The organism is Amycolatopsis camponoti (genome assembly GCF_902497555.1).
GTDB lineage: Bacteria > Actinomycetota > Actinomycetes > Mycobacteriales > Pseudonocardiaceae > Amycolatopsis > Amycolatopsis camponoti.
On sequence record NZ_CABVGP010000002.1, the window covers coordinates 12,501 to 69,173 of the forward strand.

The window sequence follows — 56,673 nt, forward strand, 5'->3', positions numbered from 1 at the left end:
CTGTGTCATTCATACAATACATCGGCTTGAGTCCTTGAGGCTCTTGTCTAGTGGTGTGGATGGGTAGGGGAGCGTCCTGCATCCAGGGAAGCGGCGGCGGAAGCCAGTCGTGGAGGGTGTGGGAGTGAGAATGCAGGCATGAGTAGCGAATGCAGAGTGAGAAACTCTGCCGCCGGATGACCAAGGGTTCCTGGGCCAGGCTAATCCGCCCAGGGTAAGTCGGGACCTAAGGCGAGGCCGACAGGCGTAGTCGATGGACAACGGGTTGATATTCCCGTACCCGAGCATGTGCGCCCATGACGAGGCGTTTGATACTAACCACCCAAAGCCATGAGCTGAAGTCTTCGGATGGAGGTTTGTGTGTGGAGCGTGGGACCTGATTTCGTAGTAGTCAAGCGATGGGGTGACGCAGGAAGGTAGCTCCGCCAGTGAGTGGTAGTACTGGTGTAAGCGTGTAGGCCGGAACATAGGCAAATCCGTGTTCCATGAGGCTGAGACGTGATGCGTAGCCGTTTGAGGCGAAGTAGAGTGATCCTATGCTGCCGAGAAAAGCCTCTAGTGAGTGCATGCACGGCCCGTACCCCAAACCAACACAGGTGGTCAGGTAGAGAATACCAAGGCGATCGGGTGAACTGTGGTTAAGGAACTCGGCAAAATGCCCCCGTAACTTCGGGAGAAGGGGGGCCAAACACTCTGAAGTCCTTTACGGACTAGGGGTGGGTGGCCGCAGAGACCAGCGGAAAGCGACTGTTTACTAAAAACACAGGTCCATGCGAAGTCGCAAGACGATGTATATGGACTGACGCCTGCCCGGTGCTGGAACGTTAAGAGGACCGGTTAGCCTTTCGGGGCGAAGCTGAGAATTTAAGCGCCAGTAAACGGCGGTGGTAACTATAACCATCCTAAGGTAGCGAAATTCCTTGTCGGGTAAGTTCCGACCTGCACGAATGGCGTAACGACTTTCCGGCTGTCTCAACCACAGGCCCGGCGAAATTGCACTACGAGTAAAGATGCTCGTTACGCGCGGCAGGACGGAAAGACCCCGGGACCTTTACTATAGTTTGGTATTGGTTTTCGGTTCGGCTTGTGTAGGATAGGTGGGAGACTGTGAAGCGGTGACGCTAGTTACTGTGGAGTCGTTGTTGAAATACCACTCTGGTCGAATTGGGAATCTGAACCTCGGGCCATGATCTGGTTCAGGGACAGTGCCTGATGGGTAGTTTAACTGGGGCGGTTGCCTCCTAAAGAGTAACGGAGGCGCCCAAAGGTTCCCTCAGCCTGGTTGGCAATCAGGTGTTGAGTGCAAGTGCACAAGGGAGCTTGACTGTGAGACAGACATGTCGAGCAGGGACGAAAGTCGGGACTAGTGATCCGGCACCTCCTGGTGGAAGGGGTGTCGCTCAACGGATAAAAGGTACCCCGGGGATAACAGGCTGATCTTGCCCAAGAGTCCATATCGACGGCATGGTTTGGCACCTCGATGTCGGCTCGTCGCATCCTGGGGCCGGAGTAGGTCCCAAGGGTTGGGCTGTTCGCCCATTAAAGCGGCACGCGAGCTGGGTTTAGAACGTCGTGAGACAGTTCGGTCCCTATCCGCCGCGCGCGTAGGATACTTGAGGAAGGCTGTCCCTAGTACGAGAGGACCGGGACGGACGAACCTCTGGTGTGCCAGTTGTTCCGCCAGGGGCATGGCTGGTTGGCCACGTTCGGAAGGGATAACCGCTGAAGGCATCTAAGCGGGAAGCCTGTTCCAAGATGAGGTATCCCACCCTTTGTGGGTTAAGGCTCCCAATAGACCATTGGGTTGATAGGCCAGAAATGGAAGCACAGTAATGTGTTGTCGAGTTGACTGGTACTAATAGGCCGAGGACTTGTCTACGAAGGTGTTACGCATCCACTCTACGGTTCTGAAACACCACATGATTCCCCTGTTGGTTGGGGGGTGTGTGTTGTTTCGTAGTGTTTCGGTGGTTTTAGCGTCAGGGAAACGCCCGGTCCCATTCCGAACCCGGAAGCTAAGCCTGATAGCGCCGATGGTACTGCAACCGAAGGGTTGTGGGAGAGTAGGACACCGCCGAACTTACGTGGGAAGAGGGCCTGGGCCTGGTTGAGAACTTCGGTTCTCCCGGTCCAGGCCCTTTTTCATGCCCGGGACATGACCGTGTCGTCCGTCTAATCACGCGTGTCGTCCGCCCAGGTACGGGTGTCGTCCGGCTGGGTACGCGTGTCGTCCGTCCAATCACGCGAGTCGGCTCCCCAATCACGCGTGTCGACCCTTCAGGCACGCGAGTCACGCGCCGGCCGCTGGGCTGATGCCCGTCCAATCACGTGTGATGCCTCCCCGATCACGCCTGATGCCTCAAACCGAGTGCGGACGAGGCGCCGGCCGGCTCCGCAGGGGACTCGACAACACCAGCGACGTCGTCGTCTCCCCGTACCGCTGCACCGTCTCGACCACTCCCTCCAGCTCCGCGGTGTCCCGGCACAGCACCCGCAGGATCCAGCACTCCTCGCCGGTGACGTGATCCGCGGAAACGACCTGCGGCAGCGGCAACACCGCCGTCCGGAAGCGCGGCGTGTCCAGGCTCCGCACCCGGGCCCGCACCAACGCCTCGATCGGCAGCCCCAGCTTCGACGTATCGACGCGAGCCGCGTAGCCGGTGATCACCCCGCGTTCCTCGAGCCGGCGCACTCGCTCCGTCACCGCCGAGCCCGACAGCGACACCCGGCGGCCGAGCTCCGAGAAGCTGAGCCGGCCGTCCTCCTGGAGGAGCTCCAGCAGGTGCCAGTCGACGTCGTCGAGGTCCACCGTGATTCTCCAAGCCGCGCGGGGACAGAACCCGGAAATCCCCGGCCGTCCCGGGCTTCCACGCCGATTCTGCCCTGTGTCCGGACTCCCGCGACCAGCAGGATTCAAGGCATGACGACCGCACGCACGCTCACCGTCCCGGCCCCCGCGCCCGAAGCCGCCATGACCTACTTCGGCGCCGAACTCGCCTTCGAAGTCGACCCCGACGATCTCGTCCGGGACCTCGAAGCCGGCCACACCGACGGTTACGTGATCGTCGAGACGCGCGCCGAAGAGGCTTTCACTTCCGCCCGCATCCCCGGCGCGGTCAACCTCCCCTACCGGGACATGACCGACGAGACCACCGCTCACCTCGACAAGCAGCTCGTCTACGTCTGCTACTGCGAGAGCGTCAACTGCAACGCCGCGACGAAGGGCGCCCTCAAACTGGCCGAGCTCGGTTTCAAGGTGAAACGGCTCTCCGGCGGCATCACCGCCTGGATCGCCGCCGGCTACCCCGTCGAAGGCGAAACCACCGCAGGCGAAACCACAGCAACGGCCGGGATCCGCTGCGCCTGCTGAGCCACCTACCCTGAAAAGCGTGACACGACTGCTCATCATCCAGCCGGACGCGTCGGACCCGCTCGGCGCGCTCGGCGACTGGCTCACCGGCGCCGGCGCGGTGCTCGACGTTCGGCTGCTGCCGAAGGACGACCTGCCCGACGACCTCGACGGCTACCGGGGCGTCATCTGCCTCGGCGGCGGCATGGCCGTGGAAGACGACGCGGAGCACCCGTGGCTCGCCGGTGTGCGGCGCCTGCTCGCGAAAGCGGCGACGAAGCGGATCCCGACCCTGGGCATCTGCCTCGGCGCCCAGCTGCTGGCCGTCGCGACCGGCGGCCGCGTCGAGGTCGGGCGGGACGGGCCCGAGGTCGGTCCGCACCTCGTCGCCAAGAAGGACGCGGCGTGGACCGACCCGCTCTTCGCCGAGCTGCCGCTCATGCAGGACGTCCTGCAGTTCCACAACGACGCGATCACCCGGCTCCCGCCCGGCGCCGAGCTGCTCGCTTCCGCGCCGCTCTACCAGAACCAGGCTTTCCGGTTCAACCGTTGTGTCTACGGTGTCCAGTTCCACATCGAGACGACGCCCGCCGTCGTCGAGAGCTGGGCCGCCGACGAGCCCGGAATGGCGGAATTCGCCCGTCCGGGCTCACTCGAGCACGACGCGTTGATCGCCGTGCACGCGGACATCGAGGAAACCTGGCGCCCGTTCGCGCAGCGGTTCGTCCGGTTGGCCGCCGGGGAGCTCGAACCCGCCGCCGACAGTCAACGCTCGTTACCACTGGCTTAACGGCAAGGGTCACAGTAAGCAACAGCCTGTTAACGCCAGGCGTCACCCTTCAGGTACCTTGCGGAAGGAGTCCCCACAAGGGTTCGGAGGTCGGGGTGGAGCCCTCGTTGCTGGTCGTGCTCGTCGTCGTCACGGCCTTGGTTTTCGATTTCACGAACGGGTTCCACGACACCGCGAACTCGATGGCGACGTCGATCGCCACCGGGGCGCTCAAGCCCCGCGTGGCCGTCGCGATCTCGGCGGTGCTGAACCTGGTCGGCGCGTTCCTGTCGGTGGAGGTCGCCAAGACGATCTCCAGCGGCCTGGTGGACGACACGAAGATCGGCCCGTCGATCGTGTTCGGCGGGCTGATCGGCGCGATCGTCTGGAACCTCGTGACGTGGTTCGTCGGCCTGCCGTCGAGCTCGTCGCACGCGCTGTTCGGAGGCCTGATCGGTGCCACCTGGGTTTCGGCGGGCAGCGACTCGGTCCACTTCGGAAAGATCGTCGAGAAGGTCCTGGTCCCGGCCGCCGCGAGCCCGGTGATCGCCGGGCTCGTCGCGATGATCGCGACCTACCTCGTCTACCGCTTCCTCGTCCGCGGCCGCCCGGCCACGCGCGGGTTCAAGGTCGGCCAGGTCGTCTCGGCGTCACTCGTCTCCCTCGCGCACGGCACCAACGACGCGCAGAAGACGATGGGCGTCATCACGCTCACGCTCGTCAGCGCCGGCAGCCTGCCGGCGGGCGCGGCACCACCCGTCTGGGTGATCATCAGCGCCGCCTGCGCCCTCGCGCTCGGCACCTACCTCGGCGGCTGGCGCATCACCCACACCCTCGGCAAGGGCCTCACGGACATCGAGGGCCCACAGGGTTTCGCCGCCCAGACGAGCTCGGCGCTGGTCATCCTGGTCTCGTCCCGGCTGGGTTTCCCGCTGTCGACGACGCACGTGTGCTCCGGCGGGATCGTCGGCTCCGGCGTCGGCCGCCGCGAGGCGCCGGTGCGCTGGCGGATGGCGGGCCGGATGGTCGTCGCGTGGCTGTTCACGCTGCCCGCCGCCGCGATCGTCGGCGCGGTGTCCGGCAAGATCGCCTCGCTCGGCGCCGCGGGCACCATCGCCGTCGGCGTCGTCGGCATCGCCGTGGGCGTCGGGATCTGGCTGCTTTCCCGTCGCCACCCCGTCACCGCGCACAGCTTCCAGGTGCCCGAGCCGACACCCGCCGGAACCGAACCGGGCCGGCTCGCCGCCTGAGCGCACCCTCCCGGGATACGGTGGTTCGTGATGGCAGACCGCGCGCGATCGACCGCTTCGGCGGCGAGGTACGGCTTCACCGATCCCCGTGCCGAGGGTCAGTTGCGCGCGGCCGGCTGGTGGGACGACGCCGGCCCGGTCGAAGCCGCCGCCGACGTGCTCGCGGCGTTGTCCCGCACCGCGGACCCGGACCTCGCGCTGCGGGGGATCGACTGGATCCGCGAGGCCGACGAGGGCGGGTGGCCGCGGCTCGACGAACAGCTGCGCGCCCACCGGACCTTCCGCGGCCGTCTCCTCAGTGTGCTCGGGACGTCGAGCGCGCTCGCCGACTTCATCGCCGCGAACCCGGAGCAGTGGCAGACGCTCATCGGCGACAAGTGCACCGACTCCGAGTGCTACCGCGAAAACCTGCGCACGTCGCTCGTGCGCGACGACGGTTCGGTGCTCACCGGGCTCGAAGCCGAGCAGGCCCTCAAGATCGCCTACCGCGGCCAGCTGCTCGGCATCGCCGCCGCGGACCTCGGCCACCTCGTCGAGGCCGGGCTCGAGCACCCGAACTACGCCGAGGTCGCGGCGCAGCTGACCGAGCTGGCCGAAGCCGCGCTCGCCGCCGGGCTCGTCGTCGCCGAAGCCGAGGTCGGCGCGCCCGCCGAGGGCAACCTGTCGATCATCGCCATGGGCAAGTGCGGCGGCCGGGAGCTCAACTACGTCAGCGATGTCGACGTGATCTTCGTCGGCGCCGACGACCTCGGCGTCGCCACGCGGCTGGCCAGCACGACGATGCGCGTCGTCGGCAAGGCCTGCTTCGAGGTCGACGCCGCCCTGCGCCCCGAAGGCAAGGCCGGCGCGCTCGTCCGCACGCTCGAGAGCCACCAGGGCTACTACCAGAAGTGGGCCAAGACCTGGGAGTTCCAGGCGCTGCTCAAGGCGCGGCCGGTGGCGGGCGACGCCGAGCTCGGCCGACAGTACGCCGAGATGGTCGCGCCGCTGGTGTGGTCGGCGGCCGACCGCGAGAACTTCGTCGGCGAGGTGCAGCAGATGCGCCGCCGCGTCGAGGGGCACGTGCCGTCCGAGCACGCCGAACGCGAGCTCAAGCTGGGCCGCGGCGGGCTGCGGGACGTCGAGTTCGCGGTGCAGCTGTTGCAGCTGGTGCACGGCCGCGTCGACGCCGACCTGCGCTCACCGTCCACGATGGACGCGCTCGCCGCGCTCGGTGAAGGCGGCTACGTGGGCCGCCAGGACGCGGCCGAGCTGGGGGCGTCGTACGAGTTCCTGCGGATGATCGAGCACCGGCTGCAGCTGCGGCGGCTGCGCCGGACGCACCTGTTCCCGGCGACGTCGGACACCGTCGAGCTGCGGATCCTGGCGCGAGCCAGCGGGATCAAGGCGAGTGGTGGCAAGAGCCAGGGCGAGACGCTGCTGGCGGAGTTCCGGAAGCACGCGAAGGGCATCCGGCGGCTGCACGAGAAGATCTTCTACCGGCCGCTGCTGCAGTCCGTCGCGAACGTGCCGACCGAGGCGCTGCGCCTGACCACCGAACAGGCCGCGAGCCGGCTGGCCGCGCTCGGTTACACCGCCCCCGACGGCGCGCTCCAGCACATCAAGGCCCTCACCTCCGGCGTCTCGCGGCGCGCCGCGATCCAGCAGGCGCTGCTGCCGGTGCTGCTCGACCTCCTGGCCGACACACCCGACCCCGACGGCGGCCTGCTGTCGTACCGGAAGGTGTCCGAGGCACTCGAAGACACCCCGTGGTACCTGCGGGTCCTGCGTGACGAGGGCACGGTCGTCGAGAACCTGGCCGCCCTGCTCGGCACGTCCCGGCTGGTCCCGGACCTGCTCGTGCGCGCGCCGGAAGTACTGCGGCTGCTGGGCGATCCGGCCCGGCTGCTGGGCCGCACGCCCGCCGAGGTGGCGAAGTCGCTGCGGGCCGCCGTCCGGCGTCAGCCCGGGTTGAACGCCGCCGTCGCCGCCGCGCGTTCGCTGCGGCGGCACGAACTGCTGCGGATCGCGTGCGCGGACCTGCTCGGCCTGCTCGACGTGCCCGCCGTGTGCGAAGCGCTGTCCAGCGTCTGGGTCGCGGTGCTGCAGGGCGCGCTGGCCGCGGCGTTCCGCCAGCGCCAGGCGGAGCTGGGACGCACGCCGGCGCGCATCGCGGTGATCGGGATGGGCCGGCTCGGCGGCGCCGAACTCGGCTACGGCTCCGACGCCGACGTCCTCTTCGTGTGCGAGCCGTCCGAAGGGGTCTCGGACGCCGACGCGGTGAAGTTCGCTTCGTCGGTCGCGGAGACGGTCCGGAAGATGCTGGGCGCGCCGAGCTCGGACCCGGCTCTGGAGGTCGACACCGACCTGCGCCCGGAGGGGCGGAGCGGGCCGCTGGTGCGGACGCTGGAGTCGTACCGCGCGTACTACGCGCGCTGGGGCGAGGTGTGGGAGGCGCAGGCGCTGCTGCGCGCCCGGTTCGTCGCGGGCGACGACGACCTCGGCGAGCGCTTCATCGCGATGATCGACCCGATCCGCTACCCCGAGGGCGGCCTGGACGCGACGAAAGCGCGCGAGATCCGCCGCATCAAGGCACGCGTGGAGACCGAGCGGATGCCCCGCGGCGCCGACCCGACGCGCCATACGAAACTCGGCCGCGGCGGTCTCGCCGACGTCGAGTGGACGGTCCAGCTGCTGCAGCTCCAGCACGCGGGTTCGGTCCCGGGGCTGCGGACGACGTCGACCCTGGACGCGCTGGCTCGCCTGCCGGAAGCGGGGCTGGCCACGCAGTCCGAAGCGGACTCGCTACGCGAGGCGTGGCTGCTGGCGACCCGGGTGCGCAACGCGGGGATGCTGGTGCGCGGCAAGGCGGTCGACGAGGTCCCGGGGTCGGGCCGCGACCTGGTGGCGGTGGCCCGGGTCCTGGGCCAGACGGCCGCGGACGACCCGGGCGAGTTCCTGGACACGTACCGCCGCATCACCCGCCGGGCGCACACCGTGGTGGAGCACCTGTTCTACGAGGCCTGACCTACATGCCTGACCTACAGTGGGGCTCGTGACTGAACGCGAGCCGTTCCGGACCCGCATCAAGGTCCGGCACTACGAACTGGACACCCTGGGCCACCTCAACCACGCCGTGTACCACTCGTACGGCGAGGTCTCGAGACTGGAGCTGCTCGAGCGGGCGGGCGCGATGAAGGGGCTGGGCAACGTCGCGTCGGTGCTGCTCGAGACGCACGTGGTGTTCCGCCGCGAGCTGCGCGCGGGCGACGAGGTCGACGTGACGTGCGACGTCAAGTTCGGCAGCGGCAAGACGTTCTCGATGGACTCGAACATCTACAAGGCCGACGGGACGCTGGCCGCGGAGATCACCTGCACGCTGGGATTGATGGACCTCGAGATCCGCAAGCTGGTGGCGGACCCGCGGGGGCGCTTCGAAGCCGCAGGAGCGGATATGAAGCTGCTGTCCACGGCAGAATAAGGCCAATTTCGGCCATACGCTTCCGTTGCCGCCCGCGCCGGGCGTATGGTTTTTTGCGGATCGCACGGGGCGGTCCTTCCGGGGGAGATCATTTTATCGGGTCGTCGTGTGACGTTTATTTCGCGCGCCCCCGGAAAATGAGGGAGGGACGATTTCATGAAGATGGGGAAGATCGCGGCCACCGGTGCCGTCGCGGCCGGTTTCGCGGTGCTCGGGTTCGCCGCGCCCGCACAGGCCGCCGAACCGGCCGCGGCCGTGGTGGCCGCGGACAACCCGGCGTACCTGCTGCTGGCGCCCGCACCGAACTGCGTCGGCCTGGCGCAGGGCCGCAACGGCAGCACGGCATGGGCGGAGGCGACCAACAACAATTGCGGTTACACCGTGCGAGTGCGCATGATCTGGGCGTGGGCCGGCGACGGTCCGTGCGTGTCACTGCCGAACAATTACTACTACCGGGAGACGCGCGGAGCGGCGAACATCCCGCCGCGTCCCTACGTGAGTGAACTGCGCTCCTGCTGATCGAAAAAGGAAAGGCCGGTTCCGTCCGCGGCGGAACCGGCCTTTTCGTAGCCGAACAAGGAACGGGACGGCGGTCGGGGTTTCCCCTCGACCGCCGTCCCGTGTCTGGTGGGGACTCCGACCAGCGACCCTGGTCAAAGCCCCGCGTCGATCACACGTCGTAGTACAGGGCGAACTCGTACGGGTGCGGGCGCAGGCGCAGCGGGTCGATCTCGTTCTCGCGCTTGTACGACACCCACGTCTCGATCACGTCCGGCGTGAACACGCCGCCCTCGAGGAGGTAGTCGTGGTCGGCTTCGAGGGTGTCCAGCACCGTGCCCAGGTCGCCCGGGACGAGCTTGACGTTCTTGGCCTCCTCCGGCGGGAGCTCGTAGAGGTCCTTGTCGATCGGTTCGGCCGGCTCGATCTTGTTCTTGATGCCGTCGAGGCCGGCCATCATCATCGCCGAGAACGCCAGGTACGGGTTGCCCGACGAGTCCGGGCAGCGGAACTCGGCGCGCTTGGCCTTCGGGTTGTTGCCCGTGATCGGGATGCGGACGCAGGCCGAGCGGTTGCGCTGCGAGTAGACCAGCGAAACCGGCGCCTCGAAGCCCGGCACCAGGCGGTGGTAGGAGTTCACCGTCGGGTTCGTGAAGGCCAGCAGGCTCGGCGCGTGCTTGAGCAGCCCGCCGATGTAGTGGCGCGCGGTGTCCGACAGGCCGGCGTAGCCCGACTCGTCGTGGAACAGCGGCTGGCCGTCCTTCCACAGCGACTGGTGGCAGTGCATGCCCGAGCCGTTGTCGCCGGCGAGCGGCTTCGGCATGAACGTCGCCGTCTTGCCCGCCCCGAACACCGTGTTCTTCACGATGTACTTGAACAGCTGCAGGTCGTCGGCCGCGTGCAGCAGCGTGTTGAACTTGTAGTTGATCTCGGTCTGGCCGGCGGTGCCCACCTCGTGGTGCGCGCGCTCGATCTCGAAACCGGTGTTCGTCAGGTTGCGGACGATCTCGTCGCGCAGGTCGGCGAAGTGGTCGACCGGCGGGACGGGGAAGTAGCCGCCCTTGAACTTCGTCTTGTAGCCCTGGTTCCCACCGACCTCGTCGGCGCCGGTGTTCCACCAGCCCTCGATCGAGTCGATCTCGTGGAACGAGGCGTGCTCGGCGGAGTCGAAGCGGACCGAGTCGAAGATATAGAACTCGGCTTCGGGGCCGAAGTACACGTTGTCGGCGACGCCGTACTCGGAGATGTACTGCTCGGCCTTGCGCGCGATGTTGCGCGGGTCGCGGCTGTACGCCTCACGCGTGAACGGGTCGTGCACGAAGAAGTTGAGCGCCAGCGTCTTCGCCTTGCGGAACGGGTCGATCCGCGCGGTCTCCGGGTCCGGCAGCAGCAGCATGTCGGACTCGTGAATGGACTGGAAGCCGCGTACCGAGGAGCCGTCGAACGCGAGACCCTCTTCGTAGGCCTCTTCGGTGAAGGCCTTCGCGGGGACCGTGAAGTGCTGCATCACGCCGGGCAGGTCGCAGAACTGGACGTCGATGACTTCGACGTCCTCGTCGGCGATGAGGCGCTGGATGTCGTCTGGAGTAGTGGGCACCCTCGGTGACTCCTTCTCGTTCGAGCTCGTACGGCAGTGCTCTCTTCGGCTCACGCTAAAAGTGCGGTGTTGCCCGACCGTCACCCGTATGTTTCGCCGGTGTTAACGGGTGGTCGATATCGGGTATCCGACCAGGTCGGATGTGTTCCACGCCACCGGCATACCCTAGACGGGTGGCGAGATGGACCGGTGAATGGCTCCCCGGCACCGGCGAGGGCCGGCAGGACGTTGATCAGCACGAGTCGCGCTGGCCGGGCGAGAAGTTCGGTTTGCCCGAATCAGGCGTGGGCTCGGCGGCGAGCGGGGGTGCGCGGCTGCTCGCGCTGGTCGTCGACCTCGTCGTCGCGGCCCTGGTCACGGCCATCTTCCTGCACCCCAGCCTGCAGGACCCGGTCGCGATGCAGAACTTCAACCTCTGGTCCGGCGGAGTGTGGGCGGTCATCTCCGTCGTGTCCGCCGGCTTCTTCGGGTTCACGCCCGGGATGGCCGCCGTCGGCGTCCGCGTCGCCCGGCTCGACGGCGCCGCGCTGGTCGGCCCGCCGCGCGCGCTGGTCCGGGCGGTCCTGACGTTCGTGATCATCCCGGCGGCGGTCCGCAACGCCGACGGCCGCAGCTGGCTCGACCGGCTGACCGGCACCGTCGTCATCCGGATGCGCTGACCCGCCCACGAGAAAGGCCCCGTCCGGTGCGGACGGGGCCTTCGTCGTCGGTACGGGGTCAGCGACGGCGGATCGTGCGCTGGACGTTGCGCATCTTCGCGCCGGCCGGCATCGGGCCCTTCGGCATCGCCGCGCCGCGGTTGCCGAGCGCCGCGAGCTTCGCTTCCAGCGCGTCGACCTGGGCCGGCTTGAGGTTGCGCGGCAGCTTCATCAGGAAGCCCTGGAGCTTCTTCAGCGGGATCTGGCCCTCTTCGTGGCCGATCGTCACGTCGTAGATCGGGGTGTCACCGACCAGTCGGGACACGCGCTTCTTCTCCTGCGCGAGCAGCGTCTTGACGCGGTGCTGCGCGCCCTCGGCGACGAGCACCACGCCCGGGCCGCCCAGTACGCGGTGCACGGCGTCGAGCTGGGTCGTCGCCGCGACGGTCGGCGTCACCTTCCACTTGCCGCGGAGGTTCTCCAGCGCCCACGCCGCGGCGCCGGGCTGGCCGTCGGCCTTCGAGTAGACCGTCTTCTGGACGCGCCGGCCGAAGATGATCATGGCGAGCAGACCGCCGAGGATCAGCCCCAAGGGCAGCAGCACCCACTGCGAGCCGAAGAAGGACCCGATGCCGAACGCCACGCCGGCGACGACGACGATCGACCCGACCATCCACGGGATGAGCCACGGGTCTTCCTTGCGCTGCATCTTGAAGGCCTCGAAGAGCTGGCCACGGCGGGCCTTGCTCGCCGCGCGCTTCTCCTTCTTGGCCTGCTTGGCCGCTTCCTTGTCCTGCTGTCCCGCCATCTGACCAGGATACGGCCGCGTGCCCCTGCCCCGATTCCCCGTCCCCCTCTGCGAGGATGCCGGACGTGACCGGCGTACTTTCCCCCAAGAGCCAGAACCGTCTGCTCGATGGTCTCGACCCTGAGCAGCGCGCCGCCGCCGGTGCCCCGCGAGGGCCGGTCTGCGTGCTCGCCGGGGCCGGCACGGGCAAGACCCGCACGATCACCCACCGGATCGCCCACCTCGTCCGATCCGGGCATGTTTCCGCTGGTCAGGTGCTCGCAGTGACGTTCACGACGCGAGCCGCGGGGGAGATGCGGACCCGGCTGCGGGGCCTCGGCGTCGAGGCCGCGCAGGCCCTGACGTTCCACGCCGCCGCCCGCCGTCAGCTGCGGTACTTCTGGCCGCGCGTGGTCGGCGACCGGCCCTGGGACCTGCTGGAGAACAAGTTCCGCTACGTCGGACAGGCCGCGACCCGGGCCAAGCTCGGCACCGAAACCGAGATCCTGCGCGACCTGTCGAGCGAGATCGAGTGGGCGAAGGCGTCGCTGATCGCCCCGGACGACTACCCGGCCGTCGCGGCGCGCACCCAGCGCGACATCCCGGCGCCGGCGGCGCAGATCGCCCAGGTCTACCGCACGTACGAAGAGCTGAAGAACGCCGCGCAGGTGCTCGACTTCGACGATCTCCTGCTGCACACGACGGCGGTGCTCGAGGAGCACGGCGTCGTCGCCGAGGAGTTCCGCGACCGCTACCGGTGCTTCGTCGTCGACGAGTACCAGGACGTCACGCCGCTGCAGCAGCGCCTGCTCGACGCGTGGCTCGGCGGCCGCGACGACCTGACCGTCGTCGGCGACGCCAACCAGACCATCTACTCCTTCGGCGGCGCGTCGCCGAAGTCGCTGCTCGAGTTCACGCGGCGCTACCCGGACGCGACGGTCGTCCGGCTCGAGCGCGACTACCGGTCGACGCCCGAGGTCGTCTCGCTGGCGAACCGGGTCATCGGCGCCGCGCGCGGGCGGCCGGCGGGGTCGCGCCTGAAGCTGATCGGGCAGCGGCCGTCGGGTCCGGAGCCGCGCTTCGCCGAGTTCGACGACGAGGCGGTCGAGGCCGAGGCCGTCGCCGGTCGGGTGCGCGAGCTGCTGGACGGCGGCGTCGCGGCGAGCGAGATCGCGGTGCTGTACCGCGTGAACGCGCAGTCGGAGGCGTACGAGTCGGCACTGACCGCGACCGGCATCCCGTACCTCGTCCGCGGTGGCGAGCGGTTCTTCAACCGGACCGAGGTCCGGCAGGCGATGTCGGCGCTGCGGGCCGCGAGCGGCGACGGCAGCTCCGACCTGGTCACGACGGTGCGGTCGGTGCTCGCCCGCGTCGGGCTGACCGAGTCGCCGCCGGCGGGTGGCGCGGCCAAGGAGCGCTGGGACGCGCTCCTGGCGATCGTCGAGCTGGCCGAAGAGCTGGCCTCGACGGTCGAGGACGCCGACCTGCCGCGCTTCAACACCGAACTGGAGCAGCGCGCCGCGGCCCAGCACCCGCCGACGGTGGAGGGCGTGACGCTGGCGTCGCTGCACGCGGCGAAGGGCCTGGAGTGGGACGCGGTGTTCCTCGTCGGCCTGGCCGAGGGCACGATGCCGATCCTGCACGCCGGCGACGACGAGGCGGCGATCGAGGAAGAGCGGCGGCTGTTCTACGTCGGCGTGACGCGCGCCCGCGAGCACCTGTGGCTGTCGTGGGCGCTGGCCCGCACGCCGGGAGGGCGGCGCAACCGCCGTCGCAGCCGGTTCCTGTACGGCCTGATCCCGGAGGATCACCCGGCCGCCCGCGCGGCCCGCACCCAGCAGAAGCCGGCGACGCCGATCAAGACGCGCTGCCGCGTCTGCGGCGGGCCGCTGCTGGAGACCCTCGAGGTCAAGCTGGGCCGCTGCGGCAAGTGCCCGTCGACGGTGGACGAGGGACTGCTGGAGCGCCTGAAGTCCTGGCGCGCCGACCGGGCCCGCGAGCTGAAGGTGCCGGCGTTCGTGGTGTTCACCGACGCAACGCTGATGGCCATCGCCGAGCAACGCCCGATCGACGAGGCGGCGCTGGTGTCGATCTCGGGAATCGGCGCGACCAAGCTGGAGCGGTTCGGCACGGAGATCCTCGGCGTGGTCCGGGCATCGGCGGAGTAGCGACGGGTCGGGGCCGTCGGGTGCTCTGGGAACCGGGGCCGTCTCGCTGCGTTCGAGGCGGTGTTGGTCCGGTCGGCTTCGGCCCGCGGCCGGGGGGCGCGGCTCGTGCGGGCCGGCCGTCGAGGCCGTCCCGACCGGGGGCCGGACCGGTGTGGTCGCGCCCGGTTCACTCGGGCGGCGGTATCGCGGCGATGGGGTGTTGACCGCGTCCGGGCCATGATCGACGCGGCGAACCCGCTGCTCAGGGGCGATCTTCGTAACTTCGAGGATTTTCCCGTTAATTGAGTTGCCTCGGTGTGGTGGGGCACAATAACCTGCCAGTACCGAGCCCGAAGGGCTCGGCTGGGGATCCACGTGACAGCGCCGCTCGGCGGCCGTGTGTGCAGAGTACAGAAGGAGGTGCCGGTGAAATGATCAACACCATGACGCTCACGAATCCGGGCACCCGTCTGTCCTGCGCCGCGGAAGTTGCGGCTGCTCAGCGCCCGGGCACCGGTGTGTCCGTGAGCGCGCACGAGATTCAGGTCATGCGTCGCGTCGAGCGGCGCTGGGCCACCGGTGATGTCGTGTTCGGGACGCAGGGCGTTCTCGCCGCGTACCCGCAGGCTGATCTGTCGACCATCAAGCAGTTCCGTGTTCCGTTGTCGTTACGGGAGCGAAGTTCCTGACCTAGTCAGGACTAGAGGCTCACGAAGGCCGCGGAACCGGAAAACCCGGATCCGCGGCCTTCGTGTTTTTGGCTGCACAACCCCAAGAGGACCAGCATTGCCCAGCTCCATCTCCCAACCGAAAACCCGTACGACACAAGGAGGAACTGCCATGTCTTCGGCCATCGCCTACACCTCGGGTGAGGCAATATTCGCCGACCTGCTCGACCCCATCGCGGTACCGGACGCGGCTCTGCCCTGCCGTTCGGGCGACGCGGACCTCTGGTTCGCCGAGTCCCCGGCCGAGCTCGAGCGCGCGAAGGCGCAGTGCGCCGACTGCCCGGTGCGCGAGGCCTGCCTGGCGGGCGCACTGGCTCGCCGCGAGCCGTGGGGCGTCTGGGGCGGCGAGATCTTCGAGCGCGGCGTCGTGATCGCGCGCAAGCGGCCCCGTGGCCGTCCGCGCAAGAACGCTGCCGTCGAGCCCGCCGCGGCCAAGGCCGTCGGCGCTCACCGGAGCGCCGCCGCATGAGCGTCGAACCGGTCACCACGAAAGACCACGAAGCGCGGATGTGCCGTCCGCAACTGCAGTTGACGAAGACCGAGATCGAGGAGATCAGCGAGATGTTGCTTTACGAAGAACTGTCCAGGGCCCGAATACGGGATCTGGAAGAGGGGGTCCGCGCCCAGCGGGCCCGAGGTAGCGCGCGTGCCGTACGCCGCTGGACGCGAGTAGCCCGATGGGCGTCTCGCCGCGCGGAGCGGTACGAGCTGGACCAGAACTGAGCGCAGGCCCCTGCCGCCCCGGGCGGCAGGGGCCTGCGTGCTGCCCGAAAGGTCGCGGCCTGCGGGGGTGCCGGGCGAGTTCGCTCGGTGGCGAGGCCGGTCGGATGTCGCTACCGCCGCGGCTGCGGCTTGGGCGGTGCTGGATGCTGCGGCGCCCAAGTGTTGGCGCGGCGGGGTAAGTCCTGCGGGTGGGGTCGGGGCCTCCTTCGGGTGGTGTGCGGCGGGTTTGCTCCCGGGTGGGTGGGCTGGCGAGGTTGCTTGCCGGTTGGCTGGCCGGTGGGTGGGCTGGCGAGGTTGCTGGCCGGTGGGTGGGCTGGCGAGGTTGCTTGCCGGTTGGCTGACCGGTGGGTGGGCTGGCGAAGTTGCTGACCGGTAGGACGGCTGGCGAGGTTGCTCGCCGGTTAGCCGGTCGGTGATGCGATCGCTGAGGCTGTTCGTCGGGATTGCTCGCCCGTGGCAGTCCCCGGCGAGGTTGCCCGACGGGAAGCTTGCCGAGGCTGGGTTCGGAGGGGCTCGCCGGAATTGCGCCTCGCCGGGGACTGCCTACGGGTGGGGCTGATCGGCGTCGCGTCTGCGCGTTGGCGCGGCGGGGGTGGACTTGCGGGTCGGGGCCTCCTTCGGGTGGTGTTCGGGCGGTTGCGCTGGTGTTGAATGGGGTGATGGCCGGACACAGCCACGACGACATCGACTGGGCGGATCGGCTCGCTCAGCTGCGCATGGCCGACTCGCTCGATGCCGGGGCGCTCGCGCCCGTCGCGCGGCGGTTGCTTGGCCGGCTGCCCGGGCGGCCCACCCTGCTCGACGTCGGGTGTGGGGCCGGTGGGATGAGCGTGCTCTTCGCGCGGGAGCTCGCCCGTGGGGGTGGGGGCACCGTCGTGCTCCTTGATGCCACGCCCGCACTGCTGGCCGAGGCGCGGCGGGCCGTCACCGAGGCCGCCGGTGGGGATGTCGAGGTTGTCGGTGTGCACGGGGACCTCGCCGATCCGCGGTTGGGCGAGCGGGTGCCCGCTGCCGATCTCGTGTGGGCTTCGGGCGTCGTGCACCACGTCGGCGACCAGCAGGCCGCTTTGCGCTCCCTTGCCCGGCTGGTGCGGCCCGGCGGGGTGCTCGCCATCAGCGAAGGCGGGCTCGAGATGCGGTGCCTCCCTTGGGATGTCGGGGTGGGCCGGCCCGGGCTGGAGCAGCGGCTGCTCGCCGCGCGGGGCGAGTGGTTCGCCGGAATGCGGGCCGGGCTTCCGGGCAGCGTCGCCATGCCCTACGGCTGGCCGCGCGCCCTTCGCGAGGCCGGGCTCGAGGATGTCGAGTCGTTCGGTGCGCTCATCGATCACCCCATGCCGGGTTCGGAGCTGTTGCGCGAGTACGTCGTGCAGCGCGTCGGATGGCTTGCCGAGTCCGCCGGGGACTTGCTCGACGTCGATGATCGCGCCACTGTCGCCGCGCTGACCGATCCGGACGGCCCGGACTTCCTCGCCCGCCGGGACGACCTGTTCCTGTTGGGCGCCAAAGCGATCCACTGTGGACGGTTGCCGTGAGCGCGCCGGAGGAGGCCGCATGCGTGCGGTGCGGGCGAACCCGCGGCGCCGACGAGGACCCGGCTACGGCGCTCGCCTGGGTGTCCACCCGCGAGCGGGGCGGACTGCGGTGGCTGTGCCCGGACTGCGCGCGCCGGCACGTGCGCGACATCGAGGGCAAGCTGCCCGACGAGTACTGGTGACGGACCCGCGCTCCCGACGAGTGTGCGGCAGCTCCGGACGGTGTGCGTCGCCGCGCGGAGAAGCGCCTGGCTCGGTGGGACACAGACGATGCGTGCGGGCCGTCGGTCGAGCGATGCGCGCGTGCCCGGACGGAGTGCGCGGCACGGCGCGGCCGCCGATGGTGGTCATGCCGCGTCGCCGATCGGGGTCATCGGGACCGCGCGGACCTTCGGACGCGGCGTGCGGGACGCCTCGCCGAAGGCCAAGGCCAGCTCTCGCGCCACCTCTCGCGAGACCTGGCGCAGCTGGCGGACCGTGCAGCGGACCAGGACGATCCCCGTCGCCGCCAGCGCCAGGTGTGAGAAGCCGCCGGTGCTGGGGCCGCAGCGGTACTGCCAGGCCAGGCCGATCTCGTCCCACCACGCGTCCGCCTCGCCGATGCGGCGGCCACGGCGGTCGCAGATCGTCACGTCCCAGATCGGCGGCGGTAGACGCGCCGTCTCCAGCGCCTGCACCGCCAGGCCGTGGGCCTGGATCGGGCCCTCGTCCAGCTCGCGGAGCACCTTCCGGACCGCCGCCGTGCCGCGCTGGGGTCCTTCGGCCAGCTCCGTCAGCAGCTCCTGCCGATCGCACATGCCCCAGTAGAGCGGGAGCGTCAGCAGGTGGCGGATCCGCGCCGGGTCGGGCTCCGACCTCGCCAGGTCGAGCGCGGCCCGGGACGGCGGCGCGAACGGCAGCCCGTCGACCACCACCGGCGCCGGCATCCGGGCCGTGCGCGCCGCACTGACCCCGTCGCACGCCGCCACCCGGCAGTGGTCCGGCACCAGCAACCGGATCTCGTCGTCCGCCGGGCATTTCACGCCGTGGGCCCGCAGCGCGTCGGCGCCCGTGACCACCGTCCGCGGTCCGTAGCGCGCCAGCGCGGCGTGCAGCAGCTGCTGCCGCGTGGGTGAGTCGTTGCGCAGCAGGACGACACCGGGGTGCAGGCGGCGCCACGGCCCACCGGGGCCGCAGAGCCGCCGGGTTCTTCGATCGGACACTCCGGCCCTGCGTAACTGTTCGAGGTTCATCACCTCGCATGAGCCGGGGTTACTGAGGGCCAGCGGGTCGGTGCATTGAGTAGCGGTCATGTATCGAGAATGACGGCTCGGCCAACCGGGTGGAACCCCATTCCCCGCAGCTGTGGACAACTCGCCGGAATCCGCCCGTTAGCGGCCCGGCCTGTGGACAACTCAGCCGGCGAAACCGGGCTGCCAGCGCTCCACGATGCCGCGCGCCGGGATCTCCGCGTCCAGCTGGCAGAGGATGCCCGTGGACCCGGCCGTCACCCGGTGGATCATCAGGTACTCGGGCGGCAGGTTGAGCGACCGCCCGACCCGGAAGTCGTTGCCGCGGCTGTCGCCGACCCGCCCCGCCTGCTTCTGCATCCACTTGCGGGTGAAGTGGAACGTCGGCTCCGCCAGCGGCTCGGTGAACGGCGCCAGATACGCGAGCACCTCGTCCGCGGTCAGGTCGCTGTCTGGCCGGATGAACCGGTTCCCGCGCAGCAGCCGCATCAGCCCGGCCGACTCGCCGTCGAGGGCCAGCCGCGTCATCTCGCCCAAGTGGCGGGGGATGCCGTCGGGCAGCCGGGCCACGCCGCCGAAGTCGATGACGCACAGCCGGTCGTCGCCGGTGATCATGAAGTTGCCCGGGTGCGGATCCGAGTGCAGCAGGTGGACGCGCTCGGGGGACGAGTAGTGGAACTCCGCCAGCAGCCGGCCCGCCAGGTTGCGGGTCTCGCGGTCGCCGTCCGCGATGACCTTCGACAACGGTGTGCCGGTCACCCACTCCGTCACGACGACCTTGGGTGCGCTGGCCACCACGCGCGGCACCAGGATGCCGGGGTCGCCTTCGAACGCCTTCGCGAAGGCGCGCTGGTGCTGGGCCTCGGCCTGGTAGTCGAGCTCCTCGTTCATGCGCTCGGCGAGCTCGGCCAGCAGCGGCTTGACCTCCGTGCCGGGCACGAACGCCTGGAACAGCCTGCTGAACCGCTGCAGCTGCCGCAGGTCGCTGCGCAACGCCTCGTCGGCGCCCGGGTACTGCACCTTGACTGCCACCTCGCGGCCGTCGTGCCAGACCGCGCGGTGCACTTGGCCGATGCTCGCGGCCGCCGCCGGCACGTCGTCGAACGAGGCGAACCGGCTGCTCCAGGTGCGGCCCAGCTGCTCGGCGAGCACTCGGTGGGTCTGCCGGGCGGCCATCGGCGGCGCCGCGGCCTGCAGCTTCGTCAGCGCCTCGCGGTACGGCTTCGCCATGTCGTCCGGCACCGCCGCCTCGAACACGCTCAGCGCCTGGCCGAACTTCATCGCCCCGCCCTTGAGCGTGCCGAGCACCTCGAACAGCTGCTCAGCGGCCTTCGCCGAGAGCGTCGCGTTGACCTGCTCTGCGCTCTGACCGGCCAGCCGCTTGCCCCACCCGCCGACCGCCCGTCCGGCGATCCCGAGCGGCAGACTGGCGAGCTTGGCAGTACGGGCGGCACCCTTGCGCGGCATCGCGGGATCACGATCGCCTGGGTCGCGGAAGTCGGTCACCCCCGCGATTCTGCCTTGCGACCTCGGCGGCGCGCAGCCCGCTCGCAACGTCTTAGTGGCCTACGTCTCCTGTCGCAGCACCAAGGCGCCGCAACCACACCGCGGGTGCGGGGGCCAGCCGCGGTGGCGGATGCGGCCGTCGAAGGCGTCGATCTCCAGGGTCGCGTTCCACGCGGGCGGCGCCGGCTCGGCGGGGGAGAGCAGGCGCATGGCCTGCGCGACGGCCAGCGAGGCGCAGGCGTGGACCGCGCCGAGATCGGGCCGCTGGTGCCGGCCGGTCAGCTGTCCGGCGACGCGGGGCCAGCACGGGTCGAGGTCGGTCCGGTGCAGGTCGGCGCAGCGCAGGCACGAACTGCGGCCCGGGACGACCAGCGGCCCGACGATGCCCGTTCCGTCGCGGATTCGGGCGGCCATGTGCGGGACGCCTTCCTCCATCAGCTCGGCGACGACCTCCGGCGCGGGGACGACGGCGTCGGTGAGCAGCGCCAGCTCCGGGTACCGGTCGTGCAGGCGGGTGACGCGGACTTCGGGGTCGACGCGGCGGAGCAGGTCGCCGAGGGCATGGCGCCGGGATCGGCCCAGGTCGGCTTCGGTGAACCCGGTGCCCAGGTCGTGCTCGGTCACCGTGCCGGGCAGCTCCAGCTCGACGTGCCCGATCCCGGCGTTGGCCAGCAGCACGGCGACGGCGACCGCCACCCGGCCGTCGCCGTGCACGGTGACCGCGCTGGCGCGCCGCCGCTCCATGAGGGCGCTCTGGTGGTGGCGCGCCCGCAGCGACCAGAAGCCGGTTTCGCCGCGGAGACCCGGGCCGTCCGGGCGTCCGGCGTCGGTGACCAGGCCGAGCGCGGCCAATTGCCGCAGCAGGGTGCGCAGCTGGTCGCGGTGTTCGCTCTCGGCGAGCAAGAGCCGCTCGACGGGCTTGCTGCCGTCGAGTTTTCGCAGCCGCGCGACGAGGCGGGGCGGCAGGCCTTCGACGATCACGCCGTGACGCGGGTCGAGCCCGAGCTGGATCTCGCGCGGGCCGCGTTCGAGCACCGTGATGCCCGGGAGCAGGGCGGGATGGGCCGGCAGGAGCACCGGAGGCATGTCCGCGGTGGAGAAGATCATGTCCGAAGAATGGCATCCGGAGGCGGCGGCCGAGCCCGGGAAGGCGCCGGATCGGCCGAGTTGTCCACAAGTGAAGTGGGCTGTGGACAACTCGGCTCTGTGACCTCAATGCGCTCGGAGTTGTCGGTGCCGGGCCTTACCGTTGTCGGGTGGTCGAAGCACAGACGCCCTCGCTGAGAGGCAGGGGGGAAACGAACCCCTCGTCGGACACACCGGAACACAAGGTCGAAGTGCGGCGCAGCCAGCGCCGGCACCGGACGGTCACCGCGTATTGGAAGGATGACACGCTCATCGTGCTCATCCCCGCGCGGATGACCAGGGCGGAGGAGAAACACTGGGTCGCCGAGATGGAGCGCAAGCTGCAGCGCTCGGAACCACGCCGGCCGGCACCCCCGAAGACGTCGGACGACGCCCTGCTGGCGCGCTGCGCGCTGCTGTCGGGCAAGTATCTGGATGGCAACGCGGTGCCGGCGAGCGTCCGCTGGGTGCCGCCGATGCGCACGCGGTGGGCGTCCTGCACGCCGGTCGACGCGACCATCCGGGTCAGCGACCGGCTGCGGAAGGTCCCGCCGTGGGTGCTGGACTACGTGCTGGTGCACGAGCTGGCGCACCTGCGCGAGCCCGGGCACGACGCGGCGTTCTGGGCCCTGGTGCGGAAGTATCCGAAGACCGATCGGGCGATGGGATATCTCGAGGGGTTGGCGGCCGCCGCCGGGTGGGGGATCGACACCGAGTGCTGAGCGGGTGACGTGACCGGGGCGGTCCGCTGCGGCGGGCCGCCCCGGCTGCGTGGACGGGCGCGGTCCGAGAGGCTGCACGCCTGGTGGGTCGGCGTACCGGGACGGCCGGCTTGCGTGCGTGGAGGGGCATCACGCGTGATCAGAGGGGCATCACGCGTGTCTGGAGGGGCATCACGCGTGCCTGGGCGGACGACACGCGTGCCTGGGCGGACGACACAGTCGGCGGGGACGGGAACGGGCGCCTCGCCGAGCGGGGCGCCCGTTCCGCCGAACTGGGTTCAGCTGTGGCCTTCGCCGTCGCTTTCCTCCGAGGCCGGAGGGGTCTCCTTGGCCTTCTCGTCGCGCTTCGAACGCTCGGACTGCTCCGTGCGCTCCAGCTCCGCGATCGGGTCGAGGTCGTCGATCGAACCCGCCGAACCGACGTGGTCCGCGAAGTCGATCGGCTCGTCCAGGTCCTCCGCCGTCGGCATCAGGTCCGGGTGGGACCACAGGCCGTCGCGCTTCTCCAGGCCGTGGCGGTCGCCCACCAGCTTCCACAGGTTCGATGCGTCCCTCATGCGGCGGGGGCGCAGCTCCAGGCCGACCAGCGTGGCGAACGTCTGCTCCGCCGGGCCGCCCGTCGCGCGGCGGCGGCGCAGCGTCTCGCGCAGTGCGTCCGCTCCCGGGAGGCGGTCGCCGACCGCTTCCGCCACCACTACGTCGACCCAGCCCTCGACCAGGGCCAGCAGCGTCTCGAGGCGCCGCAGCGCGCCCTTCTGCTCCTCCGTTGTCTGGGGCTCCAGCAGGCCGGACGACATCGCTTCCTCGATGCTCGCCGGGTTGGCCGGGTCGATCCGGCCGGCCAGCGACTCCAGGGCCGACGTGTCCACCGAGATGCCGTGCGCGAACTCCTCGACCGTCGCCAGCAGGCGCTGGCGCAGCCACGGCACGTGCGTGAACAGCCGCTGGTGCGCGGCCTCGCGCGCGGCCAGGAACACCAGGATCTCGCTCGTCGGCAGCTCGAGGCCCTCGGCGAACTTCTCGATGTTCGCCGGCAGCAGCGCGGACGTCCCGGCCGGGGCCAGGGGCAGCCCGATCTCGGACGAAGTCAGCATCTCCGACGCCAGCTGGGCCAGCGCCTGGCCGAGCTGGGACCCGAAGGCCATCCCGCCCATCTGCCCCATCATCTGCAGCAGCGGGCCGGCGGCTTCCTTGGCCTCCGCGGGCAGCGCCTCCATCCAGGCACCCGACACCTGGCGGGCGACCGGGTCGCACAGCCGCTGCCACGTCGGCAGGGTCTTCTCGACCCAGGTGCGCGGCGACCAGGCGACCGTCGACGTCGCGCCCGCGGGGAACTGCGTCGCCGCGTCGAGCCAGAGCTCGGCGAGGTGGGCGGCGTCGCGGACGGCGGCGTTCGAGTCGTCTCCGCCGGAGAAGCCGAGGCGGCTTTCGCCGGTGTTGCCGGCGCTGCCCAGGGTCTGGAGGGCGATCTGCTTGGCGAGGTCGTAGTTCACCGGCCCGCTGGAAGTACCGGCCTGGCTGAGCATCTGGCCCAGCTGGCTCAGCATCTGCCCGAGCTGGTTGAAGGCCTCGGCGCCGGACTGCTGTCCGCCTTCCGAGGGGTCGTTCTCACCTCGTTTGTCGGGATCGGAAGGTCCGAAGCCGAACGGGGGTTTGCTCATGCGTCCACCGTACGCGGGTCGGGAAGGCTCCAGCGCGTCATGTGCGTGGCCTTCACCGGGAAGCGAACGCGGTCACCGTACGCTGTCGGGCGTGACCAAGTCCTCCGAGCAGACCGCGCCCGCGAAGAGCAGCCCGGACCCCGGCACCGAGGCCGGCGGCGAGGCCCGGCGGATGACCCGCCGCGGCTGGACGCTCGTGGTCAGCGGCTCGCTGTTCCTGATCTTCGTGGTCCTCGGCCTGGTCGTGCCGGTGCCGTTCGTGGCGATCAGCCCGGGCCCGACCTACGACACGCTGGGTCGCGACGCCGCGGGCAACCCGGTCATCCAGGTCACCGGGCACGAGACCCACCCGACGACCGGCGAGCTGCGGATGACGACCGTCTCGCTGCACGACGGCGTCACGCTCTTCCAGGGCCTCGGCTTCTGGGCCAGCGGCCGCTACGCGCTCGCGCCCCGCGAGGAGTACTTCAAGCCGGGCGAGACCAACGAACAGGTCAAGCAGGAGAACATCCAGCAGCTGCAGGACTCGCAGTCGAACGCCCAGGTCGCCGCCCTGCGCAAGCTCGGCTACCCGATCAAGGTGCTGGCGAAGCAGATCGTCTCCGGCAGCCCGGCAGACCACGTGCTCGCCCCCGGCGACAAGCTGATCACGGTGAACGGCAAGAAGATCGTCGAAGCCGCGGACGTCCGGGCCGCGCTGGCCGGCACCCTGCCCGGCCAGACCGTCCAGATCACCTTCCAGTCGGACGGCCAGCCGGAGCGCACCGTGCCGCTCACGCTCGCTTCGCGCCCCGACCGCAAGGAGGGCTTCATCGGCCTCACCGCGGTCGACCGCGCCGAGGCGCCGTTCAACGTCAACATCTCCCTGCAGGACGTCGGCGGGCCGTCGGCCGGGCTGATGTTCACCCTCGCGATCATCGACCGGGTCAAGGGCGACGACATCGCCGGGGGGCGGCACATCGCCGGCACCGGCGAGATCACCGAGACGGGCGAGGTCGACCCGATCGGCGGGATCTCGTTCAAGGTCGTCGGCGCGCGCGAGGCAGGCGCCACCGACTTCCTGGTGCCCGAGCACAACTGCGCCGAGGCCAAGACCACCGCGCCCGACGGCCTCAACCTCATCAAGGTGTCCACACTGGACGACGCGCTCGCGCAGCTGGCCAACCTGAAGGCGGGCCGCCCGACGGCCTCCTGCTAGGGGAGGAGCGTCGCCTTGAGGGCCTCGAGGAGGTTCGGGGCGAGGTCGGGACTCTCGACGATCTCGTCGATCGACTCGTCCGACCCCTCGGCCGTCCCGATGCCGCGCAGCCGCATGACGCACGCGCCGTTGCCCTCGCGCAGGACCGCGGCCACCAGCCGGGCCTCCGTCCGCTGCGGGTGGTCGGCGGCCGCGCGGCGCAGGCTCTCCGCGTCGGCCTCCGCGACGTCCGGCAGCTCCGACTCCGAGCCCGGCGGCAGCACGATGATCTCCTGGGCGAGCGCGCACCCGATCACCAGATCGGGCCACGCGATCCGGGCCAGCGCGTCGGCGAGGTCGCCATCGGGCAGCGCTTCCTGCGCCACCGGCGTCAGCGGGTTCGCCCGGTCGAGCTGCCCGGCCAGCTCCGGCTGCTCGTCCAGCAGCGCCGCCGTCGGCACCAGCGCGAACAGCTGCGGCGGCTGGTCCCAGCCGTTCGCGGCCATGAAGTCTTCGATCTCGCGCGCGAGAGCGGCCACGCCGGCCTGCTGCTGCGGTTCCATGCGCATATGGTGTCAGAGCCTTGTCCTGGTCAGCCCGCCACGCCCCGCACACCGGCCGCGGGTTCGCGCCGACGCCATGTGGCGGGCGACGGCTGGACAAGGCTCTCCAGCCGGTCCGCGAGACCACGCCGGGAGTCCGATTCGGGCGGGTCCCGGGAACTTCCCACGGCATCCGTAGAGTTAGGGAATCAGGGGGCGCGAGCGCCCCTGTTCAAGTGCTGACGAATGACAGGAGCGTGCACCGTGGCGACTCGGCCCCCGGTGAGCCTGCCGAAGCTGTCCCGGCGGAGCCGGATCCTCCTCATCATCGCCGCGGTGATCGTGCTGGTGCTCCTGCTCGGGGCCCGCTTGCTCGACACGTACGTCGACTGGCTGTGGTTCGGAGAGGTCGGCGCGCGGTCGGTGTTCACCACCCAGGTGGTCACCCGCGTCATCCTTTTCTTCGCCGTCGGGGTGCTCGTCGGCGGGGCGCTCGCGATCAGCCTGATGATCGCCTACCGCACCCGCCCGGTGTTCGTGCCGATCTCCGGCGCCGACGATCCGCTGGCCCGCTACCGGTCCGCGATCGTCGCGCGCATCCGCCTCTTCGGCATCGGGATCCCGGTGCTCACCGGCCTCATCGCCGGGTTGTCCGCCCAGGGCGACTGGCAGGTCGTGCAGCTGTTCCTCAACGGCACCTCGTTCGGCCAGACCGATCCCGAGTTCGGCAACGACGTCGGCTTCTACGCCTTCGACCTGCCGTTCTACAACTGGCTGCTCGGCTGGCTGTTCATCGCCGTCGTCATCTCCTTCTTCGGCGCGCTCATCTCGCACTACGTCTTCGGCGGCATCCGGCTGGCCGGCAAGGGCGGCCAGCTCGCCGGCCCGACCCGCGCGCAGCTCGCGATCACCGTCGGCCTCTTCGTGCTGCTGAAGGCGGCCGAGTACTTCTTCGACCGGTACAACCTGCTGCTGTCCGATCGCGGCGCGCCGCTGTTCATCGGCGCCACCTACACCGACCTGAACGCGGTCCTGCCGGCCAAGCTGATCCTGCTGTGCATCTCGGTGATCTGCGCGATCGCGTTCTTCGCGGGTGCCTTCCTGCGCAACCTGCAGCTGCCGGCGATCGCCCTCGTGCTGCTGATCCTGTCGAGCATCCTGGTCGGCGTCGCGTGGCCCGCGATCCTCGACCAGTTCTCGGTGAAGCCCAACGCGAACGAGAAGGAAGCGACGTCCATCCAGCGCAACATGGACGCCACCCGCCGCGCCTTCGGCCTCACCGACGTCCAGTACCAGCCCTACACGGGCAGCTCGTCGGCCACGCCGGACCAGCTCAAGGCCGACACCGGGACGATGTCGAACATCCGGCTGCTCGACCCGAACATCCTCTCCGACACCTTCACCCAGCGCGTCGGCCGCGAGAACTTCTACGGCTTCCCGGCCAAGCTCGACATCGACCGCTACACCGTCGGCGGCACCACGCAGGACTACATCGTCGCCGCCAAGGAGATCAAGACCGAGGGCCTGACCGGCAACCAGACCAGCTGGATCAACAAGCACCTCGTCTACACCCACGGCAACGGCTTCGTCGCCGCGCCCGCCAACACGATCGACCGTGCGGTCAAGGACGCCAACTCCGACGGCGGCTACCCGATCGCCACCACCAGCGACACCCAGAACCCGTCCGGCGCCGGCTCGTCCGGCACTGGACAGCCCGGCATCGAGGTCAAGGAACCCCGGATCTACTACGGGGAGCTGTCCGCCGCGGACTCCGACTACGCGATCGTCGGCGGCACCACCGGCAACGCGCCCGGCGAGTACGACACCGCCACCGACCGCTACACCTACAAGGGCACCGGCGGCGTCTCGGTCGACAACTGGTTCAACCGCCTGGCCTTCGCGGCCGAGTACGGCGAACGCAACATCCTGTTCTCCGACGCCATCGGCGACAACTCGAAGATCATGTACAACCGCGACCCGCGTGAGCGCGTCAGCAAGGTCGCGCCGTGGCTGACCCTCGACGGCGACCCGTACCCCGCGGTCGTCGACGGCAAGATCCAGTGGATCATCGACGGCTACACCACGATCAACAACTTCCCGTACTCGCAGCAGACCCAGCTCGGCGCGGCCACCAACGACTCGCTCAACGGCGTCGCTCGCCAGGCCAACAGCTCGATCAACTACATCCGCAACTCGGTCAAGGCCACCGTCGACGCCTTCAACGGCACGGTGAACCTGTACTCGATCGACGACAAGGAACCGGTCCTCAACGCCTGGGAGAAGGTCTTCCCCGGGCTCGTGAAGCCGAGCTCCGAGATCTCCCCGGACCTGCGGTCCCACTTCCGCTACCCCGAGGACCTCTTCAAGATCCAGCGTGAGCTGCTGTCGCGCTACCACGTCAGCAACCCGCAGGAGTTCTATTCGCAGCAGGCGTTCTGGAGCGTCCCGCAGGACCCGACGGCCGAAGGCGGCTCCAACCCGGCGGCGGCCGGCGCGGCCAACCAGCCCGGCTACTACGTCCTCGCCGACACCCCGGGCCAGAGCAAGCCGACGTTCCAGCTGACCAGCTCGCTCACCGGTCTGCAGCGGCAGTACCTCGCGTCCTGGATGTCGGTGTCCTCGGACGCGAACGACTACGGGAAGATCCGCGTCCTCCAGTTGCCCAGCGCGGCCACCGGAGCCACGCAGGTCGACGGTCCGGTCCAGGTCCAGAACCGGTTCCAGAGCGATCCACGGGTGGCGCAGGACCGGACGCTCTTCAACAACCCCAACGTCATCCCGATCTACGGCAACCTGATCACGCTGCCCGTCGCACAGGGCTTCCTCTACGTGGAGCCCGTGTACATCCGGCAGCGCAACCAGAACAGCTATCCACAGCTGGCGCGGGTGCTCGTCTCGTACGGGCCGAAGGTCGGCTACGGCGCGACGCTGCAGGAAGCCCTCGACCAGATCTTCGGCGCCGGCACGGGCGAAGCGACGACCACGCCACCCCAGGCGGGCCAGCCCACGACGACGCCGCCGACGACCACGCCGAACCAGCCGACCACGACGCCACCCAACTCCGGTGGCGGCAACGCGGCGCTCGACAAGGCCGTGACGGACATCCAGTCCGCCCTCGCGAAGCTCCGGGCCGCTCAGCAGTCGGGCAACTTCACGGACCAGGGCGCGGCCCTGGCGGCTCTGGACGCCGCGGCGAAGGAGTACGAAGCGGCCAAGACGGCGGCGCCCGGGAGCAGCACTCCGCCGCCGAGTTCGCAGCCGGGAGGGTGACGTCAGTTACCTAACGGGCACCTGCTTTGCACCCCCAGGAAACAAGGGCGTAAGGTAGGTGTCACGACGCGGGGTGGAGCAGCTCGGTAGCTCGCTGGGCTCATAACCCAGAGGTCGCAGGTTCAAATCCTGTCCCCGCTACGGATGCAGGAGGCGCGGTCGGCGTAAAGCGCCGACCGCGCCTCCTTCGCATTTCTCTTGGGGGTCGAACCCCCAGACCCCGCCAGGGCGGGCTTCGCCCCCTGGACCCCCGCGCATGGTCGGGTCAGTTCTTCAGCCAGGCTTCTGCCGATCCGTCTGTTGTTGCCACGTAACCGTCCGGGCGGACCAAGACGCTCGTCAGGTCGGGCCAGGGGAGTTCCGGTACTTCCGCTACGACTACCTCCGGGTGGGGCGCCTCCGCCGGGGTTTTCGTCAGCAGGACGAACTTTCCACTGTGGAACAAGTCGCTCGCGAAGCCTTTGCCCACAGGGAAGTCCGGGAGACGGGCGCCTGTCGCCGGGTGGCCTTCCGCAGGTGCGTAGCGGATGTCCAGACCCGACACCATTCCCGACAGCTTGCGCTGGACCTCCGGGATCTCCGTCAGGTCGCGGAACAGTGCGCGCAGGGCCAGCTGGTCCGGCGTCAGGGGGATCAGCGCGTTCTGGGCGGCCACGTTCTGCAGCACCCCGTTCGCCACCGCGCGACGCTCCGCTTCGTACGTGTCGAGCAGACCCTCCGGGGCCCTGCCGCGGAGTTCGGCCGCCAGCTTCCAGCCCAGGTTCATCGCGTCCTGGACGCCCAGGTTCAGGCCCTGGCCGCCCGCCGGGAAGTGGACGTGTGCCGCGTCGCCCGCCAAGAGCACCCGGCCCACCCGGTACTTCGCCGCCAGCCGGCTGTCGTCCGAGAACCGCGATGTCCAGCGGATCTCCTCGATCTCCGCTTCCGCGCCGAAGCGTTCGCGAACCGCCGCGCGCACGTCCTCCTCCGGCACCTCGGCGCGGAGGTCGTCCGGACGGTGCAGCCGGTCGCCGTAGCTCAGGCGGTACAGGTTGGGCTCGCCCAGCGGGATCAGGCCGACGAACTTGCCCGGGCTGAGCGACGTCACCATGTTCCCCATCGACCGCCACCGCGTCGGCGCGCCCGGCGGGGTCGTCCGGAACAGGACGTCCGCCGAGACGCCGTGACCCCGGCCTTCGATTCCTTCGAACGGCAGGTTCAAGGCTTTGCGCACCGCGCTGCGGCCACCGTCGCAGCCCACCAGGTACGCCGCGCGGACCCGGAGGTCGCCCGCCGTGACCGTCACGCCGGCGTCGTCCTGCTCGAAGCCGGTCAGCTCGTGGCCGCGCAGCACCTTCACGCCTTGCTCGGCCAGCCGCTCCTCCAGCGTCGCCTCGACCTGCGCCTGCGGGATGCCCACCTGGTACGGGTGCCGCGTGTCCCAGCCGGCGTAGCTCACCGGGATCACCGCGAAGTGTCCGTCCGCGACAGTCGCGAACGACCGCTGCTCGGCCCGGCCGAGCAGGCCGCGCAGGTCCAGGACCTCCGCCGTCCGCGGCTGCAGGTTCAACGCCTTCGACAACCCGGTCCGGACGGGCAGGCGCTCCAGGACCACGACGTCCACTCCGGCCAGCGCCAGCTCGTTCGCCAGCATCAGCCCGGTCGGTCCCGCCCCGGCGACGACCACCTCGGCGTTCAGCTCGTTCATCCCCAGCTCCTTAACAACGTTAAATTGACCTGATCCGAGGATGCCCTTAACATCGTTAAATTGTCAAGCGAGCACCACGAGGAGAACCGGAAACATGGCCCTGACCAGGCAGGACATCGCACGTTCCGGGCTCAGGCTGCTCAACGAGGTCGGCCTCAACGGGCTCACGCTGCGCCTGATCGCCGCCGACCTGGGGGTCAAGGCGCCGGCGCTGTACTGGCACATGAAGAACAAACAGGAGCTGCTCGACGAAATGGCGACGCAGATGTACGCCGATTCGGCCGAGGACCGCCGGCCGCCGGACTCGCTGGGGGAGTGGGAAGCGGTCGCGCACGGCGCGCGGACGCTGCGGCGGATGATGCTGTCCTACCGCGACGGCGGGAAGGTCTTCGCCGGCACCTACCTCGGGGACACCGGCCTGGTCGGGCGCAGCCCGCTGTGGCGGAGCATCGAGGCCGGGCTGGACGAGCGCCGGGCGGGCCAGGCGCTGTTCACCGTCTACAGCTACGTCGTCGGCTTCACCATCGAAGAGCAGGCCGTCTACCCGAAGCCGGGCGAGCTGGACGAGCGCTACCGCAGCGAGGCGGCGGGCGACCTCCTCGCCGACGTCGGCGAGCGGTTCGAGGACGGGCTGTCGATGGTCCTCAGTGGAGCCCGTCAGTGGCTCGAAGCGAAGTAACGCCTGGTCAGCCGCTTTGTGCACCCCGGTGCAAACCCGGTAGCCACCCCGTGTAATCTATTCAAGTACCACAACGGCGCGGGGTGGAGCAGCTCGGTAGCTCGCTGGGCTCATAACCCAGAGGTCGCAGGTTCAAATCCTGTCCCCGCTACAGAGGCAGAGGCCTGTGTTCGCAGAATACGCGAACACAGGCCTCTTTCGCATTGAAATGGGGGTCGAACCCCCAAACCCCCGCCAAAGGGGCTCCGCCCCCTTGGATCCCCCGTCGTGGTCGCTTTTCGCTACGAATCTCGCGATTTGGGCTTGCTTCCGGGTGGTTGCGGTGCGTGTCCGGAGTCGGCCAAGCCGGGGAAAGCCACTTGCCGAACTCACCTGCCTGGCCGTGTCGGGGTGGCTCGCGTGCGGCTGGTTGGACCAAAGTGGCGTCCCGGGTGGTTGCACAGCGTGTCCGGGGTCCACAGTGGACCTGGTCGCATTGGGCCGAACGAGGGGATCTGACTAGCCACAATGGACAGATCTGCTGACCACTGTGGACACAGCGGCCGATAAGTGGGAATCTAGGGGACGTGTCCGAATTGAATGCAACAGCCGCCGCCCTGCTCGGTCTGCTCCACGACGGTCCCGCCACCGGCGGGCAGCTCGTCGCGGGAGCGGGTGAGCGATTCGGCGCCTTCTTCAGCGTCACCCGCAGCCAGGTGTACCGGGAGCTCCCGGCGCTGTCCAAGGAAGGTCTCGTCCGGCTCGGCAAGCAGGGCCCGCGCTCCAGCCAGCAGTACCTGATCACCGCCGCCGGCAAGAAGGCCTTCAAGGCCTGGCTGACGTCCGAGGCCGGTCCCGACCACCTGCGCAGCCCGCTCATCCTGCGGCTCGTGCACGCGGCGTCGCTGACCGCGAAGCAGCGCCAGGTGCTGCTCGACTCGGCCCGGACGAGCTACAGCCAGCAGTTGGACGACGCGAAGGCGGCCACCAAGGCCGCCGACGGGCCGTACGAGAAGGCCGTCGCCGAGTTCGCCCAAGCTCAGGCCAAGGCCGCGCTGAAGCTGCTCGACGCCATCCCCGCGGCCTGAGGTTCACGCGCCCACGACCGGTCCTCGCAACCGGTCGTGGGTTTTGCCGTAACCTCGACAAACGTGAGTGATGAGTTCGACGCGGCACTGAAGGACCTGACCGGCAAGCTGACGCAGATCGAGTCGGTGATGGACCTGGACACGCTGCGTGCCCAGGTGGCCGACCTGGAGGAGCAGGCCTCGAGCCCGACGCTCTGGGACGACCCGGAGGCGGCGCAGAAGGTCACCAGCCAGCTGTCCCACCGGCAGGGCGAGCTGCGCCGGGTCAGCGACCTGCGCCAGCGGGTCGACGACCTCGGCGTGCTGTACGAGCTCTCCGAGGCCGAGGGTGACGCCGCCAGCATGGGCGAGGCCGAGAGCGAGCTGGCCGACCTGGGCAAGGCCATCGACGGCCTCGAGGTCCGCACGCTGCTTTCGGGCGAGTACGACGACCGCAACGCCGTCGTCACCATCCGCTCCGAGGCCGGCGGCGTCGACGCGGCCGACTTCGCCGAGATGCTGCTCCGCATGTACCTGCGCTGGGCGGAGCGCCACGGCTACCCGACCGACGTCTACGACATCTCCTACGCCGAAGAGGCGGGCATCAAGTCGGCGACGTTCAAGGTGACCGCCCCCTACGTCTACGGCACCCTCTCGGTCGAGCAGGGCACCCACCGGCTCGTCCGGATCTCGCCGTTCGACAACCAGAGCCGCCGCCAGACGTCGTTCGCGCACGTCGAGGTGCTGCCGGAGGTCGAAGAGGTCGACCACGTCGACATCCCTGAGAAGGACATCCGGGTCGACGTCTACCGCTCGTCCGGCCCCGGTGGACAGAGCGTGAACACGACCGACTCCGCCGTGCGCATCACGCACATCCCGACCAACATCGTCGTCTCGTGCCAGAACGAGAAGTCGCAGCTGCAGAACAAGGCGGCCGCGATGAAGGTGCTCCAGTCGCGGCTGCTCCAGCGCAAGAAGGAAGAAGAGCGCAAGGAGATGGACGCGCTCAAGGACGGCGGCTCCAGCTGGGGCAACCAGATGCGCTCCTACGTGCTGCACCCGTACCAGATGGTCAAGGACCTGCGGACCGAGTTCGAGGTCGGCAACCCGAGCGCGGTGCTCGACGGCGACATCGACGGCTTCCTCGACGCCGGCATCCGCTGGCGGAAGCAGACGGCGACCGTCTGATCGGCGCAGGGGGTGTTTGCGCGACCGCTCACCGTGCGCAAACACCCGCTGCTCCACCCGGGTGGACCGGGCAACCGGGGCTTCACGAGACCGGTGGGTAGTATGCCGAATCGTGATCCGGCTCGAAGAGGTTTCCAAGGTCTACAAGACCTCGACGCGGCCCGCGCTCGAGCGGGTGTCCGTCGACATCGAAAAGGGTGAGTTCGTCTTCCTCATCGGTCCCTCGGGATCGGGGAAGTCGACCTTCCTCAGGCTGCTGCTGCGCGAAGAGACGCCGAGCAAGGGCCGCGTGATGGTGTCCAACTTCGACGTCGCCAAGCTGGCCCGCCGCCGGGTCCCCCGCCTGCGGCAGACCATCGGCTGCGTCTTCCAGGACTTCCGCCTGCTGGCCAACAAGACGGTCGCCGAGAACGTCGCGTTCGCCCTCGAGGTCATCGGCAAGCCCGGCCCGACCATCAAGAAGGTCGTGCCCGAGGTGCTGGAGCTCGTCGGCCTCGACGGCAAGGCCGACCGGCTGCCCAACGAGCTCTCCGGTGGTGAGCAGCAGCGCGTGGCGATCGCGCGCGCGTTCGTCAACCGGCCGCTGGTGCTGCTCGCCGACGAACCGACCGGGAACCTGGACCCCGACACCAGCCAGGACATCATGCTGCTGCTGGAGCGGATCAACCGCACCGGCACGACCGTCCTGATGGCGACCCACGACCACGGCATCGTGGACTCCATGCGGCGCCGCGTCGTCGAGCTGCAGCTCGGCCGGGTGATCCGTGACGACGCCCGCGGCGTCTACGGCATCGGTCGCTGACTCCGGCATTCCCCGCCCCGCCAACGCCCCCGACATCAAGGACCAGACCCCGACATGCGTGCCAGTTTCGTCTTCAGTGAGGTAATCACCGGCCTGCGCCGGAACATCACGATGACCATCGCGATGATGCTGACCACGGCCGTGTCGCTCGCCATGCTCGGCGGCGGCCTCCTGGCCGTGCGCACGATCGACAAGATGAAGTCCAACTTCCTCGCCGACGTCGAGGTTTCGGTCTACCTCACCGACGACATCAGCGCGGGTGACAAGAACTGCACGCAGTCGCTGTGCCAGTCGCTGCGCTCGTCCTTGCAGAGCAACGACGGTGTCGAGTCGGTCGTGTTCGAGAACCGCGACCAGGCCTTCGACCGGTTCAAGAAGATCTTCGAGAGCCAGCCGGAGCTGATCCAGCTGACCGGGCCGGAGTCGCTGCCCGCGTCACTGCACGTGAAGCTGAAGGACCCGGACCGCAGCGAGTCGATCGTGCAGGAGTACAGCACCAAGCCGGGCGTCCGGAAGGTCGACGACCAGAAGAAGTTCCTCGACCGCGTGTTCAACGCCTTCAACGGGGTCCGGAACATGGCGTTCGGCGCCGCGCTCATCATGGCCATCGCCGCGCTGCTGCTGATCGCCAACACGATCCAGGTGTCCGCGTTCACCCGGCGCACCGAGGTCGGCATCATGCGGCTCGTCGGCGCGACGCGGTGGTACACGCAGCTGCCGTTCCTGCTGGAGGCGGTGGTCGCCGGCGCGGTCGGTGCGATCCTCGGGATCATCATGCTGGTCATCACCAAGGTCGGTTTCCTCGACGCGGTGTTCACTGGCGACGTGTTCCCGAAGATCACCACGCTGGAGCTGCTGTTCCCGGTCGCGCCGATCCTGCTGGGCGTCTCCATGGTGATCTCCGCCATCACCGGGTACGTCACGCTGCGGCTGTACGTCCGGCACTAGGTTTTTAACCGGCTGCTTGCGGCCCCGGACATCACGTAGAGTGGTCGTATGCCCAAGGAACGTGGCCAGAAGGTGATCGTGTCGAACCGCAAGGCGCGGCACGATTACTCCATCCTCGACACCTACGAGTGCGGTCTCGTGCTCGTCGGCACCGAGGTGAAGAGCCTGCGCGAGGGCAAGGCGTCCCTGGCGGACGCGTTCGCGACGGTCGACGACGGCGAAGTGTGGCTGCGCAACGTGCACATCCCGGAGTACACGCAGGGCACGTGGACCAACCACATGCCGCGGCGGACCCGGAAGCTGCTGCTCCACCGGCGTGAGATCGAGAAGCTCATCGGCAAGACCAAGGAGAGCGGGCTCTCCTTGGTCCCGCTGTCGATGTACTTCAAGGACGGCAAGGTCAAGGTCGAGATCGCGCTGGCCCAGGGCAAGAAGGCCTACGACAAGCGGCAGACGCTCGCCAAGCGCGACGCGGACCGCGACATCAGGAGGGCCATGGGCCGCGCGCTGAAGGGCCGGTTCACGGAGTGACGGCGGGCCCGGCTTCCGATGCCGACGTCGCTCGGTGGACGGCGTCACTGGGCCTGCCGGGCCTGGTCGACCTGCACGTCCACTTCCTGCCGAAACCGGTGATGGACAAGGTCTGGGCGTACTTCGACCAGGCCTCGACGCACTACGGCACCGACTGGCCGGTGCACTACCGGACGTCCGAGCAGGAGCGGCTGGAAACCCTGCGCTCGCTGGGTGTCCGGCAGTTCGCGCCGCTGGTCTACCCGCACAAGCCGGGCATGGCGGAGTGGCTGACGTCGTGGGCATTGGAGTTCGCTTCCCATGTCCCGGAGGCGGTGCCGACCGGGACGTTCTACCCCGAGCCCGGCGCCGGGTCCGCTGTGGACGGTGCGCTGCGCGCCGGCGCCCGGGTGTTCAAGGCGCACGTGCAGGTGGGCGCGTACGACCCGCGTGACGAGCTGCTGAAGCCGGTGTGGGGTGCGCTGGCCGACGCGGGCGTCCCCGTCGTCGTCCACTGTGGACACGGACCGTTGCGGGGCGACTTCACCGGGTTGTCGGTCTTCGAAGAGGTGCTGGCGCGCTACCCGGACCTGACGGCGGTGCTCGCGCACGCGGCGATGCCCGAGTTCGGGACGGCGTTCGACCTGCTGGCGAAGTACCCGCGCGTGCACCTGGACACGACGATGGTCGGGGTGCCGTTCGCCGAGGCGATGTCGCCGCTGCCGCCGGACTGGACCGCGCGGCTGGCCGAGTTCGCCGATCGTGTCGTCCTGGGCACGGACTTCCCGAACATCCCGTACTCCTACGCGACGCAGCTGCAGGCGATCGCCGGCTGGGCGGCCGACGATCGCCTGGGGGAGCCGTTCCTGCGGGCCGTTCTGCACGACACCCCGCTGCGGCTGCTCAGCGCCTGACGCTTTATCGACGACCGCTTCTCAACGACGCAGCGCTGCCCGTTCGGAAACGTGCACCGCACGGCCCAGCAGGTCGATCACCGGAACCTGCTTGCCCGCCAGGAGGAACCCGGCCGTCGCGAGGACGATCCACGGCACCGGGCCGTGCGCGATGCCGTCCGACAGCGGCGCGAACCCGTGCGCGGCGAGGCCGAGCAGGCCACCCGAGATCATCAGCCCGGCGACGACCAGCTGCGGTACCCTCGCGGTGACCGCGACGGTGTCGCGCTGCAGCTCGAAGTGCGCGAACAGCCGCAGCAGGCCCAGCAGCACCAGGCCGCACACCGCGAACCACGCGGGCGCCATGACGAGCCAGAGCAGCGTGCCCGGCTCGGGCGTCTCGTAGCCGAGGCCGTAGACCGTCACGCCCGCCACCACGATCAGCGCCGGCATGTGCCAGAGGTAGACGCTCATGAACCGCGCGCCGAGCCAGCCGAGCGCACTGCCGACGCCGGGGCGTTCGGCGAGCGCGTTGAGCTGCGGGCGGAAGGCGAGCAGCAGGCCGATCTGGCCGACGGCGAGGAAGGCGAGCAGCACGGTCGGCGGGCTCATGTTCGACACCGGCGCGCCCGGCATGCCGATCATGCTGGCCGGGTAGGGGCCGAACGCGACCATCAGCGCGGTGATGCCGAAGCCGGCGGCGGACAGGCTGAGCGCGGCGCGGCGGGTGAGCGTGCCGAGGCGGCCTTCGACGTAGTGGAAGCCGAGCTGGTGGACGGCGACCCAGACGAAGATCGCGTTGGCGTAACCGAGGTAACCGAGGTCGTTGAAGCGCGCGACGTCGACGAGGACGCCGGCGGCCCCCATGACGAGCGGCACCTTGAGGCCCCAGCGCCGGTGCGCGGCGACCATCAGCGGCGTGAGGAGCACGACCAGGACGTAGACCGCGAGGAACCACAGCAGCTGCGCGGCGATCGCGCCGGCGACCTGCAGCGGCTGCGGCGGGATGCCGAGCCCGCGGAGGAAGTCCGGCATGACGAGCCAGACGGCCACCAGCGGCAGGACCGGCACCATGAGGCGTTTGAGCCGCGCACCGAGCCACTCGCGCGTCGACTTCGCGCGGCTCAGCGAAATGAGGTTGGCCGCGCCGCCGGCGAAGAACACCAGGGGCATGACCTGCGACAGCCAGGTGACGACCCACCAGCCCGGCGTCGCGAGCGCGTTGCCCGTGGCGAGCCGGCCGTCGGAGTAGGAGAGCACCGGCATGACCCAGTGCTGGGCGATGACGGCGAGGATGGCCCCCGCCCGGACGACGTCGAGAAACCTGTCCCGGCCGCCTCGTGCGACCCCCTGGCTTGTCTGCATGCGCTAAGCCTGGCCGGTTCGACCTGCGGGAACAGCGGTGCTGACCGGCGTCTTCGAGGTCCTGTTCACCCCCGGCCGATGCGGGGGTTCTCCCTACCTCAGGCCGTCGGGCTCGGGTTCGTGCTGCGTCGCGGTGACGCGGTACTCCCAGCCGCGCTCGGTGAGGCCGAGCTCGTAGCGGGTCTCGATCTTCGGGCCGCCGTGCAGGTGGATGTGCCGGATGACGGTGCCGGGCACGGGTTCGGCGTCCCCGAGCTCCTGGACGCGGCCGTCGAGCGGGCCGCCGAAGAAGCGGACGCAGGGGGTCTCGTCGGACATCTGCGGGCTCCTCTCCGCCGGGTCCGCTCATGGTAGGTGAGCGGTGTGGAGGGTGCCGCCCGCGGAACGGGTGACCCTATGTCCACTTTACGGGACTTCCGGTCACTGTCCGTCGGAGCTCAGCGGCCCAGGTAGGTCAGGACCGCACGAACGCGACGGTGTTCCTCCGCGCTCGCCTCGAGGCCGAGCTTCGAGAAGATGTTGCCGATGTGCTTCTCCACCGCGCCGTGCGACACCACCAGCGAGTTCGCGATGGCCGTGTTCGACAGGCCCTGGGCCATCAGCCCCAGGACCTCGGACTCGCGGGCGGTCAGTGCGTCGAGGGGGTTGCGGCGGCCGCGGGCCATCAGCTGGGCGATCACGTCCGGGTCGATCGCCGTGCCGCCGTTGGCCACCCGGCGGACCGCGTCCAGGAACTCGTCGACGTCCGCCACCCGCTCCTTCAGCAGGTAGCCGACCCCGCCCGCGCCGCCGGACAGCAGTTCCACCGCGTACGACTCCTCGACGTACTGCGAGAGCACCAGCACCGGCAGCCCCGGGATCTCCTTGCGCGCCGCCAGCGCGGCGCGCAAGCCCTCGTCGGTGAACGTCGGGGGCATCCGGACGTCGACGATCGCCAGGTCAGGGCGATGTTCCTTGATCGCGCCGAGCAGGTCGTCGCCGTTGTCGACGGCCGCGGCCGTCTCGATGCCCTCGTCGGCGAGCAGGCGGGTCACCCCGGCCCGCAGCAGCACGGCGTCTTCGGCGATGACTACCCGCATCCGGCCCCCAAGCTCGTGGATGAACGGGGTCCAGCCTATTCACCACTGGCAGGGGAGGTCAGCCCGGATTACCGTCGGCCCGCCGACCGGGCTGACGACCGTGATCACACCGTCGATCGTCGCGGCGCGGTCGGCCAGCCCGGCCAGCCCGCCGCCCGCGCGCACCTCGGCGCCACCGTGGCCGTTGTCGGTGATCTCGACGACCACGTGGTCGTCGGTCCGCCACACCTTCACGACCGCTTCGGACGCTCCGGAGTGCTTCGCGATGTTCGTCAGCGTCTCGCCGACGATGAAGTAGGCCGTCGTCTCCACCGCCGCCGGCGGGCGCGGCTCCACGGTCACCGTCACGTCCACCGGGATCGGCGACTTCGCCGCCTGCGCCGACAGCGCCGCGTCCAGCCCGCGGTCGCCGAGGACGGCCGGGTAGATGCCCCGCGCCAGGTCCCGCAACTCCGACACGGCGAGCTTCGCGTCCGAGTGCGCCTCGTCGATCAGCTCCCGCACCAGGTCCGGGTCCTGGTCGAACTTCGACTTCGCCCGTCCGAGGCTCATGGCGACCGCGACCAGCCGCTGCTGCGCGCCGTCGTGGAGGTCACGCTCGATGCGGCGCCGCTCGGCCTCGGCCGCGTCGACTCCCCGCGCCCGCGAAGCCTGCAGCCGCTCGGCCTTCTCCTCCAGTCGCGTCGTGCGGTTCGGCCCCAGCAGCGCGATGCCCAGCTCACCGTGCAGCCAGCCCAGCCACGGCGTCACCCAGATCGCCATCGGCAGCAGCACGATCGACGCGATCGCGATCCCGAGCTCCGCGCACGCCAGCGGGAACGCCACCATCAGGTACGCGAGGTCACGCCACGTCGTCGGGTCGCTCAGCCGCACCATCCACCGCCGCAGCAGGGGCAGGCCCTCCTGCGAGCGCCGCTCCACCGGCGGCAGCGGCACCTTCAGCATCGCGCCCATCCACGCCCGCTCGCGGTCCGCCGACCAGCGGATGAAGCTCGTCGTCGCCAGCAGGATCGGGAACCCGACCCACACCACCGCCGTGCCGACCCCCACCGCGATCCCCGTCACGATCAGCACGAACTGCAGGATCCGGAAGATGAAGCTCACGATCATGTACACGATCGTGCGAGCCGGGTCCGGCCGCGGGTGCTCCGGCTGCTGCGCCTCGGTCATCCCGCCACCAGGTTCTTCTCTTCCGCGTCTTCCCACCAGCGCTCCATCCGACGGCGCTGGGCCACGGTCGTCCCCAGCAGCGCGTTCGCCACCCGGGCGTGCAGCCCCGCCAGCGCCTTCGTCAGCGCCACCGACAACGCGATGAACAGCACCCCCAGTGCTGCCCACGGTAGCGCTTCCACCGTCGAATCGACGGTCAGCCACCGCAGCTCGTCGGACGGGAAGTAGTACGCGCCGTCCGGCAGCCACCGGAAGTAGATCGGCAGTCCGGCCAGCGCCAGGCTCGTCGACCAGAACGTCGTCACCAGCACGAACTCGACGACGCCGAGCGGGAACAGCAGGAAGAAGTACGTCAGGTCCCGCCACGTCGACGGGTCCTTCAGCCGCCCCTTCCACCTGTTCTTCTGCCCACCGGCGGGCAACGGCAGGTAAGGAAGGTCGATGTACCGATCGAGCAGGGCGTAGACCCGCGCACGCTCCAGGCGGGCGGCCCCCCGGACACCCAGCACCAGCAGCGCGAGCAGGCCCACGCCCACCCACACGACCGCGGTCCCCAGCCCGGCCGCCGCGAACGACGTCAGCACGACGAACGCCGCAATCCCCAGCGGCAGGTTCATCAGCAGGAACACCACCGACCCACCGAACGGCGGATCCCGCCTCTCGCTACCCATGACCGGGCTCCTTTCTGTCGGAGTCCAGGGTGGTCGTTCCGGGCCGCCGGAGACATGGTGCGCGCGGGCATCCCCGCGGTAGGGCTGGCCCTACCCGCCGGGGAGTAAAGAGATGGCGGCACGCGTTATGATGTACAGGTTGTGTTCCCACCAAGGGGGTGAACGGTTTCGACTTTGGACGTTGATTCAGGAGAAGCGTGCCGGTGCAGGCGAGAGACCACCGTTAAGCGTCATCGCAACCAAATAAGCGCCGACTCCAGTCAGCGCGAGTACGCCCTCGCCGCCTGAGCGAGTGCGTCTCTGTCGGCCCGGGTTCGCCTCCGGCCCGGGTACCGGCATCAGCTAGGAGGCTCAGCGACTGTCCCGGCCACGGGGAACAGTCGTGAAGCAAACAGTGGCTGGGCTCGTCACCTCGGCTTGTTCGCGTGACCGAGGGAGCCAAGCAGAGACGTAGCGGACTGCGCACGGAGAAGCCCTGTTGATACGCCAGAGGACCCGGGTTCAATTCCCGGCACCTCCACTCGACACGAGAAGGCCCTCGCCCCTTCGGGGCTGGGGGCCTTCTCTTTGTCTCACTCATTGCTTCTGGGGGTCGAACCCCCAGACCCCCGCCAGGCGGGCTTCGCCCCCTGGACCCCCTCTCCGGGGCTTCGCCCCTGGACCCCGCTTTGTCGGGGCTTTGCCCCTTCTCTCCGGGGCTTCGCCCCTGGCCCCCTCCTGCGCTGCGCGCCCCTTGCGCTGCGCGCCTCCCGGCGCCGCGAGCCGGTACCCCTCGCGCCCCTTTGCGCGCCTTCAGGCGCCTTGCGGCTCCGGCTGGCGCCTGGCGCCTCACGGCCGGCGCCTCGCGGCGCTGGCTCGCGGCGCCGGCTCGCCCCTCGCCGAAGCCTGCGCCGCAACCGGCTCGGCTGACGCCTGGCGGCAGCGCTCAGCGCGCCGGCTCCGCCAGCGAACCGACACGGGAACCAGCACCGACGAGGACCCAGTCCCCCCGCACCCCGATCCGAAGCCAGAACACGGCCGGCAGCGCCGGGTCAAGGCATCTTTCCCGCCTTGACGCGGTGTTGTCGGCCGTAGTCACAATGACAGCTTCGGGGTGCCGGAAGGCCCTAGACGACAGCCCGCTCCCGCGAGCCTGCGGGCGACCCAGTCCAGCCCGCCCCAGCTCCGCCCGTTTAACGCGCCCGCCCGACGCGGCCCAGCTCGGCCCGCCCATGTCAGCCCGGCCCGATCCAGCTCGGTCCGCCCGGCCCAACCCGGCCAGCCCAGCCCCGCCGGGACCGCCTAGCTCGGCCCTGGCCAGCCGCTCGGCCTGGTCGACCCGTCAGCCCAGCCGACCCAACCGGCCCTCCGGCGCGGCCCTCCGGCCCGCCCAGCTCGCCCCGCCGAGCCCGGCTCGGCCGGCCCAGCTCGCCGGAGCTGCCCGGCCTGCCCGCCCCGCCCAGCTCGCCTGACCCAGCCCGGCCGGCCAGCCCAGGTGGCCCCCCTCCGCCCGCCCGGCTCGGCCCGCCCAGCTCGCCGGGGCCGCCCCGCCCGGCCCGCCCCGCCCCGCCCGCCTTGCCCGCCCATCTCCGGCCGCCCAGCCCTCCAACCCACCCCCCTCACCTCACCTCAGCCCACCCCCGATCAACTGCGCGTTGACCTGCCAACTCCGCCCCCTACCCCACTCGGGCGACCCCCCGCCTCACCTCCCACAGACCGTGTCTACTGACCTTGTGATGGGGCCCACTTGTGGGTGAAATTTTTGTGAGTGTCATGCTTGAGGCCCGACCATGGCTCTGCACCCGCGGAGTCGGAAGTAGGTGGCCAGATGACCTGGGCCCGTTCCAACGGCAGCTCGACCGCCAACGATGAAGACAGCCGGATGGGGGTTATCCGGGCTGAGGAGGCCGTTCGGCTCGCCGAACAGAACGATCGGGCCGTCATCACCGTGGCCGGGCACTCCTCCAACGTCGGGGAGTGTGCCGAACTGCTCGCGATGCTCGGGTTGGATGTCGGGCGGCGGCACAAGATCGCCTGATCAGGCCAGGTCCGCTACGTGGACCACCTTGTTTCGACCGGTGGCTTTGGCGTGGTACAGCGCGGTATCCGCTGCGTCCAGCAGGCGCTGGAGCGAAGTGCCTGCCTCCGGGTAGACCGCCATGCCTATCGAGGTCGACAGCCCGGTGATCGTCAGCTGTCCCACCGGGACCTTGAGGGTTGTTATTGCCCGGCGGATGCGCTCTGCCACCGCCCCGATGTCCGGGTGGGCGATGCCCGGTAACAGCACCACGAACTCTTCGCCGCCGAAGCGTCCTACCGCGTCGCCTCGGCCGCGGACCGCCGAGATGATCGCCTCCGCCACCGCGCGTAGTACCGCGTCGCCTGCCAGGTGACCGTAGGTGTCATTCACCTGCTTGAAGTGGTCCAGGTCCAGCATCAGCAAGCCGAACGTCGTGTTCTGACGGGCGGCCGCTGCCAGGGTCCGCTCCGCCAGGCTGTGCCAGCCGCTCGAGTTGTACAGGCCCGTCTTCTCGTCTCGGTGGGCCGCCACCTCCAGCTGCCGCACCAGCACCGTCCGGTGCAACAGCAGCAACGGCGGGAGCGCCAGCACCACCAGGCCCGGCAACATCGCCAGCGCCACCGCGTTCAGCGCGCCCAGGCAGAGCGTGGCCACCTCGAGGCCGTTGTCCGACCACGTGCCGAACAGCGCCTCCGGCGTCCGGCCGATCTCGCGGCGGGCCGGGAGCACCAGCAGGGCGTTCACCACGAAGAACGTCGCCCCCGCCGCCGCGATCGCGAACGTCCCGGCCCAGCCGCGCGTGAAGGCCGAGCGCACGTCGGCGAAACCCGAGAGCCGCATGACCGCCTGGGCCGCGTAGCACGAGAGCAGGATGATGGCCGCGTTGCTGACCGTCCTCGACACCGGCACCCGCTGCAGGCGGTACCAGCTGCGGACCGCCAGGTGCGCGTACAAGCCGCAGACCAGCACCGCCAGCAGCGACGGCGGCAGAAGCAGGACGCCGGCGAACGTCCACACCGACGTCATGTTGATGTGCGGCGTCCCCGAGACCCGGCGGCGGATGCGCTCGACCCGGCGGCCCGTCTCCGACTGCACCACGCCGAGGACCAGCAGCACCGCCAGGATCAGCAGCGTCCGGCGGTCCACCGCGACCGGGAACGGGCGCAGCGCCAGGACCACCGCCGCCGCCTCGCTCAGCAGGCAGTAGACGACCACCCGCGGACCCTGGCGCCACAGCGCCCAGTTCCGTGGAGCCACGAGGACGTCACGAAAGCGCGGTACGCCGCGCGGGGCTCCGGCGCCGGTCTGCATACTCATGGTGTCCGGCCCGTGACGGAGCCGGTCCGGCCCGAGGTGGCGGAGGGAGGCGCGCCATGTGCGGACGCGACAACTGAGGTCATGGTCCCGCCAGTCCGACCCGGCGCCACGCCCTCGCGATCGGCACGGCCACCGCGGCACCCGCCGCCCCGGCCGCGGCGATGGTGTGCGCCGGGCCCAGCACGTCGGCCAGCGCACCCGCCGCGGCCGCGCCGACGCCCTGCACGGTGATCAGCCCCGCCGAGTTCACGCCGGCGCACTGCGCGCGGTGCTCGTCCGGCACCCGTCGCATGAACGACACCGTGCCCTGGATGTTGTAGCCCGTGGCCAGCAGCCCGGACGCCGCGAGCAGCACCACCGACAGCACCAGCCCCGGCCGGAAGACGAACACGATCAGCGGTAACCCCGCCGCGATCCCCAGCCACCCGAGCACGCGGACCTGCACGCGCTCCGGGACCCACTTGCCGAACACGACGCCGCCGAGCACGCTGCCCGCCGGGTCCGCCGCCATGAGCAGTCCCACCAGTGCCGCGCCCGCGCCGATCCCGGCCGCGTACGGCGCGGCCAGCGCCTCCGGCACGACGTAGAACCCCGCCAGCCAGTTCAGCGCCACCAGCGTCCGCAACGCCGGGTCGCGCCAGATCAGCCGGATCCCCGCGGACGTCGTCGACAGCCAGGCCGGCCGGACCGCCTGCGCGACCGGCGCGCGCCGCCGGACGCCGGTGACCAGGAACAGCGCCGACAGCACGAACGTCACCGCGTCGAGCGCCAAGGCCGCGGACGGCGCGAGCGCGGCGATCAGCAGCCCGCCGCCGGCGAACCCGGCCAGCTGCGCGCCCTGGATCGTCACGTTCCGCAGGGCCATCCCGACCAGGTAGCGCTCGCCTTCGAGTACCGAAGGCAGCAGCGCCTGCTGCGCCGCCTTGAACGGCCCGCCGAGCGCCGTCATCACCGCGACCAGCACGCACAGCACCCACAGTGGGACACCGGGGATCGCGATGACGCCGACCAGCGCGGCCCGGGCCAGGTCGGCCACGACCATGACGTCCCGGCGCGGCCACCGGTCACCCGCGCCGGCCAGCAGGATCCCGCCGAGCAGCGAGGGCACGTACGTCAGGGCGTAGGTCAGGCCGGTGAGAGCGGCGGAGCTGGTGCGCTGGTAGACGAGGACCGCGAGCGCCACGCGGGCGAGCTGGTCACCGCAGACGGAAAGCAGCTCAGCGACCCACATCGCGCGAAACTCGGCGACGGCCAGGACCGCGCCGAACCCCACCCTCGTCACCCGTGCGTCATCCATCGCCGGCGCCCCTCAGACCGCTATCCGGTCACGGTAATAACCCAGCGGAGTGGAATCGAGCCGTTCGGTGACAGTTGCCCCGATCGCAGCAGCCGGCTGCTGCCGAGAGCACGCTGAACGCTCAGCTGGCCGGACATGGCCGCTCTGCCGTACCGGTCCCTGGCCGAAGCGAGCGGGGTCTCCCTGGGGACCGTCAAGGTGGTGATCGACGAGCTCGCCGAGGCCGGCTACCTCTATCCCGGGGTGGACGGCCGCCGGCTGGCTCGCGGCGGCGAGTTGCTCGACCGCTGGGCGGAGGCTTACTCCATCACCTTGTACGCCGCTCTCTCTCTCGGCGAATTCTCCGCGGCCGATCTTTCGTGGTGGCCGGACTCGGAGCCGGAGATGCGATCGCTGGACGTCCAGATCGGGGGAGAGGCGGCAGCGAGCCTCATCGACCCCCACCTGAGGCCTGCCTCGCTCACCCTCTATGCCGAACGGCTCCCGGTTCGGATCATCGGCCGGCATCGCATGGCCCGCGCGGAAGCCAGGGGAAACGTCCACATCCGGGAACGGTTCTGGCACGTGCCGGAACCCGGGGCCTGGGTCGTGCCATCCCCGTTGATCTATGCCAACCTGCTGGCTTCCGGGGACCCCCGCCAGCGCGAACACGGAGACCGGATCCGGAGCAGTTACGAGGCGCCGCCAGGTCTTGAGCGTCAGCCCGGGTGGCCGCCGATGCGGCTGGTCAGCTCGGCGGCCGTCGCCGCTACCTCGGCTGCCAGCTTCGGCCACGTCTCCGTGCACGGCTCCGTCGCGCAGTGGTGGCGCAGGGTCACGCTGATCGCTGCCAGGGGGCGGGCGCCGTGGTCGAAGACCGGGGCTGCCACCGACGCGAACCCCTCCGTCACGTGGCCGTCCTCCACCGACCAGCCGAGGCGACGCTCCGCCGTCAACGTCCGGCGCAGCTCGGCGAGCGTGTGCGGGCCGCGGCCGGTGCGGAGGACGAACGCCGACGCCGACGGGAACAACGCCCGGACGTGCGGGGCCGGCAGGTGGCGCAGGATCGCGCGGCCGGACGCCGTCAGCTGGGCCGGCAGCCGGACGCCGACCTCGGTCACCAGCGTCTCGGGCCGGGCCGGGCGCTCCTTGATCAGGTACAGGGACTCGTTGCCGTGCAGCACGCCCAGGTGCGCCGTGTGGCCGGCGCGGTCGACGAGCTTGCGCAGCAACGGCCCGGCCAGCCGCTCCAGGGGGTCGTGGCGGAGGTAGGCCGAGCCCAGCTCGAACGCGGCGATACCCAGGCCGTACCGGCGTTCCGCGGGCAGGTGGACGACGAACCCGGCCGCCTCCAGCTCGCTGAGCAGGTGATACGTCGTCGACCGGGGGAGGCCCGCTTCGCGCGCGATCGCGGCCGCGGTCACCGGGCCGGGACGCGTCGCCAGCAGGCTCAGCACCGCCAAGCCGCGGCGCAGCGCCGGAACCTCGCTGCTCTCACCCATGGCCCAAGGCTAACGTCTGGGATACCAGACGGAACCACCCGTTGAGGCATCCCACCAGCGGGAAACGCCGTGTCCAATGAGCCCATGCCGGAAAAAGTGCTCCTGGGCCCGGAACCCCTGACCGCCGCCCAGGTCGTCGACGTCGTCCGCGGCCACGCGCCGGTCGGGCTCTCGGACGCGGCCGAGAAGAACCTCGCCGCCACCCGCCAGCACATCGAGGACCTCGCCCACGCCGTCACGCCCACCTACGGCGTCTCGACCGGCTTCGGTGCGCTCGCGACCCGTCACATCCCCGTCGAGAGCCGGACCGCGCTGCAGCGCAGCCTGATCCGCTCGCACGCCGCCGGGGCCGGGCCCGCCGTCGAGACCGAGGTCGTCCGCGGGCTCATGCTGCTGCGGCTGCGGACGCTCGCCAGCGGCTACACCGGCGTCCGCCCGGGCACCGCGCAAACGCTTGCGGCCCTGCTCAACGCCGGGATCACGCCGATCGTCCACGAGTACGGCTCGCTCGGCTGCTCCGGTGACCTCGCGCCGCTGGCCGCCGTCGCGCTCGCGCTGATGGGCGAAGGCGACGTCGTGCACAACGGCGTGACCAAGCCGGCGGCCGAAGCGCTGAAGGAAGCCGGGATCGAGCCGGTCGTCCTCGCCGAGAAGGAGGGCCTCGCCCTCACCAACGGCACCGACGGCATGCTCGGCATGCTCCTGCTGGCCGCCGCCGACCTGCGAAAGCTGTTCGACATCGCGGACATCACCGCCGCGATGAGCGTCGAGGCGCTGCTGGGCACCGACCGCGCGTTCGCCGCCGAGCTGCAGGCCCTCCGGCCGCACCCCGGCCAGGCCACGTCCGCCGCGCGGATGTGGACGGCGCTGCAGGGCTCGAAGATCGTCGAGAGCCACCGCGGCCCGGACTGCAACCGCGTCCAGGACGCCTACTCGCTGCGCTGCGCCCCGCAGGTGCACGGCGCCGCGCGCGACAGCCTCGCCCACGCCGAGCTCGTCGGCGAGCGCGAGCTGATGTCCGCTGTGGACAATCCCGTGGTCCTGGCCGACGGCCGCGTCGAGTCCAACGGCAACTTCCACGGCGCGCCCGTCGCGTACGTGCTGGACTTCCTGGCCATCCCGGTCGCCGACGTCGCGAGCATCGCCGAGCGCCGTACCGACCGGATGCTCGACAAGGCGCGCTCACACGGCCTGCCGCCGTTCCTCGCCCACGACCCCGGTGTCGACTCCGGCCACATGATCGCGCAGTACACGCAGGCCGCGATCGTCAGCGAGCTGAAGCGGCTCGCCGTCCCGGCGTCGGTCGACTCCATCCCCAGCAGCGCGATGCAGGAGGACCACGTCTCCATGGGCTGGTCGGCCGCGCGGAAGCTGCGCAAGGCCGTCGACGGCCTGACCACCGTGCTCGCCATCGAGCTGCTCACGGCGGCCCGCGCGCTCGACTTCCGGGCGCCGCTGGAGCCGTCGCCGGTCACCGGCCGCGTCCGGGACCTGCTCCGCACCCGGGTCGCGGGCCCCGGCCCCGACCGGCACCTGGCGCCCGAGATCGCGGCCGCCGAAGAACTCGTCCGCTCCGGCGCCGTCCTCGACGCCGCCCGTCTGGAGGTCTGAGAATGTCCCGCGTTGTCCGTGCCGCCCGCGGCACCCAGCTCACCGCCAAGTCGTGGCAGACCGAAGCCGCGCTGCGGATGTTCCACAACAACCTCGACCCCGAGGTCGCCGAGCGCCCCGAGGACCTGGTCGTCTACGGCGGCACCGGCAAGGCCGCCCGCAACTGGGCCAGCTTCGACGCCATCACCCGCGAACTGACCACTTTGGACGACGACGAGACGCTGCTCGTCCAGTCCGGCAAGCCGGTCGGCGTGTTCCGCACCCACGAGTGGGCGCCGCGGGTGCTCCTCGCCAACTCGAACCTGGTCGGCGACTGGGCGACCTGGCCGGAGTTCCGCCGCCTCGAGCAGCAGGGCCTCACGATGTACGGCCAGATGACCGCGGGCTCGTGGATCTACATCGGCACCCAGGGCATCCTCCAGGGCACGTACGAGACGTTCGCCGCCGTCGCCAAGAAGAAGTTCGGCGGCACGCTGCGCGGGACGTTGACCGTGACCGCCGGCCTCGGCGGCATGGGCGGCGCGCAACCCCTCGCGGTGACCATGAACGACGGCGTCGCGCTGGTCATCGAGTGCGACCCGCAGCGCGCGCAGCGCCGCGTCGAGCACCGCTACCTGGACGAGGTTTCCGGTGACCTCGACAACGCCATCGAGCGCGTCACCCGCGCGAAGCGGGAGAAGCGGCCGCTGTCGGTCGGCATCGTCGGCAACGCCGCCGAGATCCTGCCGGAGCTGCTGCGCCGCGGCGTCGAGGTCGACATCGTCACCGACCAGACGTCCGCGCACGACCCGCTGTCCTACCTGCCCAAGGGCGTCGGCGTCGAAGACTGGCACGACTACGCGGCCAAGAAGCCCGACGAGTTCACCGACCGCGCGCGCGAGTCGATGGCCGAGCACGTCGAAGCGATGCTCGGGTTCATGGACAAGGGCGCCGAGGTGTTCGACTACGGCAACTCGCTGCGCGGCGAAGCCAAGCTCGGCGGCTGCGAGCGCGCGTTCGACTTCCCCGGCTTCGTGCCCGCCTACATCCGCCCGCTGTTCTGCGAGGGCAACGGCCCGTTCCGCTGGGCCGCGCTTTCCGGCGACCCCGAGGACATCGCGGCCACCGACCGCGCGATGCTGGAACTGTTCCCGGAGAACGAATCCCTCGCCCGCTGGATCAAGCTGGCCGGCGAACGCGTGGCCTTCCAGGGGCTCCCGGCCCGGATCTGCTGGCTCGGCTACGGCGAGCGGCACCTGGCCGGCCTGCGGTTCAACGAGATGGTCGCCAGCGGCGAGCTGAAGGCGCCCGTCGTCATCGGCCGCGACCACCTCGACTCCGGCAGCGTCGCCTCGCCGTACCGCGAGACCGAGGCCATGGCCGACGGCTCCGACGCGATCGCCGACTGGCCGCTGCTCAACGCGCTGGTCAACACCTCCTCCGGGGCGAGCTGGGTGTCGATCCACCACGGCGGCGGCGTCGGCATGGGCCGGTCCATCCACGCCGGCCAGGTCAGCGTGGCCGACGGGACGGAGCTGGCCGCGCGGAAGCTGGAGCGCGTGCTCACCAACGACCCGGGCATGGGCGTCATCCGCCACGTCGACGCCGGCTACGACCGCGCGAACGACGTCGCCGACGAGCGTGGCGTGCGGATCCCGATGCGGGAGCAGGCGTGACGGCTTCCGGTTTTCTGGAAGAGATCGGGGACGTCGGACGCGACGCGAAGCGCGGCGGCTACTCGCGCCACGCGTTCGACTCGCCCGAGCAGGACCTGCGCGCGTGGTTCGGCGAGCGGGCGCTGGGCCTCGGACTCGACGTCGACACCGACCACAACGGCAACATCTGGGCCTGGTGGGGACCGCCGGGCCCGGACGCCGTCGTCACCGGCAGCCACCTCGACTCGGTGCCCGGCGGCGGTGCCTTCGACGGCCCGCTCGGCGTCGTCAGCGCACTGGCCGCGGTGGAAAGGCTGCGGGACAAGGGTTCTCGTCCCGGCAAGCCGCTCGCCGTCGTCGTGTTCGCCGAAGAGGAAGGCGGCCGGTTCGGCGTCCCGTGCCTCGGTTCGCGGCTGCTCACCGGCACGATCGACGCCGACCGGGCGCGCGGGCTGCGTGACGCCGACGGCGTGACGTTCGCCGAGGCGGCCGGGAACTCCGGCTTCAACCCGGCGCTGATCGGCCCCGACCCCGAGCGGCTCGGGCTGATCGGGAAGTTCCTGGAGTTGCACGTCGAGCAGGGGCGCGGGCTCATCGACCTCGGCGCGCCGGTCGCCGTCGGCAGCACGGTGATCGCGCACGGACGGTGGCGGTTCTCCTTCGAGGGGCAGGGGAACCACGCCGGCGCGACGCTCATCGACGACCGGGCCGACCCGATGCTGCCCGCCGCCGCGACGGTCACCGCCGTCCGCCGGCTGGCCCGGGCGGTGCCGGACGCGCGCGCGACCGTCGGCCGGCTGGTTCCGACGCCGGGTGGCACCAACGTCATCGCGTCCACTGTGGACCTCTGGCTGGACGCGCGGGTGCCCGGCACGGTGACTCCCGCGCTGGTCGAGGACATCAAGCAGGCCGCGGAAGCCGCCGCGAAGGAGGAAGGCTGCCGGGTCACGGTGACCCGGGAGTCCTATTCGGACGACGTCGTGTTCGACGACGCCCTCCGGCGTGACCTCGCCGATCGCCTCGGCACGCCGCCGGAGCTGCCGACCGGCGCCGGGCACGACGCGGCGATCCTCGCCGGGTTCGTCCCGGCCGGCATGCTGTACGTGCGCAACCCGACCGGGATCAGCCACTCGCCCGAGGAGTTCGCCGAGCCCGGCGACGTCGAGGCCGGCGCGACCGCTCTCACCGACGTCCTGGGGCACCTGGCGCGATGACTTTCTGGTGCGAACAGGCCTGGCTGCCCGGCGGGATCGCGTCCGGGGTCCGGATCGACGTCGCCGACGGCCGCATCACGAGCGTGACCGCGGGCGCGCCCCGCGAGGGCGTGGTCCTGACCGGGCTCACGCTGCCCGGCTTCGCGAACGGGCATTCGCACGCCTTCCACCGCGCCCTGCGGGGCCGGACGCACCACGAGCGCGGCACGTTCTGGACGTGGCGCGAGCGGATGTACTCCCTGGCCGCGCGGCTCGACCCGGACACCTACTACCGGCTGGCGCGCGGGGTCTACGCCGAGATGGTGCTCGGCGGGTACACGAGCGTCGGGGAGTTCCACTACCTGCACCACGCGCCCGGCGGGAAGCCCTACGCCGACCCGAACGCGATGGGGGAGGCGCTGCGGCAGGCCGCGGCGGACGCCGGGATCCGGCTGACGCTCCTGGACACCTGCTACCTCACGGGCGGCATCGGCGTCGAACCGGACGAGGTGCAGCGGCGGTTTTCCGACGGCTCGGCCTCGGCGTGGGCGTCGCGCGTCGGAGACCTGAAGGAAGACGAGCTGTTCCGCGTCGGCGCGGCGATCCACTCGGTGCGGGCGGTGCCGGCCGCTGAATTGTCGCTTGTGGACAGTGTGCGCGTCGTGCACATCCACCTTTCCGAGCAGCGCGCCGAGAACGAGCAGTGCCAGGTCGCGTACGGCTGCACCCCGACCGAGCTGCTGCACCGGCGAGGGGTGCTGACCGACCGGCTCGTCGCCGTGCACGCCACCCACCTCACCGGGCAGGACATCGACCGGCTCGGCGCCGCCCGGGCCCGCGCGTGCTTCTGCCCGACCACCGAACGCGACCTCGGCGACGGCATCGGCCCGGCTCGTGCGCTGCGCGACGCCGGTGTCCGGCTCGGCGTCGGCAGTGACAGCAACGCCGTCGTCGACGCCTTCGAAGAGACCCGCGCCCTGGAGCTGGACGACCGGCTGGCCAGCGAGGAACGTGGCCGGTTCACCGCCGAAGAGCTGCTCGAGGCGGGCACCGACCACGCCGCGGTCGGCTGGCCGGAGGTCGGTGCGCTGTCCGAAGGCCGGGGCGCGGACTTCGTCACGGTCGGGCTGGACTCGGTGCGGACGGCCGGGATCGAGCCGTCGGGCGTGGTGTTCGCCGCGTCCGGGGCCGACGTCCGGCACGTCGTGGTGGCGGGCCGCGAGGTGGTGCGGGAAGGCGAGCACCAGCTGATCGAGCGACCGGAAACCGTTCTGGCGAAGGAGATCGAGGCACTGTGGCACTCCTGATCACGGGGATCGGCGAGCTGACGACCAACGACGCCGAGCTGGGCCGGCTGACCGATGCCGCCCTCGTCGTGGACGGCTCGCGAGTGGCCTGGGTGGGGCCGGCGAAAGACGCGCCGGACGCCGACGAGCGCGTCGACGTCGAGGGACGCGCGGTGCTGCCAGGCTGGGTCGACAGCCACACGCACCTCGTCTTCGCGGGCGACCGCACCGCCGAGTTCGAGGCACGGATGGCCGGAAAGCCCTACACGGCAGGCGGAATCGCGATCACGGTCGGCGCGACGCGGGAGGCGTCCGACGAACAGCTGGCGGCGAACCTGCGCCGCCACGTCGGCGAAGCGGCGCGGCAGGGGACGACCTGCCTGGAGACCAAGACGGGCTACGGCCTCACGGTCGCGGACGAGGCCCGCAGCGCCCGGATCGCCGGGGAAGTGGCCGACGAGGTCACGTTCCTCGGCGCGCACCTCGTGCCGCCGGGCGCCGACGCCGAGTCCTATGTGGACCTGGTATGCGGCGAGATGCTCGACGCGGTGGCCGGTTCCGTGCGCTGGGCGGACGTGTTCTGCGAGACCGGGGCGTTCGACGAGGCCCAGTCGTCGCGGGTCCTGAAGGCCGCGGCCGAGCGCGGGCTCGGCTTGCGCGTGCACGGCAACCAGCTCGGCGAAGGTCCCGGCGTGCGGCTCGCGGTGGACCTCGGCGCGGCGAGCGTCGATCACTGCACCTACCTGAGCGACGCCGACGTGGAGGCCCTCGCGGCGTCGGAAACCGTGGCGACCCTGCTGCCCGCGTGCGACTTGTCTACCCGGCAGCCCCTCGCGCCGGCCCGGCGGCTGCTGGACGCGAGCGCGACCGTCGCGCTGGCCAGCAACGCCAACCCGGGCAGCTCGTACACGACGTCGATGGCGTTCTGCGTCGCGACGGCGGTGCTGCAGATGCGCATGACGATCGAGGAGGCCGTCTGGTCGGCCACGGCGGGCGGCGCGAAGGCGTTGCGCCGCGACGACGTCGGGGTGCTGCGGCCCGGCGCGCGGGCGGACGTCCACGTGCTCGACGCGCCGTCGGTGACGCACCTGGCGTACCGGCCGGGCGTGCCGCTCACGAACTCGGTGTGGCGCGCCGGAGATCGGGTGCGCTAACGTCGTCGGCGAGGACGCGCGAAGACACAGTCCGGTATGGGTTAGTCCGGGCGGCGTTGTGCTTTCACGGCATGCAGGCTTACCTGTGCGTCCCTTCCTCGGAAGCGACGAAGGGACAACTGTGTCTGTGATCATCGTGGGCGCCGGCCTGGGCGGCTTGAGTCTCGCGCACGGCCTGCGCCGAGCCGGAATCCCGTGTCGGGTATACGAACGTGACGAGTCGCCCGGCGCGCGCAAGCAGGGCTACCGGCTGCACATCAGCGGCGTCGGCGATACGGCGTTGCGCGACGTACTGCCTCCCGAGCTGCACGAACTCTTCCGCGCCACGGCGGGCCGGGCGCTGCCGCACACGAACGTCTACGACGATCAGCTGCGGCTGCTCACGCGCCTGGAAGACGAGGGCACCCACCTCAACATCAACCGCTTCACCCTGCGGCAGATCCTGCTGCACGGCCAGGAAGTCGCCTACGGCAAGCGATTCACGCACCACGAGACCGACGAAGACGGCGTGACCGCGTATTTCGCCGACGGCACTTCCGCCCGCGGCAGCCTCCTGGTGGGCGCGGACGGCATCAACTCCGTCGTGCGGCAGCGGTACCTCCCGCACGCCCAGGTCGTCGACGCCGGGCTCGTGCACCTCTACGGCCGGACCCCGCTCACCGCGGAAACCCGGGCGCTGTTCGAGCCCGAGATGTTCGCGGTGTTCTCGATGATGGTCGGCCCGGACCGGACGATGGCCGGGTTCGCGCCGGTCGACTACCCGGAACCGGTCGCCGCCGCGTGCGCCCGGCTGGCGCCTGACCTGCGGCTGCGCGACGACGAGCCGTACATGACGTGTTCGGTCGGCGCCCGCTGGGAGGTCGTCGGCCACGACGAGGCGGAGCTCGCCGCGATGACCCCCGGTGACCTGCAGAAAGTGGCCCTGGGGCTGGTCGACGGCTGGCACTCGCTGGCCCGCGCGATGGTCGAGCACTGGGACGTCCCGGCGACGTTCCCGCAGCCGATCCGCACCAGCGTGCCGATCGGGCCGTGGGAGCCGTCGCGGGTGACGCTCGTCGGCGACGCGATCCACGCGATGAGCCCGGCCGGCGGCGCGGGCGCCAACACCGCGTTGCGCGACGGTGCGGCGCTGGCGTCCGCGCTGGCCGGGTCTCCGCCGCTCGAAGCCGTGGCGGCTTACGAGCCGGCGATGGTGGGCTACGGGTTCGCCGCGGTCCGGGAGTCCGCGGAGAACGGACGCCGGTACCTCGGGCAGAACCCGCTCACAGCGGAAGCGTGAACGGCGTGCACTTCGGCGTGTAGGACGAATCGAGCGCGTGCAGGATCAAGCCGGTGACGTTCGGGTCGACCGCCTGGCTCAGGTGCCCGGACGCGTCGGCGGCGCAGAAGTCCTGCAGCACGATGTCCGTCGCCCCCGGCTCGTTCATGATCCCGCTGGTGTACGGCGTCACGACTTCGTCGTACTCGCTGACGATGCTGGTGTACGCCGGCCCGGCAACGTGCACACCGCCGCGCGCGAGGTCGTCCAGGAACGCCGACGGCGCGAGGTACTCCTTGCACGAGCCGCAGGCGGTCTTCAGGACCAGGTCGAGCCCGGGAACGGTGGTGAGCAACGCTTTCGCCAGCTTGTCGAGGCCGCCGAGGGTGGTGCCGCGGTAGTTCGCGCCGAAGCCGACGAAGTGCGCGACCTTCGCCGCGCCGCCGTCGTACTTCAGGTAGTACGCGGGCATGGTGCTGCCTTCGGAGTGGCCGACGATGTCGACCTTCGCCGCGCCGGTGGTGGACCGCACCCGGTCGACGAACCGGCCCAGCTGCGCGGCGCTGTCGCGCATCGAGGCGAGCCCGCCGACCCCCGGGCCGAGGATGCCGGTGCCGTAGGTCAGCGAGAAGACGCAGTAGCCCTGGGCGGCGATCTTCGGCGCGTGGAAGAACCAGTTGACGGTGTCGTTCGCGCCGAGGCCGTGCACCAGCACGACGGGCTCCGGATGGGCGGCCGACGGACGGCAGCCCCAGTCGTTCCAGCCGCTGGTGGGCGCCGCTTCGGCGATCGCCGGCGCGACCGCGCCGAAGGTGAGCGCCGCGGCGAGCACGGTCAGGATTCGCTTGACACCGCCGTTGGTGACCCGCATTCCGTTGCCTCCAGTTACCCGTCAGTAGGTGATGCAGATCATGGTCTGTCACATACCACTGGAGGCGAACTGGGAGAACGCTCAGAGATGACGGGTGTTCGTTGTGACGGGTGACAACGACGTCTTGCGGGTCCCGACGACGATCCCGGCCACCGCGACGAGACCGCAGAGCCACGCGAACCAGTCGCCGAAGCGGGCGTACGGGGTCTTGCCCGGGCCGATCGGGACGTCGGCGACCACCACCGTGAACGGGCCGCCGCCGGTGTGGGCATCGGCCAGGACGTGGCCCTGGGCGTCCGAGAGCATCGGCGTGCCGCGGGCGGCGCTCCACGCCACCGAAAAGCCGTTCTCGACGCCGCGGATCAGCGCCGTGCGGCTGTGCTCCCAGCCGTCGGCGTCCTCGTCGGAGGCCGGGATGAGCACCAGGCCGGTGCCGGCTTCGCCGTATTCGCCGCCGGGGTCGGCGAAGTTGACGTCCATGCACACCATGAGCCCGATCCCGGCGAGGTGCGCGAGCCCGGTGCCGGAGGCGATGTTCTTCGAATCCCCGTTGTGCCACTTGCGGTATTCGACCGGCGCGCCGGACGGCGGAATGGCGAGGGCGGCGTTGAACCGGCCTTCGGGAGTGGTGTCGAGGACGCCGGTGACGACGTCGAGGCCGCGGACCCGGGCGATGTCCGTGAAGGCGTCGACGAGGCGCGGGCGACTGGCCTCGTCCACCGCGAAGGCGGCTTCCGGGAGCACGACGGCCTGGACGCCGTCCGGCAGCCGGCGGATCTGGTCCACATAGGACTGGACGAGAGCCTGGCCGTCCGGGGTGGCGA

49 protein-coding genes, 2 tRNA genes, 2 rRNA genes, 1 other RNA gene and 1 pseudogene (2 of these 55 running past the window's edge) are annotated in these 56,673 nt (G+C 70.4%); 36 read left to right on the forward strand and 19 right to left on the reverse strand.

What is annotated here, in order from left to right; translation table 11 throughout:
• Positions 1-1,879 (forward strand): 23S ribosomal RNA (locus AA23TX_RS20830) (it extends 1,244 nt beyond the left edge of the window).
• Positions 1,880-1,963: 84 nt separating this feature from the next.
• A 5S ribosomal RNA gene (gene rrf / locus AA23TX_RS20835) occupies positions 1,964-2,080 on the forward strand.
• A gap of 279 nt (positions 2,081-2,359) precedes the next feature.
• Here the strand turns inward: rrf and AA23TX_RS20840 are convergent.
• A complete protein-coding gene (locus AA23TX_RS20840; RefSeq protein WP_155544562.1) occupies positions 2,360-2,809 on the reverse strand; it encodes an Lrp/AsnC family transcriptional regulator in 450 nt (149 codons plus the stop codon).
• A gap of 111 nt (positions 2,810-2,920) precedes the next feature.
• On the opposite strand from AA23TX_RS20840, the gene AA23TX_RS20845 reads away from it, so the two are divergent.
• The 6 genes from AA23TX_RS20845 (at position 2,921) to AA23TX_RS20870 (ending at position 9,347) form a co-directional block, all read left to right on the forward strand.
• Entirely contained in the window at positions 2,921-3,370 is a 450-nt protein-coding gene (locus AA23TX_RS20845) for a rhodanese-like domain-containing protein (protein WP_155544563.1), read from the forward strand.
• 19 nt (positions 3,371-3,389) lie between these two features.
• Complete coding sequence (locus AA23TX_RS20850) at positions 3,390-4,139, forward strand: type 1 glutamine amidotransferase (protein WP_155544564.1); 750 nt, start codon at positions 3,390-3,392, stop codon at positions 4,137-4,139.
• A 95-nt stretch (positions 4,140-4,234) separates the two neighbouring features.
• Entirely contained in the window at positions 4,235-5,368 is a 1,134-nt protein-coding gene (locus AA23TX_RS20855) for an inorganic phosphate transporter (protein ID WP_196425464.1), read from the forward strand.
• Between the two features lie 30 nt (positions 5,369-5,398).
• Positions 5,399-8,374 (forward strand): bifunctional [glutamine synthetase] adenylyltransferase/[glutamine synthetase]-adenylyl-L-tyrosine phosphorylase, encoded by a 2,976-nt coding sequence (locus AA23TX_RS20860; RefSeq protein WP_196425465.1) that lies wholly within the window; start codon positions 5,399-5,401, stop codon positions 8,372-8,374.
• A gap of 28 nt (positions 8,375-8,402) precedes the next feature.
• Positions 8,403-8,828, forward strand: coding sequence for an acyl-CoA thioesterase (locus AA23TX_RS20865; protein ID WP_155544566.1), 426 nt, complete (start codon positions 8,403-8,405; stop codon positions 8,826-8,828).
• Positions 8,829-8,984: 156 nt separating this feature from the next.
• Entirely contained in the window at positions 8,985-9,347 is a 363-nt protein-coding gene (locus tag AA23TX_RS20870) for an alpha-amylase inhibitor (protein WP_155544567.1), read from the forward strand.
• Between the two features lie 151 nt (positions 9,348-9,498).
• On the opposite strand, the gene glnA is transcribed toward AA23TX_RS20870, so the two are convergent.
• Positions 9,499-10,923, reverse strand: coding sequence for a type I glutamate--ammonia ligase (gene glnA, locus AA23TX_RS20875; RefSeq protein WP_155544568.1), 1,425 nt, complete (start codon positions 10,921-10,923; stop codon positions 9,499-9,501).
• A 269-nt stretch (positions 10,924-11,192) separates the two neighbouring features.
• Between glnA and AA23TX_RS20880 the strand changes: the two genes are divergently transcribed.
• The gene (locus tag AA23TX_RS20880; RefSeq protein WP_155547199.1) at positions 11,193-11,582 is read left to right on the forward strand and encodes an RDD family protein; all 390 of its coding nucleotides are present in this window, start codon (positions 11,193-11,195) and stop codon (positions 11,580-11,582) included.
• 58 nt (positions 11,583-11,640) lie between these two features.
• Here AA23TX_RS20880 and AA23TX_RS20885 read toward each other — a convergent pair whose 3' ends face one another.
• Complete coding sequence (locus AA23TX_RS20885) at positions 11,641-12,369, reverse strand: DUF4191 domain-containing protein (protein ID WP_155544569.1); 729 nt, start codon at positions 12,367-12,369, stop codon at positions 11,641-11,643.
• A gap of 65 nt (positions 12,370-12,434) precedes the next feature.
• On the opposite strand from AA23TX_RS20885, the gene AA23TX_RS20890 reads away from it, so the two are divergent.
• From AA23TX_RS20890 to AA23TX_RS20915, 6 genes are all read left to right on the forward strand, one after another.
• Positions 12,435-14,516 carry an ATP-dependent DNA helicase UvrD2 gene (locus AA23TX_RS20890; protein WP_155544570.1) on the forward strand — a complete coding sequence of 694 codons (2,082 nt, stop codon included), beginning with the start codon at positions 12,435-12,437 and terminating at the stop codon, positions 14,514-14,516.
• A gap of 410 nt (positions 14,517-14,926) precedes the next feature.
• The gene (locus AA23TX_RS20895; protein WP_155544571.1) at positions 14,927-15,184 is read left to right on the forward strand and encodes a hypothetical protein; all 258 of its coding nucleotides are present in this window, start codon (positions 14,927-14,929) and stop codon (positions 15,182-15,184) included.
• Between the two features lie 151 nt (positions 15,185-15,335).
• Positions 15,336-15,692, forward strand: a complete 357-nt coding sequence (locus tag AA23TX_RS20900) for a WhiB family transcriptional regulator (RefSeq protein WP_155544572.1) — start codon at positions 15,336-15,338, stop codon at positions 15,690-15,692.
• Positions 15,689-15,946, forward strand: coding sequence for a hypothetical protein (locus AA23TX_RS20905; protein WP_155544573.1), 258 nt, complete (start codon positions 15,689-15,691; stop codon positions 15,944-15,946). Before AA23TX_RS20900 ends, AA23TX_RS20905 begins: the two co-directional genes overlap by 4 nt.
• Before the next feature lie 659 nt (positions 15,947-16,605).
• Complete coding sequence (locus tag AA23TX_RS20910) at positions 16,606-17,478, forward strand: class I SAM-dependent methyltransferase (RefSeq protein WP_196425467.1); 873 nt, start codon at positions 16,606-16,608, stop codon at positions 17,476-17,478.
• Positions 17,475-17,660 (forward strand): hypothetical protein, encoded by a 186-nt coding sequence (locus AA23TX_RS20915; RefSeq protein ID WP_155544575.1) that lies wholly within the window; start codon positions 17,475-17,477, stop codon positions 17,658-17,660. The genes AA23TX_RS20910 and AA23TX_RS20915 overlap by 4 nt, the downstream gene beginning before the upstream one ends.
• Before the next feature lie 165 nt (positions 17,661-17,825).
• On the opposite strand, the gene AA23TX_RS20920 is transcribed toward AA23TX_RS20915, so the two are convergent.
• The 3 genes from AA23TX_RS20920 to AA23TX_RS20930 form a co-directional block, all read right to left on the reverse strand.
• The gene (locus AA23TX_RS20920) at positions 17,826-18,710 is read right to left on the reverse strand and encodes a hypothetical protein (protein ID WP_155547200.1); all 885 of its coding nucleotides are present in this window, start codon (positions 18,708-18,710) and stop codon (positions 17,826-17,828) included.
• A gap of 162 nt (positions 18,711-18,872) precedes the next feature.
• Positions 18,873-20,213 (reverse strand): ABC1 kinase family protein, encoded by a 1,341-nt coding sequence (locus tag AA23TX_RS20925; protein ID WP_155544576.1) that lies wholly within the window; start codon positions 20,211-20,213, stop codon positions 18,873-18,875.
• Positions 20,214-20,273: 60 nt separating this feature from the next.
• A complete protein-coding gene (locus tag AA23TX_RS20930) occupies positions 20,274-21,320 on the reverse strand; it encodes a ThiF family adenylyltransferase (protein WP_155544577.1) in 1,047 nt (348 codons plus the stop codon).
• A 230-nt stretch (positions 21,321-21,550) separates the two neighbouring features.
• Between AA23TX_RS20930 and AA23TX_RS20935 the strand changes: the two genes are divergently transcribed.
• Positions 21,551-22,060, forward strand: coding sequence for a M48 metallopeptidase family protein (locus AA23TX_RS20935; protein WP_155544578.1), 510 nt, complete (start codon positions 21,551-21,553; stop codon positions 22,058-22,060).
• A gap of 278 nt (positions 22,061-22,338) precedes the next feature.
• Here AA23TX_RS20935 and AA23TX_RS20940 read toward each other — a convergent pair whose 3' ends face one another.
• Positions 22,339-23,721 carry a zinc-dependent metalloprotease gene (locus AA23TX_RS20940; protein ID WP_196425468.1) on the reverse strand — a complete coding sequence of 461 codons (1,383 nt, stop codon included), beginning with the start codon at positions 23,719-23,721 and terminating at the stop codon, positions 22,339-22,341.
• Positions 23,722-23,812: 91 nt separating this feature from the next.
• Between AA23TX_RS20940 and AA23TX_RS20945 the strand changes: the two genes are divergently transcribed.
• The gene (locus AA23TX_RS20945) at positions 23,813-24,919 is read left to right on the forward strand and encodes a YlbL family protein (RefSeq protein ID WP_155544580.1); all 1,107 of its coding nucleotides are present in this window, start codon (positions 23,813-23,815) and stop codon (positions 24,917-24,919) included.
• Here the strand turns inward: AA23TX_RS20945 and AA23TX_RS20950 are convergent.
• Entirely contained in the window at positions 24,916-25,461 is a 546-nt protein-coding gene (locus tag AA23TX_RS20950) for a PPA1309 family protein (RefSeq protein ID WP_155544581.1), read from the reverse strand. The two genes, AA23TX_RS20945 and AA23TX_RS20950, sit on opposite strands and share 4 nt — an antisense overlap.
• Before the next feature lie 225 nt (positions 25,462-25,686).
• Here AA23TX_RS20950 and AA23TX_RS20955 point away from each other — a divergent pair, with 225 nt between their 5' ends.
• The gene (locus AA23TX_RS20955) at positions 25,687-28,710 is read left to right on the forward strand and encodes a UPF0182 family protein (RefSeq protein ID WP_277875415.1); all 3,024 of its coding nucleotides are present in this window, start codon (positions 25,687-25,689) and stop codon (positions 28,708-28,710) included.
• Positions 28,711-28,777: 67 nt separating this feature from the next.
• Positions 28,778-28,851, forward strand: a tRNA-Met gene (locus AA23TX_RS20960).
• A gap of 124 nt (positions 28,852-28,975) precedes the next feature.
• Here the strand turns inward: AA23TX_RS20960 and AA23TX_RS20965 are convergent.
• Positions 28,976-30,397 carry an FAD-dependent monooxygenase gene (locus tag AA23TX_RS20965; RefSeq protein WP_155544583.1) on the reverse strand — a complete coding sequence of 474 codons (1,422 nt, stop codon included), beginning with the start codon at positions 30,395-30,397 and terminating at the stop codon, positions 28,976-28,978.
• Positions 30,398-30,491: 94 nt separating this feature from the next.
• On the opposite strand from AA23TX_RS20965, the gene AA23TX_RS20970 reads away from it, so the two are divergent.
• The 8 genes from AA23TX_RS20970 (at position 30,492) to AA23TX_RS21005 (ending at position 36,484) form a co-directional block, all read left to right on the forward strand.
• Positions 30,492-31,076, forward strand: coding sequence for a TetR/AcrR family transcriptional regulator C-terminal domain-containing protein (locus AA23TX_RS20970; protein WP_155544584.1), 585 nt, complete (start codon positions 30,492-30,494; stop codon positions 31,074-31,076).
• Positions 31,077-31,153: 77 nt separating this feature from the next.
• Positions 31,154-31,227: transfer RNA gene (locus AA23TX_RS20975), tRNA-Met, on the forward strand.
• Between the two features lie 415 nt (positions 31,228-31,642).
• Entirely contained in the window at positions 31,643-32,143 is a 501-nt protein-coding gene (locus tag AA23TX_RS20980) for a PadR family transcriptional regulator (RefSeq protein WP_155544585.1), read from the forward strand.
• 63 nt (positions 32,144-32,206) lie between these two features.
• Positions 32,207-33,310 carry a peptide chain release factor 2 gene (prfB, locus tag AA23TX_RS20985; RefSeq protein WP_155544586.1) on the forward strand — a complete coding sequence of 368 codons (1,104 nt, stop codon included), beginning with the start codon at positions 32,207-32,209 and terminating at the stop codon, positions 33,308-33,310.
• Between the two features lie 112 nt (positions 33,311-33,422).
• The gene (gene ftsE, locus AA23TX_RS20990; RefSeq protein WP_155544587.1) at positions 33,423-34,112 is read left to right on the forward strand and encodes a cell division ATP-binding protein FtsE; all 690 of its coding nucleotides are present in this window, start codon (positions 33,423-33,425) and stop codon (positions 34,110-34,112) included.
• Between the two features lie 54 nt (positions 34,113-34,166).
• A complete protein-coding gene (gene ftsX / locus AA23TX_RS20995; RefSeq protein WP_155544588.1) occupies positions 34,167-35,060 on the forward strand; it encodes a permease-like cell division protein FtsX in 894 nt (297 codons plus the stop codon).
• 48 nt (positions 35,061-35,108) lie between these two features.
• Complete coding sequence (gene smpB / locus AA23TX_RS21000) at positions 35,109-35,591, forward strand: SsrA-binding protein SmpB (protein ID WP_155544589.1); 483 nt, start codon at positions 35,109-35,111, stop codon at positions 35,589-35,591.
• Positions 35,588-36,484: an amidohydrolase family protein gene (locus AA23TX_RS21005; RefSeq protein ID WP_155544590.1), complete on the forward strand. Its 897-nt coding sequence runs from the start codon at positions 35,588-35,590 to the stop codon at positions 36,482-36,484. The genes smpB and AA23TX_RS21005 overlap by 4 nt, the downstream gene beginning before the upstream one ends.
• 21 nt (positions 36,485-36,505) lie before the next feature.
• Here the strand turns inward: AA23TX_RS21005 and AA23TX_RS21010 are convergent, their stop codons facing one another.
• The 5 genes from AA23TX_RS21010 to AA23TX_RS21030 all read right to left on the reverse strand — a co-directional run bounded on the left by AA23TX_RS21010 (position 36,506) and on the right by AA23TX_RS21030 (position 40,748).
• Positions 36,506-37,828, reverse strand: a complete 1,323-nt coding sequence (locus AA23TX_RS21010) for an acyltransferase family protein (RefSeq protein ID WP_155544591.1) — start codon at positions 37,826-37,828, stop codon at positions 36,506-36,508.
• 93 nt (positions 37,829-37,921) lie between these two features.
• Positions 37,922-38,146, reverse strand: a complete 225-nt coding sequence (locus AA23TX_RS21015; RefSeq protein WP_155544592.1) for a DUF8847 domain-containing protein — start codon at positions 38,144-38,146, stop codon at positions 37,922-37,924.
• A 119-nt stretch (positions 38,147-38,265) separates the two neighbouring features.
• The gene (locus tag AA23TX_RS21020; protein ID WP_155544593.1) at positions 38,266-38,907 is read right to left on the reverse strand and encodes a response regulator transcription factor; all 642 of its coding nucleotides are present in this window, start codon (positions 38,905-38,907) and stop codon (positions 38,266-38,268) included.
• A gap of 39 nt (positions 38,908-38,946) precedes the next feature.
• Positions 38,947-40,077 carry a sensor histidine kinase gene (locus tag AA23TX_RS21025; RefSeq protein ID WP_155544594.1) on the reverse strand — a complete coding sequence of 377 codons (1,131 nt, stop codon included), beginning with the start codon at positions 40,075-40,077 and terminating at the stop codon, positions 38,947-38,949.
• Complete coding sequence (locus AA23TX_RS21030; RefSeq protein WP_155544595.1) at positions 40,074-40,748, reverse strand: sensor domain-containing protein; 675 nt, start codon at positions 40,746-40,748, stop codon at positions 40,074-40,076. The genes AA23TX_RS21025 and AA23TX_RS21030 overlap by 4 nt, the downstream gene beginning before the upstream one ends.
• A 154-nt stretch (positions 40,749-40,902) precedes the next feature.
• Between AA23TX_RS21030 and ssrA the strand changes: the two genes are divergently transcribed.
• Both ssrA and AA23TX_RS21040 read left to right on the forward strand, forming a co-directional pair.
• Positions 40,903-41,271: a transfer-messenger RNA gene (gene ssrA / locus AA23TX_RS21035) on the forward strand.
• Positions 41,272-42,555: 1,284 nt separating this feature from the next.
• The gene (locus AA23TX_RS21040) at positions 42,556-42,765 is read left to right on the forward strand and encodes a hypothetical protein (RefSeq protein WP_155544596.1); all 210 of its coding nucleotides are present in this window, start codon (positions 42,556-42,558) and stop codon (positions 42,763-42,765) included.
• Here AA23TX_RS21040 and AA23TX_RS21045 read toward each other — a convergent pair whose 3' ends face one another.
• Positions 42,766-44,004 carry a GGDEF domain-containing protein gene (locus AA23TX_RS21045; protein ID WP_155544597.1) on the reverse strand — a complete coding sequence of 413 codons (1,239 nt, stop codon included), beginning with the start codon at positions 44,002-44,004 and terminating at the stop codon, positions 42,766-42,768. It lies immediately after the preceding gene.
• 139 nt (positions 44,005-44,143) lie between these two features.
• On the reverse strand, positions 44,144-45,361 hold the full coding sequence (locus tag AA23TX_RS21050; protein ID WP_196425469.1) for an MFS transporter: 1,218 nt from the start codon (positions 45,359-45,361) through the stop codon (positions 44,144-44,146).
• A gap of 135 nt (positions 45,362-45,496) precedes the next feature.
• Between AA23TX_RS21050 and AA23TX_RS51020 the strand changes: the two are divergent.
• Positions 45,497-46,018 (forward strand): annotated as a pseudogene (locus tag AA23TX_RS51020) (type IV toxin-antitoxin system AbiEi family antitoxin); the annotation flags it as partial.
• Positions 46,019-46,059: 41 nt separating this feature from the next.
• On the opposite strand, the gene AA23TX_RS21060 reads toward AA23TX_RS51020, so the two are convergent.
• Positions 46,060-46,842 carry an IclR family transcriptional regulator gene (locus tag AA23TX_RS21060; protein WP_155544598.1) on the reverse strand — a complete coding sequence of 261 codons (783 nt, stop codon included), beginning with the start codon at positions 46,840-46,842 and terminating at the stop codon, positions 46,060-46,062.
• A gap of 84 nt (positions 46,843-46,926) precedes the next feature.
• On the opposite strand from AA23TX_RS21060, the gene hutH reads away from it, so the two are divergent.
• From hutH to AA23TX_RS21090, 6 genes are all read left to right on the forward strand, one after another.
• A complete protein-coding gene (hutH, locus tag AA23TX_RS21065) occupies positions 46,927-48,453 on the forward strand; it encodes a histidine ammonia-lyase (RefSeq protein WP_155544599.1) in 1,527 nt (508 codons plus the stop codon).
• Positions 48,454-48,455: 2 nt separating this feature from the next.
• Positions 48,456-50,108, forward strand: coding sequence for a urocanate hydratase (gene hutU / locus AA23TX_RS21070; protein ID WP_155544600.1), 1,653 nt, complete (start codon positions 48,456-48,458; stop codon positions 50,106-50,108).
• Positions 50,105-51,301 (forward strand): allantoate amidohydrolase, encoded by a 1,197-nt coding sequence (locus AA23TX_RS21075; RefSeq protein ID WP_155544601.1) that lies wholly within the window; start codon positions 50,105-50,107, stop codon positions 51,299-51,301. The genes hutU and AA23TX_RS21075 overlap by 4 nt, the downstream gene beginning before the upstream one ends.
• Positions 51,298-52,587, forward strand: coding sequence for a formimidoylglutamate deiminase (locus AA23TX_RS21080; protein ID WP_155544602.1), 1,290 nt, complete (start codon positions 51,298-51,300; stop codon positions 52,585-52,587). The genes AA23TX_RS21075 and AA23TX_RS21080 overlap by 4 nt, the downstream gene beginning before the upstream one ends.
• On the forward strand, positions 52,575-53,720 hold the full coding sequence (hutI, locus tag AA23TX_RS21085; RefSeq protein WP_155544603.1) for an imidazolonepropionase: 1,146 nt from the start codon (positions 52,575-52,577) through the stop codon (positions 53,718-53,720). Before AA23TX_RS21080 ends, hutI begins: the two co-directional genes overlap by 13 nt.
• 121 nt (positions 53,721-53,841) lie before the next feature.
• Entirely contained in the window at positions 53,842-54,999 is a 1,158-nt protein-coding gene (locus AA23TX_RS21090) for an FAD-dependent oxidoreductase (protein ID WP_230862643.1), read from the forward strand.
• On the opposite strand, the gene AA23TX_RS21095 is transcribed toward AA23TX_RS21090, so the two are convergent.
• On the reverse strand, positions 54,983-55,849 hold the full coding sequence (locus tag AA23TX_RS21095) for an alpha/beta hydrolase family protein (protein WP_155544604.1): 867 nt from the start codon (positions 55,847-55,849) through the stop codon (positions 54,983-54,985). The two genes, AA23TX_RS21090 and AA23TX_RS21095, sit on opposite strands and share 17 nt — an antisense overlap.
• Before the next feature lie 81 nt (positions 55,850-55,930).
• Positions 55,931-56,673: the 3' portion of an acyltransferase gene (locus AA23TX_RS21100; RefSeq protein WP_155544605.1), read on the reverse strand. The gene runs 676 nt beyond the window's last position; 743 of the gene's 1,419 nt are visible here — the last part of the coding sequence; its start codon lies beyond the right edge, outside the window; its stop codon occupies positions 55,931-55,933.

Coding starts and splice junctions, on each gene's coding strand:
- AA23TX_RS20895 (WP_155544571.1), top strand. CDS start 14,927: ATGATCAACACCATGACGCTCACGAATCCGGGCACCCGTCTGTCCTGC.
- AA23TX_RS20870 (WP_155544567.1), top strand. CDS start 8,985: ATGAAGATGGGGAAGATCGCGGCCACCGGTGCCGTCGCGGCCGGTTTC.
- AA23TX_RS21050 (WP_196425469.1), bottom strand. CDS start 45,361: ATGGATGACGCACGGGTGACGAGGGTGGGGTTCGGCGCGGTCCTGGCC.
- AA23TX_RS21010 (WP_155544591.1), bottom strand. CDS start 37,828: ATGCAGACAAGCCAGGGGGTCGCACGAGGCGGCCGGGACAGGTTTCTC.
- AA23TX_RS20970 (WP_155544584.1), top strand. CDS start 30,492: ATGGCCCTGACCAGGCAGGACATCGCACGTTCCGGGCTCAGGCTGCTC.
- hutU (WP_155544600.1), top strand. CDS start 48,456: ATGTCCCGCGTTGTCCGTGCCGCCCGCGGCACCCAGCTCACCGCCAAG.
- AA23TX_RS20965 (WP_155544583.1), bottom strand. CDS start 30,397: ATGAACGAGCTGAACGCCGAGGTGGTCGTCGCCGGGGCGGGACCGACC.
- AA23TX_RS20900 (WP_155544572.1), top strand. CDS start 15,336: ATGTCTTCGGCCATCGCCTACACCTCGGGTGAGGCAATATTCGCCGAC.
- AA23TX_RS21030 (WP_155544595.1), bottom strand. CDS start 40,748: ATGGGTAGCGAGAGGCGGGATCCGCCGTTCGGTGGGTCGGTGGTGTTC.
- AA23TX_RS20930 (WP_155544577.1), bottom strand. CDS start 21,320: ATGATCTTCTCCACCGCGGACATGCCTCCGGTGCTCCTGCCGGCCCAT.
- ftsX (WP_155544588.1), top strand. CDS start 34,167: ATGCGTGCCAGTTTCGTCTTCAGTGAGGTAATCACCGGCCTGCGCCGG.
- AA23TX_RS20910 (WP_196425467.1), top strand. CDS start 16,606: ATGGCCGGACACAGCCACGACGACATCGACTGGGCGGATCGGCTCGCT.
- AA23TX_RS20905 (WP_155544573.1), top strand. CDS start 15,689: ATGAGCGTCGAACCGGTCACCACGAAAGACCACGAAGCGCGGATGTGC.
- AA23TX_RS20955 (WP_277875415.1), top strand. CDS start 25,687: ATGACAGGAGCGTGCACCGTGGCGACTCGGCCCCCGGTGAGCCTGCCG.
- AA23TX_RS21060 (WP_155544598.1), bottom strand. CDS start 46,842: ATGGGTGAGAGCAGCGAGGTTCCGGCGCTGCGCCGCGGCTTGGCGGTG.
- AA23TX_RS20885 (WP_155544569.1), bottom strand. CDS start 12,369: ATGGCGGGACAGCAGGACAAGGAAGCGGCCAAGCAGGCCAAGAAGGAG.
- AA23TX_RS21015 (WP_155544592.1), bottom strand. CDS start 38,146: ATGTCCGACGAGACCCCCTGCGTCCGCTTCTTCGGCGGCCCGCTCGAC.
- AA23TX_RS20950 (WP_155544581.1), bottom strand. CDS start 25,461: ATGGAACCGCAGCAGCAGGCCGGCGTGGCCGCTCTCGCGCGCGAGATC.
- AA23TX_RS21040 (WP_155544596.1), top strand. CDS start 42,556: ATGACCTGGGCCCGTTCCAACGGCAGCTCGACCGCCAACGATGAAGAC.
- AA23TX_RS21080 (WP_155544602.1), top strand. CDS start 51,298: ATGACTTTCTGGTGCGAACAGGCCTGGCTGCCCGGCGGGATCGCGTCC.
- AA23TX_RS21095 (WP_155544604.1), bottom strand. CDS start 55,849: ATGCGGGTCACCAACGGCGGTGTCAAGCGAATCCTGACCGTGCTCGCC.
- AA23TX_RS21025 (WP_155544594.1), bottom strand. CDS start 40,077: ATGACCGAGGCGCAGCAGCCGGAGCACCCGCGGCCGGACCCGGCTCGC.
- AA23TX_RS20860 (WP_196425465.1), top strand. CDS start 5,399: ATGGCAGACCGCGCGCGATCGACCGCTTCGGCGGCGAGGTACGGCTTC.
- AA23TX_RS20845 (WP_155544563.1), top strand. CDS start 2,921: ATGACGACCGCACGCACGCTCACCGTCCCGGCCCCCGCGCCCGAAGCC.
- hutH (WP_155544599.1), top strand. CDS start 46,927: ATGCCGGAAAAAGTGCTCCTGGGCCCGGAACCCCTGACCGCCGCCCAG.
- AA23TX_RS21020 (WP_155544593.1), bottom strand. CDS start 38,907: ATGCGGGTAGTCATCGCCGAAGACGCCGTGCTGCTGCGGGCCGGGGTG.
- AA23TX_RS20920 (WP_155547200.1), bottom strand. CDS start 18,710: ATGAACCTCGAACAGTTACGCAGGGCCGGAGTGTCCGATCGAAGAACC.
- smpB (WP_155544589.1), top strand. CDS start 35,109: ATGCCCAAGGAACGTGGCCAGAAGGTGATCGTGTCGAACCGCAAGGCG.
- AA23TX_RS20940 (WP_196425468.1), bottom strand. CDS start 23,721: ATGAGCAAACCCCCGTTCGGCTTCGGACCTTCCGATCCCGACAAACGA.